41 protein-coding genes and 3 pseudogenes are annotated in these 45,311 nt (G+C 75.1%); 29 read left to right on the top strand and 15 right to left on the bottom strand.

What is annotated here, in order from left to right; all coding sequences use genetic code 11:
• From ACWENR_RS10520 to ACWENR_RS10505, 4 genes and pseudogenes are all read left to right on the top strand, one after another.
• Positions 1-632, top strand: a pseudogene (locus tag ACWENR_RS10520) (hypothetical protein); the annotation flags it as partial.
• Positions 633-828: 196 nt separating this feature from the next.
• Positions 829-1,434 (top strand): response regulator transcription factor, encoded by a 606-nt coding sequence (locus ACWENR_RS10515; protein ID WP_452276749.1) that lies wholly within the window; start codon positions 829-831, stop codon positions 1,432-1,434.
• A 200-nt stretch (positions 1,435-1,634) separates the two neighbouring features.
• A complete protein-coding gene (locus ACWENR_RS10510) occupies positions 1,635-2,216 on the top strand; it encodes a response regulator transcription factor (RefSeq protein ID WP_452276748.1) in 582 nt (193 codons plus the stop codon).
• Between the two features lie 98 nt (positions 2,217-2,314).
• Positions 2,315-2,758: an OsmC family protein gene (locus ACWENR_RS10505; protein WP_452276747.1), complete on the top strand. Its 444-nt coding sequence runs from the start codon at positions 2,315-2,317 to the stop codon at positions 2,756-2,758.
• A 119-nt stretch (positions 2,759-2,877) separates the two neighbouring features.
• On the opposite strand, the gene ACWENR_RS10500 is transcribed toward ACWENR_RS10505, so the two are convergent.
• The 4 genes from ACWENR_RS10500 to lanKC all read right to left on the bottom strand — a co-directional run bounded on the left by ACWENR_RS10500 (position 2,878) and on the right by lanKC (position 9,191).
• Positions 2,878-4,674 (bottom strand): ATP-binding cassette domain-containing protein, encoded by a 1,797-nt coding sequence (locus ACWENR_RS10500; RefSeq protein WP_452276746.1) that lies wholly within the window; start codon positions 4,672-4,674, stop codon positions 2,878-2,880.
• Positions 4,671-6,398, bottom strand: coding sequence for an ATP-binding cassette domain-containing protein (locus ACWENR_RS10495; RefSeq protein ID WP_452276745.1), 1,728 nt, complete (start codon positions 6,396-6,398; stop codon positions 4,671-4,673). The genes ACWENR_RS10500 and ACWENR_RS10495 overlap by 4 nt, the downstream gene beginning before the upstream one ends.
• 72 nt (positions 6,399-6,470) lie before the next feature.
• Positions 6,471-6,590 (bottom strand): SapB/AmfS family lanthipeptide, encoded by a 120-nt coding sequence (locus ACWENR_RS10490; RefSeq protein ID WP_013734295.1) that lies wholly within the window; start codon positions 6,588-6,590, stop codon positions 6,471-6,473.
• Between the two features lie 6 nt (positions 6,591-6,596).
• Positions 6,597-9,191 (bottom strand): class III lanthionine synthetase LanKC, encoded by a 2,595-nt coding sequence (gene lanKC / locus ACWENR_RS10485; RefSeq protein WP_452276744.1) that lies wholly within the window; start codon positions 9,189-9,191, stop codon positions 6,597-6,599.
• Between the two features lie 226 nt (positions 9,192-9,417).
• On the opposite strand from lanKC, the gene ACWENR_RS10480 reads away from it, so the two are divergent.
• Positions 9,418-10,350 carry a diacylglycerol kinase gene (locus ACWENR_RS10480; RefSeq protein ID WP_452276743.1) on the top strand — a complete coding sequence of 311 codons (933 nt, stop codon included), beginning with the start codon at positions 9,418-9,420 and terminating at the stop codon, positions 10,348-10,350.
• Positions 10,351-10,369: 19 nt separating this feature from the next.
• On the opposite strand, the gene ACWENR_RS10475 is transcribed toward ACWENR_RS10480, so the two are convergent.
• Both ACWENR_RS10475 and ACWENR_RS10470 read right to left on the bottom strand, forming a co-directional pair.
• Positions 10,370-11,080 (bottom strand): TetR family transcriptional regulator, encoded by a 711-nt coding sequence (locus ACWENR_RS10475; RefSeq protein WP_452276742.1) that lies wholly within the window; start codon positions 11,078-11,080, stop codon positions 10,370-10,372.
• A 127-nt stretch (positions 11,081-11,207) separates the two neighbouring features.
• Positions 11,208-11,990, bottom strand: coding sequence for an HAD family hydrolase (locus ACWENR_RS10470; RefSeq protein ID WP_452276753.1), 783 nt, complete (start codon positions 11,988-11,990; stop codon positions 11,208-11,210).
• A gap of 77 nt (positions 11,991-12,067) precedes the next feature.
• Here ACWENR_RS10470 and ACWENR_RS10465 point away from each other — a divergent pair, with 77 nt between their 5' ends.
• From ACWENR_RS10465 to ACWENR_RS10455, 3 genes are all read left to right on the top strand, one after another.
• Positions 12,068-14,926 carry a DEAD/DEAH box helicase gene (locus tag ACWENR_RS10465; RefSeq protein ID WP_452276741.1) on the top strand — a complete coding sequence of 953 codons (2,859 nt, stop codon included), beginning with the start codon at positions 12,068-12,070 and terminating at the stop codon, positions 14,924-14,926.
• Positions 14,927-15,181: 255 nt separating this feature from the next.
• Positions 15,182-15,757, top strand: a complete 576-nt coding sequence (locus tag ACWENR_RS10460; RefSeq protein WP_452276740.1) for an NADPH-dependent F420 reductase — start codon at positions 15,182-15,184, stop codon at positions 15,755-15,757.
• An 87-nt stretch (positions 15,758-15,844) separates the two neighbouring features.
• Positions 15,845-17,398 carry an ArnT family glycosyltransferase gene (locus ACWENR_RS10455; RefSeq protein ID WP_452276739.1) on the top strand — a complete coding sequence of 518 codons (1,554 nt, stop codon included), beginning with the start codon at positions 15,845-15,847 and terminating at the stop codon, positions 17,396-17,398.
• A 115-nt stretch (positions 17,399-17,513) separates the two neighbouring features.
• On the opposite strand, the gene ACWENR_RS10450 is transcribed toward ACWENR_RS10455, so the two are convergent.
• Positions 17,514-17,678 (bottom strand): hypothetical protein, encoded by a 165-nt coding sequence (locus ACWENR_RS10450; protein WP_452276738.1) that lies wholly within the window; start codon positions 17,676-17,678, stop codon positions 17,514-17,516.
• Positions 17,678-18,571: an RNA polymerase sigma factor SigJ gene (gene sigJ / locus ACWENR_RS10445; RefSeq protein WP_452276752.1), complete on the bottom strand. Its 894-nt coding sequence runs from the start codon at positions 18,569-18,571 to the stop codon at positions 17,678-17,680. The genes ACWENR_RS10450 and sigJ overlap by 1 nt, the downstream gene beginning before the upstream one ends.
• Positions 18,572-18,706: 135 nt before the next feature.
• Between sigJ and ACWENR_RS10440 the strand changes: the two genes are divergently transcribed.
• The 4 genes from ACWENR_RS10440 to ACWENR_RS10425 all read left to right on the top strand — a co-directional run bounded on the left by ACWENR_RS10440 (position 18,707) and on the right by ACWENR_RS10425 (position 21,984).
• A complete protein-coding gene (locus ACWENR_RS10440; protein ID WP_452276737.1) occupies positions 18,707-19,855 on the top strand; it encodes a serine hydrolase domain-containing protein in 1,149 nt (382 codons plus the stop codon).
• A gap of 9 nt (positions 19,856-19,864) precedes the next feature.
• On the top strand, positions 19,865-21,211 hold the full coding sequence (locus tag ACWENR_RS10435) for an MFS transporter (protein WP_452276736.1): 1,347 nt from the start codon (positions 19,865-19,867) through the stop codon (positions 21,209-21,211).
• A gap of 180 nt (positions 21,212-21,391) precedes the next feature.
• A complete protein-coding gene (locus ACWENR_RS10430; RefSeq protein ID WP_452276735.1) occupies positions 21,392-21,874 on the top strand; it encodes a carboxymuconolactone decarboxylase family protein in 483 nt (160 codons plus the stop codon).
• Positions 21,862-21,984: a hypothetical protein gene (locus ACWENR_RS10425; RefSeq protein ID WP_452276734.1), complete on the top strand. Its 123-nt coding sequence runs from the start codon at positions 21,862-21,864 to the stop codon at positions 21,982-21,984. Before ACWENR_RS10430 ends, ACWENR_RS10425 begins: the two co-directional genes overlap by 13 nt.
• 117 nt (positions 21,985-22,101) lie before the next feature.
• Here ACWENR_RS10425 and ACWENR_RS10420 read toward each other — a convergent pair whose 3' ends face one another.
• Positions 22,102-23,001 (bottom strand): 5'-3' exonuclease, encoded by a 900-nt coding sequence (locus ACWENR_RS10420; protein ID WP_452276751.1) that lies wholly within the window; start codon positions 22,999-23,001, stop codon positions 22,102-22,104.
• Between the two features lie 70 nt (positions 23,002-23,071).
• A complete protein-coding gene (locus ACWENR_RS10415) occupies positions 23,072-23,299 on the bottom strand; it encodes a hypothetical protein (RefSeq protein ID WP_452276733.1) in 228 nt (75 codons plus the stop codon).
• Positions 23,300-23,415: 116 nt separating this feature from the next.
• Between ACWENR_RS10415 and ACWENR_RS10410 the strand changes: the two genes are divergently transcribed.
• From ACWENR_RS10410 to ACWENR_RS10395, 4 genes are all read left to right on the top strand, one after another.
• On the top strand, positions 23,416-24,501 hold the full coding sequence (locus ACWENR_RS10410) for a DUF4037 domain-containing protein (protein WP_452276732.1): 1,086 nt from the start codon (positions 23,416-23,418) through the stop codon (positions 24,499-24,501).
• Between the two features lie 172 nt (positions 24,502-24,673).
• Positions 24,674-25,789 (top strand): M24 family metallopeptidase, encoded by a 1,116-nt coding sequence (locus ACWENR_RS10405; RefSeq protein WP_452276731.1) that lies wholly within the window; start codon positions 24,674-24,676, stop codon positions 25,787-25,789.
• Complete coding sequence (locus ACWENR_RS10400) at positions 25,786-26,928, top strand: acyl-CoA dehydrogenase family protein (RefSeq protein ID WP_452276730.1); 1,143 nt, start codon at positions 25,786-25,788, stop codon at positions 26,926-26,928. The genes ACWENR_RS10405 and ACWENR_RS10400 overlap by 4 nt, the downstream gene beginning before the upstream one ends.
• 95 nt (positions 26,929-27,023) lie before the next feature.
• A complete protein-coding gene (locus ACWENR_RS10395) occupies positions 27,024-27,530 on the top strand; it encodes an Lrp/AsnC family transcriptional regulator (protein WP_452276729.1) in 507 nt (168 codons plus the stop codon).
• On the opposite strand, the gene ACWENR_RS10390 is transcribed toward ACWENR_RS10395, so the two are convergent.
• Positions 27,460-28,071, bottom strand: coding sequence for a histidine phosphatase family protein (locus tag ACWENR_RS10390; protein ID WP_452276728.1), 612 nt, complete (start codon positions 28,069-28,071; stop codon positions 27,460-27,462). The genes ACWENR_RS10395 and ACWENR_RS10390 overlap by 71 nt on opposite strands.
• A gap of 167 nt (positions 28,072-28,238) precedes the next feature.
• Between ACWENR_RS10390 and ACWENR_RS10385 the strand changes: the two genes are divergently transcribed.
• Positions 28,239-28,433 carry a CsbD family protein gene (locus ACWENR_RS10385; RefSeq protein WP_452276727.1) on the top strand — a complete coding sequence of 65 codons (195 nt, stop codon included), beginning with the start codon at positions 28,239-28,241 and terminating at the stop codon, positions 28,431-28,433.
• Positions 28,434-28,599: 166 nt separating this feature from the next.
• Positions 28,600-28,989, top strand: coding sequence for a hypothetical protein (locus tag ACWENR_RS10380; protein WP_452276726.1), 390 nt, complete (start codon positions 28,600-28,602; stop codon positions 28,987-28,989).
• 62 nt (positions 28,990-29,051) lie between these two features.
• Here ACWENR_RS10380 and ACWENR_RS10375 read toward each other — a convergent pair whose 3' ends face one another.
• Positions 29,052-30,461 carry a KamA family radical SAM protein gene (locus ACWENR_RS10375; RefSeq protein ID WP_452276725.1) on the bottom strand — a complete coding sequence of 470 codons (1,410 nt, stop codon included), beginning with the start codon at positions 30,459-30,461 and terminating at the stop codon, positions 29,052-29,054.
• A gap of 143 nt (positions 30,462-30,604) precedes the next feature.
• On the opposite strand from ACWENR_RS10375, the gene kdd reads away from it, so the two are divergent.
• From kdd to ACWENR_RS10345, 6 genes are read left to right on the top strand one after another with little or no spacing between them, the layout of a single operon-like run.
• Positions 30,605-31,666, top strand: coding sequence for an L-erythro-3,5-diaminohexanoate dehydrogenase (gene kdd / locus ACWENR_RS10370; protein ID WP_452276724.1), 1,062 nt, complete (start codon positions 30,605-30,607; stop codon positions 31,664-31,666).
• 5 nt (positions 31,667-31,671) lie between these two features.
• Positions 31,672-33,240 (top strand): amidohydrolase, encoded by a 1,569-nt coding sequence (locus ACWENR_RS10365; protein WP_452276723.1) that lies wholly within the window; start codon positions 31,672-31,674, stop codon positions 33,238-33,240.
• Positions 33,241-33,298: 58 nt separating this feature from the next.
• Positions 33,299-34,861 (top strand): lysine 5,6-aminomutase subunit alpha, encoded by a 1,563-nt coding sequence (gene kamD, locus ACWENR_RS10360; protein WP_452276722.1) that lies wholly within the window; start codon positions 33,299-33,301, stop codon positions 34,859-34,861.
• Entirely contained in the window at positions 34,858-35,637 is a 780-nt protein-coding gene (gene kamE / locus ACWENR_RS10355) for a lysine 5,6-aminomutase subunit beta (protein ID WP_452276721.1), read from the top strand. The genes kamD and kamE overlap by 4 nt, the downstream gene beginning before the upstream one ends.
• Positions 35,634-36,026 carry a 3-aminobutyryl-CoA ammonia lyase gene (gene kal, locus ACWENR_RS10350; RefSeq protein WP_452276720.1) on the top strand — a complete coding sequence of 131 codons (393 nt, stop codon included), beginning with the start codon at positions 35,634-35,636 and terminating at the stop codon, positions 36,024-36,026. Before kamE ends, kal begins: the two co-directional genes overlap by 4 nt.
• Positions 36,023-37,360 (top strand): glutamate mutase L, encoded by a 1,338-nt coding sequence (locus ACWENR_RS10345; protein ID WP_452276719.1) that lies wholly within the window; start codon positions 36,023-36,025, stop codon positions 37,358-37,360. The genes kal and ACWENR_RS10345 overlap by 4 nt, the downstream gene beginning before the upstream one ends.
• A gap of 543 nt (positions 37,361-37,903) precedes the next feature.
• On the opposite strand, the gene ACWENR_RS10340 is transcribed toward ACWENR_RS10345, so the two are convergent.
• Positions 37,904-38,593: an alpha/beta fold hydrolase gene (locus ACWENR_RS10340; RefSeq protein WP_452276718.1), complete on the bottom strand. Its 690-nt coding sequence runs from the start codon at positions 38,591-38,593 to the stop codon at positions 37,904-37,906.
• The gene (locus ACWENR_RS10335) at positions 38,590-39,096 is read right to left on the bottom strand and encodes a pyridoxamine 5'-phosphate oxidase family protein (RefSeq protein WP_452276717.1); all 507 of its coding nucleotides are present in this window, start codon (positions 39,094-39,096) and stop codon (positions 38,590-38,592) included. Before ACWENR_RS10335 ends, ACWENR_RS10340 begins: the two co-directional genes overlap by 4 nt.
• Positions 39,097-39,145: 49 nt before the next feature.
• Here ACWENR_RS10335 and ACWENR_RS10330 point away from each other — a divergent pair.
• The 4 genes and pseudogenes from ACWENR_RS10330 to ACWENR_RS10315 form a co-directional block, all read left to right on the top strand.
• Positions 39,146-39,466 (top strand): annotated as a pseudogene (locus tag ACWENR_RS10330) (winged helix-turn-helix transcriptional regulator); the annotation flags it as partial.
• 282 nt (positions 39,467-39,748) lie between these two features.
• Positions 39,749-41,503, top strand: a pseudogene (gene lnt, locus ACWENR_RS10325) (apolipoprotein N-acyltransferase); the annotation flags it as partial.
• A 9-nt stretch (positions 41,504-41,512) separates the two neighbouring features.
• Positions 41,513-42,322: a polyprenol monophosphomannose synthase gene (locus ACWENR_RS10320; RefSeq protein WP_452276750.1), complete on the top strand. Its 810-nt coding sequence runs from the start codon at positions 41,513-41,515 to the stop codon at positions 42,320-42,322.
• A 79-nt stretch (positions 42,323-42,401) separates the two neighbouring features.
• Positions 42,402-42,926, top strand: coding sequence for an FxsA family protein (locus ACWENR_RS10315; protein ID WP_452276716.1), 525 nt, complete (start codon positions 42,402-42,404; stop codon positions 42,924-42,926).
• A gap of 161 nt (positions 42,927-43,087) precedes the next feature.
• On the opposite strand, the gene ACWENR_RS10310 is transcribed toward ACWENR_RS10315, so the two are convergent.
• Positions 43,088-43,429 carry an RNA polymerase-binding protein RbpA gene (locus tag ACWENR_RS10310; RefSeq protein WP_046564157.1) on the bottom strand — a complete coding sequence of 114 codons (342 nt, stop codon included), beginning with the start codon at positions 43,427-43,429 and terminating at the stop codon, positions 43,088-43,090.
• Between the two features lie 221 nt (positions 43,430-43,650).
• On the opposite strand from ACWENR_RS10310, the gene ACWENR_RS10305 reads away from it, so the two are divergent.
• Positions 43,651-45,132: a peptide MFS transporter gene (locus ACWENR_RS10305; protein WP_452276715.1), complete on the top strand. Its 1,482-nt coding sequence runs from the start codon at positions 43,651-43,653 to the stop codon at positions 45,130-45,132.
• Positions 45,133-45,311: the final 179 nt, after the last annotated feature.

The following is a 45,311-nucleotide window of genomic DNA, read 5'->3' as shown; positions in this document are numbered from 1 at the left end:
CCACAGCAGGGCCAGTACGCCCAGCCGCGCCACCGCCCACGGTCCCCCGCCCGTCGTCGCTCACCACGCGGGTCGCCGCGGTCGGGAACTCCGTGCTGCGGCCGGTGGCCGCGACGGTGTCCGCCGTCGAACCGGTCCTCCGCACGACCCTGTCCACCACGCGGGGCGTGGTGACGCACGTCGTCGGGCTGGTCGGGATGGTCGTCGCCGGGCCGCCGGCCACCCCGGGCCACCCCGCCGAGCCGGCGTCGCCCCCCTGGGACGTTCCGTCACCGGCCGGTGCCGCACCGGCGGGGTCCGACGCGCGAGCGGACGAGCCGCGGCAGACCGGAAGGGGGGCACCCTCGCTCGTCCCGACGGCGGCGACGGTCCCCGCGTCGCCCGAGGGGCCGGGCTGGTGCCCCGCCATGACCGGCGGCGCCGTGGCCGACCCGGGGCCGCCGCCCGCGGGGCTTCCGTCCGTTCCCGCCGTCCCGCAGGACGACTGCGCCGCCACCACGGACGGCGGCGTCGCGGCGGCGGCGGGGCCGGCCGTCGACCCGGACTGGCCGACGCCGGCCGGGTTCGGCCTCCTCCCACCGCCCGCGATTCCCGGCGACCGGCTCTGCGGAGTGAGCGCCCGCCCCGGCTGAGGTCCGACGGGACCCCGTCCCGCGCGGTCGCCCGGCTGGTCCGGTCGCACCGCCCGGCGCGGGGTCACACGGAGCCCGTGCGCGTCGTACGACACCGGACGCGGCACGGGCAGGACCCCGTCCGTCCACGCGGCCGTCCCGCGCAGTCCCGTCAAGGGGACCGGGCCGGCCGCGTATCCCAGATCGGAGCCACGCGTTGATCCGCGTTGTCGTCGCTGAGGAGATGCGCCTGCTGCGCACCGCGCTGTGCGCGGCGCTGTCGGGTGAGAAGGAGATCGAGGTCGTCGCGGAGGTGACCGGGACGGCGGAACTGGCCGCCGTGCTGCGCCGGCACCGGCCCGACGTGGTGCTGGTGGACCTGGCGTCGGACGTGCCGCAGCCGGTGGAGGTGGTCGCCGAGATCACCGGGGCGGCGCCCGACACGGCCGTGCTGGCGATGGGACGCCGGTGGAGCCCGGCGGTGGTCGGTGACCTGCTGGCCGCCGGCGTGCGGGGCCTGATCGGCAAGGACGCGCCGTTGGAGGCGCTGGTCGGGGCCGTCCGGGACCTCGCCGCTGGCGGCAAGGTCATCGACGCGGAGGCCGCCGTGACCGCGCTGCACCCCCCGTCGAGCCCGCTGACCCGCCGGGAGGTGGAGGTGCTGCGGGTGGCCGCCGAGGGTCTGCCGCTCAAGGAGATCGCCCGCCGGCTCTTCCTGGCGCACGGTACGGTCCGCAACCACCTGTCGGCGATCATGCGTAAGACGGGCGCGCGCAACCGCATGGAGGCGGTCTGGCGCGCCCGCCGCGACGGCTGGATGTAGCCGCCCCCGGGCCGGGCGGTGTCCCCGTCCGGCCCGCGCCGCCGCCGTCCGGGATGGACCACCCGGGCGGTGTCCCCTTCCGGCCCGTGTCGCCGGCCGTCCGGGATGGACCGCCGGGTGCCGCTCGCCGAGCGATACCGATCGGTACGTGTTTGAATGCGGACGGTCCGTGATCCGCTCGACGACGCTCGGGAAGGTCAGTGGTGATCCGTACCCTGCTCGCCCTCGACGGCGCCCTGGTCCGTGGCGCGCTCTCGCTCGTCCTCGCCGCCGAGGAGGACATCAGCGTGGTGGCGGAGCTGGATCGGGGTGACGATCTTCCGCCGGCGGTCCGGGCACAGCGTCCCGACGTGGCGGTCGTCGATCTCGACCTCGTCGACGGGGCCGGTGTGCCGGGGCAGTGCCCCCTGCTGGTGCTCGCCGACCGGCGTCGCGCGCGCCGGCTGTACCGGGTCCTGACACCGGGGCGGACCGTCGGCATCCTCGGCGACGACGTCTCCCCGCACCGGGTGGTGGACGGGATTCGGCGGCTGGCCCGACGGGAGTCGGTGATCGACGCCGACCTGGTGATGGCGGCGCTGAACCGGGACAGCCCGCTGACGTCCCGGGAGACGGAGATCCTCGACCTGACCGCTGCGGGGGCGCCGGTCGTGGAGGTCGCCCGGGCGCTCGGGCTCGCCCCGGGCACGGTGCGCAACCACCTCGGGCGGATCGCCCGCAAGGCGGGCGCGCGGACCAGGGTGGAGGCGGTGCGGGTCGCCCGCGACGCCGGCTGGATCTGACGGCGGCGGGCGCGACAGAGGCGGGTCGGGCCCCGGCGGCGGGGCGGGATCGAAGGCCGGTGTCCCGGGCAGGGGAGCGCCTGGGTAGCGTGCCCGTCATGAGTGCGGACACCTTCCGCTCGGTGGAGATCGAGCGCACCAGCGTCGGGGAGTACGTCGTGCGGAACGGCCGCGGCGGCTCGATGTCGATGGGCACCGGCGAGGACGCCAGCTTCACGCCGGTGGAGCTGCTCCTGGCGGCCATCGGCGGCTGCACGGCGATCGACGTGGACCTCATCACGAGCCGCCGCGCCGAGCCGATCCGGTTCTCCGTCGAGGTCACCGGCGACAAGGTCCGGGACGAGGCCGGGGCGAACCGGATGCGGAACCTGGAGGCACGGTTCACCGTGACGTTCCCGGAGGGCGCGGACGGCGACCGGGCCCGTGCGGCGCTGCCCCGGTCGCTGGAGCAGTCGCACGACCGGCTCTGCACCGTCTCCCGTACCGTCGAACTCGGCACTCCCGTCTCGATCGTTGAGGCCGCCGGTTCCACCGGGGACTGACGTCCGGCGGGCGTCACCGGTCCTCCCCGGCCGGTGAGCCGGGGAAGTGTCGTCCGGGACACCTCACCGGCGGGCGGCGTCACCGGCCCGGTGGCGTTCTCGCCGGCCGGCAGCGTCGGTCACGCGTGGGCGAGGGGCACGCGTGGCGGCGTCGCCGCGTCCTGCCAGTGGCCCACCAGCTCCCGGTAGGTGGGGGAGCGGCGCAGCAGCTCGTCGTGGGTGCCGGCGACGGGCCGGTCGCCGTCGAGTACCAGGACCCGGCGGGCCCGGGTCGCCGAGCTGATCCGGTGCGCGATGACCACCAGCGTGCCGGGGCGGCGGGCGAAGGCGTCCTCGACGGTCGCCTCCAGCGTCGGGTCCAGGTGGCAGGTGGCCTCGTCGAGGATCACCAGCGGCGCCGGGGCGAGGTAGGCGCGGACGGCGGCGACGAGCTGCCGTTCCCCGGCGGACAGCGCGCCGGGGTCGATCTCGGCGGCCGGACCGCCGAGGCGGGTCACGAGGGGGCGGGCGCCCAGGGCGTCGACGGCCGCCGCCACCGTCGCGTCGTCCGCCTCGGGGTGCAGGTAGCGCAGGTTGTCGCCGAGGGTGCCGCTGCGCACGTACGCCTCCTGCGGCACCAGCACCCGCAGCCGCGCCAGGGTCTCGGGCGCGACGGCGTCGACGGGCGTGCCGGCGAGGCGTACCGTGCCGGACTCCGGGCGCGCCAGCCCGGCGATCAGGGCGGCCAGGGTGGACTTGCCGGCGCCGCTGGGCCCCACGACGGCCAGGTGCTCGCCGTCGGCCACGGTCAGCGTGAAGTCGGCCAGCACGGGCCGGGCGTGCGGGCCGTACCGGAAGGTCAGCCCGCGCAGCCGCACCGCCGGCGGCGCGGCCACGGGCGCGGCGGGACGCGGCGGCGGGTGCGGCACGGCGGGCGGGCGGGGCGGGGCCGGGTCGGGCCGATCGCCGTCCCCCGGCGGCGGCCCGGGTGGCGGGCAGGTGCGCAGGATCCGGTCCAGCGTGACGGCGTAGCGCAGCCCGCCGCCGCCCACGCCCTGCACGACGGCGTGCAGGGCGGGTTGCAGGCCGGTGGTGACGTAGACCAGCGCGCCCAGCACGGCGCCGGTGCTGAGCCCCTGCCGCACGAGCCACGGCGCGGCCAGCAGCAGCACCACCACCGGCAGCCAGCCGCCCAGCCCGAGGCTGAGGCTGCGCAGCGCCGCCATCCGCGCGAGGGTCCGCTCGGCGTCGGCCTGCGCGGTGACCCGCCGGTTGACCCCGGCCGCCACCCGGTCCTGCGCGCCGCAGGCGACCACGTCGCGGTGCCCGGCCAGCGCGGCCGCCGCCGCCCGGCCGAGTTCCTCGCCGGCGGTCACCTGGGCGCGCTGGTGCGCCACCATCGCCGGCAGCGCCGCCGCGAACACCGCCAACCCGACCACCAGCGGCGCGGCCACCGCACCCGCCAGCGGCGGCGCCAGGGCCAGCAGCCCGAGCAGGGCGGCCCCGGCGGTGAACAGGAACCCCCGGACCACCAGCAGCAGCCCGCCGAAGGTGTCCCGGACGACCTCCGCCTGGTGGGTCAGCCGGGCCACGGCCGCGCTGTCCGGCCGGCCGCCGGCCCGGGTGGCGTCGTGCAGGGCGGCGTGCACCACCCGGGCGGCCAGCTCGTCGCGGAACGGCTCGACCACGGCGCCGAGGCTGCGGTAGACCCGCCCGGTGGCGGCCGCGCCGACCAGCACGGCCGCGGCGAGCGCGGCCAGCCAGGCCAGGCCGGTGGCGAACTGGCCGGCCAGGAAGCCCCGGTCGACCGCGCGGGCCACCAGCAGCCCGCCGAGCAGCGCCGGCAGGGACTCGACCACCGACCAGGCGGCGAGCCGGCCCAGCGCCCGGCGGCGGGCGCGCAGCGCCGCCCAGGTCGCGTGGCGTACGCCGCTCACCGGTCGCCACCGCCGGGCGCGAAGACGGCCCGGTACTCCGGGTCGGGCCACAGCCGCCGGTGCGGCGCCAGGGCCCGCAACCGGCCGCCGTCGAGCCAGGCGACCAGGTCGGCGGCGGCGGCCGTCGTCGCGCGGTGGGTCACCACGAGGCGGGTACGGCCGCCCGCCCCGTCCGCCACCGCCCGGGCGATCCGGTGCTCGGTGGCGGTGTCCAGGCTGGACGTGGCGTCGTCCAGGATCAGCAGCCGCTCGGCGGGGAACGCGCGGGCCAGCCCCAGCCGCTGCGCCTCGCCCCCGGACATCGGCGCGTCCGCCAGCCGGGTGCGGAAGCCCTCGGGCAGCCGGGCGACGACGTCGGCGACCTGCGCCGCCCGGGCCGCGGCCAGCACCGGCGCGGTGGCCGGGGCGCCGTCGGCGGGCGGGCGCGCCGACGGGTCGGGCAGGGCCAGGCCGATGGCATCGTGCACCGTCTCGCCGACCAGCACCGGCCGGTCGAAGGCGTGCCCGACGGCCCGGCGCAGCGCGGCCCGGCTCAGCCGGCGCAGCGGCACCCCGTCCAGCAGCACCTCGCCGCGGTCCGGGTCGTGCAGCCGGCCGGCCACGGCGGCGAGGGTCGACTTGCCGGCGCCGGAGCGTCCGACGACGGCGACGGTGGCGCCGGCGGGAACGGCCAGGTCGATACCGGCCAGGACCGGTCGGCCGTCCTCGGCGCGCACGCCGACGTCGCGCAGCCGCAGCTCTCCCCGGCCGGGCGGCAGCGGGTCCGCGCCGTCGGGGCGCACCGGGTCGGCCAGGGGCTCCGCGATCCGGCCGGCCGCCGCGCGGGCGCGGACCAGCCGGTTGAGGGTGGCCAGGACCGCGCCGAGCCCGGCGCCGAGGGCGGCGTACTGCACCGCCGCGACCAGTTGACCGGGGGTGAGCCAGCCGGCGGTGAGCGCGTACCCGCCGACGGCCACGACGGACACCTGGAGCAGCGGGCCGACGGCGGCGGTGCGGGCGCTCGCCCGGGCCAGCAGCCGCCAGCCGAGCAGGCCGTAGTCGCGCAGCTCCGGCAGGGCCGCCAGCACCCGGTCGCGTTCCCGGTCGACGGTGGCCGCGGCGGCGATGGTGCGGGCGCCGCCGAGCGCCTCCAGCAACCGGCCGGCGATGAGCCCCAGCACCCGCTGGTACCCGCCGACGGCGGCGGAGGCATCGGTGACGAAGGCGCGCATGAGCACCGCGAGCAGGGCCAGCCCGCCGAGCAGGGTGACGCCGAGCAGCGGCTCGATCAGCGTGAGCGCCACGACGCTGCCGACCGGGGGAAGCAGCGCGACCACGCCAAGCGTCACGGCGGTGCCGGCCTGGCCGGCGTCGGCGGCCTGGCCGACGAGCCGGCCCACCAGGTCGCCCACCGGGTAGCGGCGGACGGTGCGCACGTCGGAGGCGAACAGGTGGCGCAGCAGCCGCCGGCGCAGCAGCGCGGTGGCCCGGGCGGCGCCGTAGCCGCCGGCGAGGTCGGCGAGGACGTCGGTGACCATGAGGAGGGCGACCAGGCCGCAGGCGGCGGCCGGCCACCAGGAGCCGCGCCCGCCGACGGCGGCGTCGACGGCGAGCCCGAGGGCGGCGGGGAGCGCCAGTTCGGCGGCCGCGCCGACGAGCGCGACCGCCCCGAGCAGGACCGTCCAGCCGCCGCCGTCGCGGACCACCCGGCGCAGCAGCCGGTCGGGGCCGGTCAGCGTCCGCATCGGACCTCCCACCAAGACGTGCGGCCCTGGGCGGGTACGTCTACCCGCCCAGGGCCTCGCGTGACGACCTGATCAGTTGCAGGTCGTGACGGACAGCGAGCTGTCGCCGCAGAGCAGCAGGCTCGCCCGGCTGCCGCCGCCGGTGCGGTCGGCGGGGGCCATCTCCAGGCCCTGAAGGTCCAGAAGCGCCATGTCGTGTCACCTCCTTCCGTGCTGGTCGGTCGGGTCGGTCACCCTCGCGTCGGCGAGGGAGTCGGTGGCGCCCGTCAGGGGCGCGAGGAACGGCAGGGTCACCGGCGCGTCGTGCCGCGCGGCGGCCAGCGCCAGCAGCACGCCGGCGGTGCCGGTGCCGAGGTCCATCGACAGCCGCAGCAGCTGCTCGCCGGGGAACGCGGTGCCGTCGGCGTAGGGCAGGGCGTGCCAGGCCAGGCGCCGCACCTGCGTCGTCAGCTCCCGCCGCAGCCCGGGGTCGTCGGGGTACGCCGCGAGGTAGGCGACGATGCCCGCCCGCCCGGCGAACAGGCCCGACTGCGCGTAGAACGGGGACCGGGCGGCGCGGCGCACGCCGGCGCTGGCCTCGGCGAACCGCTCGTCGGCGTCGTGCCGCAGGTACTGGTCGAGCACCAGCCCGATGCCGACGCTGCCCTGCCCGAGGTAGGGCATGGTGCGCCAGCCCTCGTTGACCTCCAGCGCGCCGTCGGGGCGTACGACGCAGCGGCGCAGGTCCTGCCGCAGGGCGGTCGCGGCGTGCTCCAGCAGGGACCGCTCGCCGGTCAGCTCGTACAGCCGCACCAGCAGCAGCGCCGGCCCCGTCCGGCCGCGCAGCAGCCCGGCGTACGGGTTGCGGCCGCCGCTGACGTCGGGCCCCGGATCGTCGGCGAGCTGCTCGACCACCCGCTCGGTGGCCCGCCAGGCCGCCTCGCGCAGGGCCGTCTCGCCGGTGCGCCCGGCCAGCTCGGCGAGGTTGAGCGCGATCCCGGACAGGCCGCCCGCGAGGCTGTGGTCCAGGCCGTCCAGCGGCTGGCGCAGGCAGATGTCGAGCACGTCGAGGGCGTCCTGCCGGCGGTCGAGCGCCGCCAGGGCGTACGCGACGCCGTGCAGGCCGTCGTAGAAGCCGCACCGGGTGCCGGCGGCGGGCGACGTGGCCCGGCGGACCAGCCACCGCTCGTGCTCGGGCCAGCGCCCGGCGCCGCTGACGTGCAGGGCGTACAGGACGCCGGCGGCGCCGTGGGCGAGGTTGAGCCCGCCGCTGCGGAACTGCTCGATGTCGCCGGGGAAGAGCCGGTCGTCCCGGTCGGGCGTCGCGCTGGCGATGATCGCCCGGGCGAGCCGGTCGCGGTGCGCGGGGCCGGCGTCGACGGTGAGGTCGGGGGCCGGGTCCGCCGCCGGTTCGCCGGTGATCTCGGCGACGGCGGCGTCGAGGAGCTCCCTCGGCACCGGGAAGTTGGCGGCGATCACGTCGGCGAGGTGCGCGGCCTTGGCCGGCGCCAGCCGGACCAGCTGGGTCAGCGGCAGGAACAGCGCCAGCCGCAGGCAGGCCAGGGCGTAGCGGTCGACGGCGGGACCGGTGCGGTCCCGGGGCGCGGCGAAGCCCTGGTTGCGCAGGCCGGGCCGGCGGTGCCCGTCGATCGGGGCGGCGACCTCGAAGTCCACCAGCGCGATCCGGTCGTCCGGGCGGACCATGACGTTGAACAGGTGCAGGTCGCCGTAGACGAGGCCCCGCTCGTGGATCGCCGTGACTACCTGCTCGACCTGCCGGTGGACGTCCAGCGCCCACCGGGTGTAGTCGGCGCGGTCGGCGTCGGTGGCGTCGGCGTCGATCAGCGGGTACCTGTCGACGAGGACCTTGTTGAGCGCGCGGCCCTCGACGAACTCCAGCGCGAGGAACCGGTGCTCGCCGAGGGTGAACTCGTCGTGCACCCGGGGCACCTGCGGCAGGTCGGCGAGCCGGCGCAGCGCCTCGGCCTCCCGGGCCAGCCGGGTGACCGCGTCGGCGCCGTCGGCGTCCAGGCCGGCGTGCGGCCGGGCCTCCTTCAGCACCACCTGCGTGTCGGTGCGCAGGTCCCGGCCGACGTAGAGGCCGCCGCCGTTGGAGAAGTGGATGACCTTCTCGATCCGGTACGGCACCTCGTCGGTGCTGGTGGCGTTGCGGGCGGCCAGGTGCGGGCCGAGGAAGTCGGGCAGCGTCACCCAGGACGGCACGTGGAAGACGGGATCGCGGCGGTCGGGCACCAGGGTGCCGCTGTCGTCCTCGATCGCGGGGACCACCTGGCCGTCGGGGGAGTGGCAGAAGCGGGCGGCGAAGCCGCCGTAGCGCACGTACACCGGGCCGGCGCCGTGGCGCAGGTCGCTGAGGATGTACGGGCCGGGTTCGCCGGCGAGCAGCTCGTCGAGCTCCTTGCAGGCCAGCTCCAGCTCCGCGTCGTCCCGGGGGTAGACGGTGACGAACTTGCCGCTGGCCGCCCGGGAGGCGTACTTGGAGTTGCGCAGCAGCAGGGTGCGGGGGCCGCGCAGGAACTTGAACGACAGCCCGCGCGGGACGCAGTAGTCCCAGACCTTGTCCAGCACCCGCTCGGCGTTCTCAAGCGTCGCCGAGACGTGGATCTTCCAGCCCTGCTGCGGCAGCGTGCCGCCCTCCGGGGCGTAGATCAGCCAGTCGTCGAGCGGCTCGGAGCGCCAGCCCTCGGGCACGGGCCGTCGGGCCGCCGCGAAGGTGGGCTGCTCCACCGCGTTGCCGAGCGAGTCGTAGAACAGCCGGTCGGCGGCGCAGTAGCTGTCGTAACGATCGTCCACCGTGACCACTCCCTCCGCTGTTCGGTCGAGCCCTCGGCCCTGCTGACGGATATGAGTCTGTCCGTTCGGCCTATGGCGGCTCCAGTGTGATCAGTCATGACGATGGATGCGTGCCGCACGGGCGGGCGTGACAAATGTCAGGCGTACCGGGCCGGGCCCCGGCCGCGTCGGCCCGCGTCGCCCCACCCGGGCGGGCGGTGCGGGCGCCCTGGTCGGTGGCGGTACGGTGCTCGCCGTGACCGCAGACGATCACCCCTCCGCCGCCGGCGGACCCGTCGCCGTGCTGGCCAACCCGACGGCGGGACGGGGTCGGCACCGAGGGCTCCTGCCGCAGCTCCTGAGCCGGCTCGCGACCGCCGGCCGGCCCGTACGCCTGCTGGCCGCGCACACCGCCGACGAGGCCGAGGCGGCCTGCCGCGCGGCGGTCGCCGACGGCGCGTCCGCCCTGGTCGCGGTGGGCGGCGACGGCACGGTGCACCGCGCGTTGCAGGCGGTCGCCGGCACGACGGTGCCGTTCGGCCCGGTGCCGGCCGGCACCGGCAACGACTTCGCGGCCGACACCGGCTTCCCGGCCGACCCGCTCGCCGCCGTCGACGTGATCGCGGCGGCGCTGCGCGAGGGCCGCGCCCGACCGGTGGACCTGGCGCGGCTGACGGGCGCCGACGGCGTGCGCCGCTGGTACGGCGCGGTGCTCGCCGCCGGCTTCGACGCGATCGTCAACGAGCGGGCCAACCGGATGCGCTGGCCGCGCGGCCCGCGCCGCTACGACCTGGCGATCCTGGTGGAGCTGGCCCGGCTGCGCCCGCGCCGCTACACCCTGCGCCTCGACGGGGTGCCGCACGAGGTGGACGCCGTGCTGGTGGCGGTCGGGAACTGCGCCAGCTACGGCGGCGGCATGCGGATCTGCCCCGACGCAGACCCGACCGACGGCCTGCTCGACGTGGTGGTGGGCGGCCGGTTCGACCGGCGCACCCTGATGCGGGTCAAGCCGCGCATCTACCGGGGCACCCACGTGACGCACCCGCTGGTGCGCAGCCACCGCGCCCGCACGGTCGAGCTGAGCGCCGAGGGCATCACCACGTACGCCGACGGCGAGCGGGCCCTGCCCCTGCCGGTGACCGTCACCGCCGTCCCCGGCGCCGTCCACCTGCTGCGCTGAGAGCGACCGCCGGCGCCGGTCAGGGGGCGGCGCGGACGATGCGGTCCAGCCACTCCGCGAGCAGGGCGCGCTCGGCGGGGGTGAGGTCGGTGGCCAGGTCGTCGAGGGCGGCGCGCAGCGCCACCGCGTACCGCACCGGGTTGCCGGCGCGGGAGGTCGCGCGGGCGGCGGGGGAGTCGGTGACGAGCGCGGCGAGCACCGCCTCCCGGGTGCGGGCCGACAGGGCGGGGTCGCGCCGCGGCGGCGGCGTGCGGATCAGGGCGAGGGTGACCCCGCAGGCGGCGGCGTGCAGCATCTCCGTAGCCTCGTCGACGCCCGCCCGCAGCCGGCCCGCCTCGGCCACCCGGTGCACGAGCTGACGCAGGATGTCGGCGGCGACCCGGGCGGCGGTCGGCGTCTCGCCCGGGCGCGGGTCGCCGTACATGAGGGCGTGGAAGGCGGGGTTGGCCACGCCGAAGCCGACGTGCAGGTCCCAGCCCCGGCGCAGGTCGTCGACCGGGTCGCCGACGAGGTCCCGGGACGCCTCGGCATGCAGGTACGCGGCGAACCCGTAGCTGGCCGCCGCGTCCAGCAGGCCGCGCATGTCACCGAACTGCCGGTAGATGGTCGGTGCCTGTACGCCCGCCGCCCGGCTCACCGCGCGGGTGGAGACCGCCTCCCGGCCGCCCTCGGCGAGCAGCGCGGCGGCGGCGCGGACGATCCGGTCCCGGGGCGACGTCTCGGTGATCATGACAGCGACGATAACGCCCTCACGTTAGCGGCGCCGACTAACGCCGCTGTCGTCCGCGCGTTAACGCCGCTCCACCCCGTGGTCAGCGCTGCTCTCGCCCCGCCGTGAGCGGCGCTTCGCCCCGCCGTCAGCGGCGCTGGTCGACGCCGGCCACGTCCAGCACGGCGCCCAGGCCGTTGGCCCGCCCCGCCTCGGCGGCCGGCAGCACCAGCGCCCCGCAGCCGGCCGCGACCGCCCCCGCGTCGGCCGGCGTGTCGCCCACCATCAGCGCGCGCTCCGGGTCGACGCCGAGCATCCCGCAGGCCCGCAGGAAGATCCCCGGGTCCGGCTTGCAGCGCCCGACCTCGTACGACAGGACGAAGGCGTCGACCAGGTCGGCCAGCCCCCACGCCGCGAAGATCGGCCGGATGTCGAAGCCGATGTTGCTGACCACGGCCACCGGGACGCCCGCGGCGCGCAGGGCGGCCAGGGTCGGCGCGGTGTCCGGGTACGGCACCCAGCCCTCGGGCAGCAGCACCCGCTCGTAGAGCGCCTCGGCGAAGCCCTCGATGCCGGCGTCGACCGTCTCGGCCAGCCCCGTGTAGGCGCCCCGGTGGGCATGCGGGTAGAGATCCCGGTCGGCCCACAGCTCGGCCAGCCGGGGCGGTACGCGGGCCGGCAGCGGACCGCCCGCCCGGCCCGCCGTCAGGAGCCGGTCGGCGAGCGCGGTCGCCCGCATCCGCTCCAGGGTCACCCCGCACGAGGCGGCGGCGGCGAGCACCCACTCGCGCGGCTCCTCCACCTGGGCCAGCGTGCCGTGGAAGTCGAACAGGACCGCCTCCACCGGGCGGCGGGACGGGCCGGGGCCGACGGCGTCGTCGGCCCCGGGTGGGGCGTGGGGCGGTTCGGCATGCTCCGGCACGTCGTGCACCCTACCGACCGGCACCGACCCCGCTGTCGGTTGGCCTTGCCGCGTGGTCGTCGGCGGCACGCATTAATCTTGGGAGCATGTCGAGCCCCGCCGAGCGGTACGCCGCGGCGCGCCGCCGGGCCGCGCAGGCCTCACAGTTCCCGGCGCTGGACGAGTTCGCCCTTGACCTGGGGTTCGATCTCGACGACTTCCAGCGGGAGGCGTGCCAGGCGCTGGAGCGGGGCAGCGGCGTGCTGGTCTGCGCCCCCACCGGCGCCGGCAAGACCGTCGTCGGCGAGTTCGCCGTGCACCTGGCGCTGCGCGGCGCGCCCGCGCCCGCCACCGGTCCCGGCGCGCCCGCCACCGGCGCCGACGACGAGGTGGTGCCGGCGGCCGGCGGCGAGGCCGCCCCCGCGCCGGCCGTGCCCCGGCGGCGCAAGTGCTTCTACACCACGCCGATCAAGGCGCTGTCGAACCAGAAGTACCACGACCTGGTCGACCGCTACGGCGCCGAGCAGGTCGGGCTGCTCACCGGCGACAACGCCATCAACGGCGACGCCCCCGTGGTGGTGATGACCACCGAGGTGCTGCGCAACATGCTCTACGCCGGCTCGGCCACCCTGGAGGGCCTGGCGTACGTGGTGATGGACGAGGTCCACTATCTCGCCGACCGGTTCCGCGGCGGGGTGTGGGAAGAGGTGATCATCCACCTGCCCGAGTCGGTCACCCTGGTCTCCCTGTCGGCGACCGTGTCCAACGCCGAGGAGTTCGCCGACTGGCTGGTCACCGTGCGCGGCGAGACGGCCGTGGTGGTCAGCGAGCACCGACCGGTGCCGCTGTGGCAGCACATGCTGGTCGGCAAGCGGATGTTCGACCTGTTCCACGACGCCGACGCGGCCCGCAAGCACGACGTCCACCCCGAGCTGCTGCGCTACACCCGCGACACCATGCGCCGGTTGGAGCTGGGCGAGGGGCGCAGCGCCGGTCCGGGCGGGGGCCGGCGCGGGCCGCGCTGGCGTGGCCCGATGCGCCCCGACATCGTCGACCGGCTCGACCGCGAGGGCCTGCTCCCGGCGATCCTGTTCATCTTCAGCCGCGCCGGCTGCGCCGCCGCCGTGCAGCAGTGCCTCGCCGCCGGCCTGCGGCTCACCTCCCCGGAGGAGCGGGCGGAGATCCGCCGGGTCGTCGAGTCGCGGGTCACCGCCATCCCCGGCGAGGACCTGTCGGTGCTCGGCTACTGGGAGTGGCTCGACGGCCTGGAGCGCGGCCTGGCCGCCCACCACGCCGGCATGCTGCCGGTGTTCAAGGAGGTCGTCGAGGAGCTCTTCGTCCGGGGCCTGGTCAAGGCCGTCTTCGCCACCGAGACGCTCGCGCTGGGGATCAACATGCCGGCCCGCTGCGTCGTGCTGGAGCGGCTGGTCAAGTACAACGGTGAGGCGCACGTCGACCTGACCCCGGGGGAGTACACGCAGCTCACCGGCCGCGCCGGCCGGCGGGGCATCGACGTCGAGGGGCACGCCGTCGTCGTCTGGTCCCCGGAGACCGACCCGCGGCACGTGGCCGGCCTCGCCTCCACCCGCACGTACCCGCTGCGGTCGAGCTTCCGGCCGTCGTACAACATGGCGGTCAACCTGGTCGGCACGGTCGGCGCCGAGCCGGCCCGGGCGCTGCTGGAGTCGTCGTTCGCGCAGTTCCAGGCGGACCGGTCGGTGGTCGGCCTGGCCCGCCAGGTGCAGCGCAACACCGAGACCATCGAGGCGTACGGCGCGGAGGCGGCCTGCCACCACGGCGACTTCGACGAGTACTTCGGGCTGCGGGTGGCGATCGCCGACCGGGAGCGCGCCATCGCCCGGCAGGGGCAGAGCCAGCGCAAGGCGGCGGCGGTGGCCTCGCTGGAGCGGCTGCGGGTCGGCGACGTGATCCGGGTGCCGTCGGGCCGGCGGGCGGGGCTGGCGGTCGTGCTCGACCCGGCCACCGGCGGCTTCGGCGAGCCCCGGCCGCTGGTGCTCACGCAGGACCGCTGGGCCGGGCGGGTCAGCCCCGGCGACTTCACCACGCCCGCCGAGGTGCTGGCGCGCATCCGGGTGCCGAAGCACTTCAACCACCGCTCCCCGGCCGCCCGCCGGGACCTGGCCGCCGAGGTCAGCGGCACCGGGCTGGACCGGCACGGCGGTCGTCGCGGCGGCCGGTCCCGGCAGGCGGTCGGCGAGGACCACCGGCTCAGCCAGCTCCGCGCGGAGCTGCGCCGGCACCCCTGTCACGCCTGCCCGGACCGGGAGGAGCACGCCCGCTGGGCGGAGCGCCGCCGCCGGCTGGAGAAGGACACGGAGGAGCTGCGGCAGCGGGTGGCCGGGCGGACCGGTTCGCTGGCCCGTACGTTCGACCGGATCGTCGCGCTGCTCACCGCCCGCGGCTACCTCGCGCCCGACGGCGCGGTGACCGACGCCGGCCGGATGCTCGGCCGCATCTGGACGGAGGCGGACCTGCTCGTCGCCGAGTGCCTGCGGCGGGGCGTGTGGGACGGGCTCTCCCCGGCCGAACTCGCCGCCGCGGTGTCGGTGGTGGTCTTCGAGGCCCGCCGGGACGTCGACGAGCGGGCGTCGCTGCCGCGCGGCCCGGTGGCCGAGGCGGTCGACGAGACCCTCAAGCTGTGGAGCGAGATCGAGGCCGACGAGGCGGCCCGAGGGCTAGCCGTCACCCGCGAGCCGGATCTCGGCTTCGCCTGGCCGATCTACCGGTGGGCGCGCGGCGAGGCCCTGGCCAAGGTCCTCGGCAGCGGCCACGAGATCGACGGCGAGATGCCGGCCGGCGACTTCGTCCGGTGGGCCCGTCAGGTGGTCGACCTGCTCGGTCAGCTCGCCGACTCCGGCGGCGCCTCCACGGAGTTGAGGTCCACCGCCCGGCAGGCGATCGCCGCGGTCAACCGGGGCGTGCTGGCCTACCACGCCGCGGCCTGACCACGGCGGCGGCGCGGCCGCCTGCCAAGGCACGCCCGGAGCCGGTCGGCACGGGCGGCGCCGCCGGGTCGGCGGGCCGCGCCCTCGCGCACCCGGCGGGGTGACCGACCGGCGTCCGGCTGCGGCGGGCACGGCCCGCCGGTTAGCGTCCGGGGCAGGACGCGGCCGGTCCCGGTCCGAGCCGCCGGCAGCCCGTACGTCGGTCCCCGCCGGTCCGTGGCGAGGCGCATCCATCCGTTCCGAGAGGACTTCCTCGTGGCACAGATCGCCGTCATCGGCACCGGCAACATGGGCCAGGCCATCTCCGGCGTCGCCACCAGGGGCGGCAGCGGCGTCGAGATGTTCGGCAGGGCCGACGCCGACAAGCGGGTCACCGGCGACATCGTCGTCCTCGCCGTTCCCTACCCGGCCGTCGACCAGGTGCTCGCCGAGCGCGCGGAGCAGCTCGACGGCAGGATCGTCGTCGACATCACCAACCCGCTGGACTTCGAGACCCTCGACTCCCTGACCGTCCCCGCCGACAGCTCGGCCGCCGCCGGGATCGCCGCCAGGCTGCCCGGGGCCCGGGTGCTCAAGGCGTTCAACACCACCCTTGCCGGCACGCTGGCCGCCGGCACGGTCGGCCCGTTGACCACGACCGTCCTGGTCGCCGGCGACGACGCCGACGCCAAGGCCGCGCTCGTCGGCGTCATCGAGGCGGGCGGCCTGCGGGCCGTCGACGTCGGCGCGCTGAAGCGCGCCCGGGAGCTGGAGGCCATCGGCTTCCTGCAGATCACCATGGCCGCGACCGAGAAGATCGGCTGGAGCGGCGGCTTCGGCGTCGTGGCCTGAACCGTCCACGTCGGACGCCGCGCGTCGAACCGGAATCCACCGGGTGACGGGTAGCGGGCGCCGGCCGCGCGGGACGATGATGTGCGGGTGGCCGATCCCGTCGCCGACGTCGCCGCCAGCACACCCGGCCACGCCACGTCCGCGCGGCGCCGGCCCACCCCGCCGGGTCCCCGGGCCACCGGCCCCTGGTGGGTCGCGGCGACCACGACGGCGGTCCTCCTGCTGCTCTCCGGCCGCTACGGCTACCACCGCGACGAGCTCTACTTCCTGCTCTGCGGCCGACACCTCGACTGGGGCTACGTCGACCAGGGCCCACTGGTGCCGGCGCTGGCCCGCCTGGCGGACGCGATCGCGCCGGGCAGCCTGGTGGCGCTGCGCACCCCGTCGGCGGTGATCGGCGGCGCGGCGGTGCTGCTGGTCGCCGCGATCGCCCGCGAGTTCGGCGCCGGGCGCGGCGCGCAGACCTACGCCGCGTTCCTCGCCGCCACGGCCGGCATCGTCCTCGCCGGCGGCCATCTGCTCAGCACCACAAGCGTCGACCTGCTGGTCTGGCTGGCGGCCGCGCTGTGCGCGGCGCGGACGCTGCGCACCGGGGACAGCCGGTGGGCGCTCGGCGTCGGGCTCGCGCTCGGCGTCGGCATGCTCAACAAGCTGCTGCCGGCCCTGCTCGCCGTCGGCCTGCTGGCCGGGCTCCTGATCGCCGGGCCGCGCCGGCTCCTGCGTGACCGGTGGGTGTTCGCCGCCGCCGCGGTCCTCCTGCTGCTCGCCGCGCCCACCCTGCTCTGGCAGGCGGCGCACGGCTTCCCGCAGCTCTCGGTGGCCGCCTCGATCGCCGCCGGCGACAGCTCGTACAGCGGCCGGCTCGACGCGCTCGTCCTCCAGTTCGTCATCATCAGCCCGTTCACGGTGCCGATCTGGGTCGCCGGGCTGGTGACGCTGCTGCGCCGGCCGGCCTGGCGGGAATACCGGGCGTTGGGGTGGGCCTGGCTGGTGGTGGTCGCCGTCGTGCTGATCGCCGGCGGCAAGGGCTACTACGACGCCCCGCTGCTGCTGGTGCTCACCGCCGCCGGGGCGGTCGTCACCGTCGGCTGGGCCGCCCGGGGCCGCCCGCTGCCGCGCCGGGCCCTGCTGACCGTGGGCGGCGCGCTGACCGCCGTCAGCAGTGCGGTGCTGCTGCTGCCGGTGCTGCCCGCCGACCGGCTGCCCGGCTTCGTCGTCGCCGCCAACTACGACGCCGGCGAGACGATCGGGTGGCCCGCCTTCGCCGACTCGGTCGCCGCCGTCCACCGGGGCCTGCCCGCCGACCAGCGGCAGCGCGCCGTCATCCTCACCGCCAACTACGGCGAGGCCGGCGCCGTGGCCCGCTACGGCCCGTCGCGCGGTCTGCCGCCCGCCTACTCGGGCCACAACAGCATGGCCGGCTTCGGCCGCCCGCCGGAGACCGCGGACGTGGTCCTCGCGGTCGGGTTCGCGCGGCCCGACCGGCTGCGCGGCTGGTTCTCCGAGGTCACCCTCGCCGGCCGGGTGGACCAGCGGGTCGAGGTCGACAACGACGAGAACGGCGGGCCGATCTGGCTCTGTCGTGGCCTGCGGCGCCCGTGGGCGGAGATCTGGGACACCGAGGTACGCCACCGCGGGTGACGGGCGACCGAGCCTGCTCCCCGGCGACGGCCGCGCCCACGTCGAGGCCGAGGAGCGACAGGCCGGCCGACAGGTCGCTGAGGCGGCGGGCCCCTACCCGCACCGCGAACGCCTGTCACAGCACTCTGATCTCGGGATCCAGCCCTTCCTCCACCAGCTCGGCCGTACGCTCGGCGGCCGCGGCCCGCCCCTCCCCGCCCACCGGGCTGGCCTGGCTGGCGGGCCGGAAGGACGACTCGATGTCACCGGTGACGCTGCTGTGCCGGCGTGTGCCAGGCATCACGGCTCCAGGTGGGTGAGGTTGAGTTGGGCCAGCCGGTCGGGGTCGGACAGGATGTCGATCGTGGCGATCCTGCTGTCGGAGATCGTGAAGTTCATGACGGAGATCACCTGGTCGTCGATGGTGTTGACCAGGCCGGCGAGGCCGTTGACGAGCGCCGGGTGAGTGGTGGCGCTGGTGGCCATGCGCTGGAAGGTGGCGGCCTGTCCGGCCACGGCCGCGGCGCCGCGGATGACCTTCATGCCGCCGGTGAGCACGCCGCCGTCGGCGCGCAGCACCACGCCAGGGTCGAGGATGGCCAGCAGCGCGTCGAAGTCGCCGCCACGTGCGGCGGCCAGGAACGCGTCCACCACCCGACGCTGCCCGATCAGATCAGGGTCAGGATTCGGGGTCGCACCGCGGACTCGCTGGCGCGCCCGGCTGGCGAGTTTCTTGGCCGCCACGGGTGTGCGGTCCACGATGGGCGCGATCTGCTCGAACGGTAGACCGAACATGTCATGAAGCACGAACGCCAGCCGTTCGGCCGGGTTCAGGGACTCCAGCACGACCAGCAGCGCCAGCCCCACCGAGTCGGCCAGCAGCACTTCCTGCTCCGGGTCGGCGGCATCCGCGCGGCTGACCACCGGATCGGGCAGGCGTTCCTCCAACGGTTCCTCGCGCCGGGACTTGCGGGCGCGGAGCATGTCCAGGCACACCCGGCCGACCACGGTGGTCAGCCAGCCACCGAGATTGTCGATGTCACCCGAGTCCGAGCGTGCCAGCCGCAGCCATGCCTCCTGGACCGCGTCCTCGGCCTCGCTCAGCGAGCCGAGCATGCGGTAGGCGACCGTCTGCAGATGGGTGCGGTGCCCCTGGAACTGGCTGGCCAACTCGTCATGGGATGTCACTTGCATTCCTCTCATGTCAGCCACGTCAGACTGCTGACGCATCAAAGCAGTGAGAGGTGACCGCAGACGCACACGGTCACCTCTGCTCCAGGCCATCCGTCATGCCGGCGATCAACACTCACTGACGAAGGGTTGCCGACGATGAGCAGGATGGATGTCCGCGGAACGGTCGCGGACGGCTTCGAATCGGTGCGCGAGGCGTTCGCCGCAACGGTGGCCGAGCAGGACGGCCAGGCGGGGTCGCAGCTGGCCGTGTACGCGCACGGCCGGCGGGTGGTCGACCTGTGGGCCGGGGACGAGGTGAGCGGTGACACGCTGACCGGGGTCTACTCCTCCACCAAGGGTGCCGCGACGCTGGTGGCGGCGCTGCTGGTACAGGAGGGTGTCCTCGATCTCGACGAGCCGGTGGCCCGGCGATGGCCCGAGTTCGCCGCGGCCGGCAAGGATGGGATCACGCTGCGGGACGTGCTGACTCACCGCTCCGGCGTCATCGGCGTCGACGGCGGGCTGTCAGCGGCCGAGTTGGCCGACGACGCGGTGATCGCGCGCCGCCTGGCCGGGCAGCGGCCGTACTGGCGTCCAGGTTCGGCCTACGGCTATGGCGGGTTCGTCTCGTTCGCCATGGTCAACGAGGTGATCCGGCGGGTGACCGGCCAATCGCTGCAGCAGATCTACGAGGAGCGCATCCGGACCCCGTATGGGCTGGACCTCTACCTGGGGCTGCCCGCAACTGAAGAGGAGCGGTTCCGGCCGATCCAGTGGTGGACGGCGACGCCGGAACAGGAGGCCGCGTTCTGGTCGAACCTGCCCGGCCCGCACAGCATCCTCGGCGTCGGCTACGGGCTCAACAGCACGCCGCCGCTGGACCAGGCCGCCTTCGCCAACACCCGCGTCGTCCGCGCCTCCGGCCAGGCGTCGGCCGGTGGGGTGGGCAGCGCACGCGGCCTGGCCGGCCTGTACGCGGCGGCCGTATGGGGCAGCGACGGACGCCCTCCGCTGCTCGAACCGGACACCGTCGGGGAGTTCTCCATGCTGCACTCCACCGGCGGCGACCTGGTCCGCGGCGACCAGGGCACCTACACGCTCGGGTTTCAGGCCAAGGGCCTGCGGTACGGGTTCCTCAGCGCGAACGCGTTCGGTCACGACGGCTCCGCCGGTTCGGAGTCCTTCGCCGATCCCCGCACCGGCATCGCGTTCGGCTACACCCGCCGCCGATTCGGCTTCGGCTGGTCCTACCCCGAGCACGACCGGCTCGCCGCCGCCGTCCATCGCGCCGCCACCGCCGCCTGAGTAGCCGGCATGATCTCGCATTCCGATACCCGCGACACCCGCCTGCCCCTGCTGGTGATCGCCGCCGCGCAGTTGCTGATGGTGATGGACGGCACCATCGTGACCGTGGGCCTGCCCGTCATCGGAACCGGCCTCGACATCGCCGAGGCCGACCTGGACTGGGTGCTCACCGCCTACGCCCTGGCCTTCGGTGGCCTGCTGCTCGCCGGCGGTCGCGCCGGCGACGTGTTCGGCCGCCGAAGGATGTTCCGCGCCGGACTGGTCGTTTTCCTGGCCGCCTCCCTGCTTGGCGGCCTGGCTGGCAACGGGACCGTGCTGATAGCCGCCCGCGTCCTGCAGGGCGTCGGCGCCGCGATCGTCGCCCCGGCCGCGCTGTCCCTGCTGGCCGACACCTTCCCCGCCGGACCGGCTCGCAACAGGGCGCTCGGCGTCTACGGCGCCATGGGCGGCCTGGGCTCGGTTGCCGGCCTGCTGCTGGGCGGCGCGCTCACCGAGTACTGGGGCTGGCGATGGATCATGTTCGTCAACATCCCCATCGCGCTGCTGGTCCTGGCCGGGACTTTCGCCCTGGTACCCGGCACCCGCGAGCGCGGCGGCCTTGACCTGCCCGGAGCGGGCACGGTGACGCTCGCCCTCGGTGCGCTGGTGTACGCGATCAACCGGGCCGGCTCGCATGGTGTCGGCGACGGGCTCACCGTGGCCTTCGGCGCGATCGCCGTGGCGCTGCTCGTGGTGTTCGCGTCCATCCAGCGCAGCGCGCGCCGCCCGATGCTGCCGTCAGGCGTCCTGGCCGACCGTGGCAGGCTCGGCGCGAATCTGGTCATGCTGCTCATGGGCGCCGGGCAGTTGGCCACCTTCTACTTCCTCACCCTGTACATGCAGACGATCAAGCAGTACTCGCCCATGATCACCGGCATGGCTTACCTGCCGTTCGCCATAGGCATCGGCCTCGGCTCCGGCGTCATCGGTCCCAGACTGCAGGCCCGCACCTCCACGCAGGTCGTTCTGGCGACCGGTATGGCGGTGGCCGCCGCGGCGATGGGCTGGTTCAGCCTGCTGACCCCGGATCAGCACCCCCTGCTCGTGTTGCTGCCCGCGCAGCTCGCCGGCGGCATCGGCCTGGGCGTCGGCTTCGTCGCAGCCACCATCGGCGGCGTCCAGGGTGTCGCATCGCGCGATTCGGGCATCGCCTCCGGCCTGGTCAACACCAGCCAGCAAATCGGCGGCGCCCTCGGCCTGGCCGTCCTGGCTGGCATCGCCGTCACCGCCACCACGAGCCAACCGGTAGGCACGCCCCTGCACGACGCGCTCACCAGCGGCTACACCGTCGGCATGCTCGGCGGGGGCGCCTTCTAGCTGGCGGCGATCCTTGCCGCCGTCCTCCTCCTGCGGCCCCGGCCCACGAACCGGGACACCGAGCCCGCACCGGCGACCCTCGGCAGCACACCCGGATGAATCGCGCGCCCCACCGGTCACCTTCGCCCCATGCGATCCGTCAGAGCAGTGATCCACCACTTGAGATCAGGAGGAACTCCCATGGCCATCACCGAGTCGCGCCTGCCCAACCCCGCCGTGCTCGTCCCCGAACTCAAGGACATCGGCGGCGCCCTGTACAGGGCAACCGGGAACGGCACGATCCCGCAGACCACTATCAGCCTGGTCCAGCTGCGCGCCGGTCAGATCGCCGGCAGCACCTACCTGACCGTCCTGCACACCGGCAACCTACGCAAGGCCGGCGCCACCGAGGAAAGCATTACCGCCGTGGCCTCCTGGCGGGACGCGCCGTACTTCACCGACGCCGAACGCATCGCGCTGGAACTGGTCGAATCCGTGCTCACCCTCAACCCGCGCGGCGAGCGCGTCCCCGACGAGCTCTACGCCCGGGCGTCCGAGCAGTACGACGACAAGGCGCTCGCCACGCTCATCATGGCCATCGGCCAAGTCTGCTTCTTCCTTCCGCTGGCACTCATCGGCAAGCCGCTGCCGGGTGTGTCGCCGGCGGAGCAGTGGAGGCCGTAACGCCCGAAGATGCTCAGGGTGACCACGCGGCGCCCCGGATCCTGTGGATGGCCACCAGCAACTTCTTCAACAACATCATCGAGGATCCTGCCGGCACCACGTGGAACTAGCCGGGTCCGTACCCCTGCACGGCTGCCCCCTCGGGCAGCCGTGCAGGGGCACCGGTACAACAGGTGGGCCCGTCCGTCCGCCGCGCCAACCAGCACCAGCGACCGCTTGGACGCCGGTCAGGCCCGCTGGGCGAGGGCGTCGACCAGGCGGCGGGCGGAGCCGGCCAGGTTCCACTCCTCGGCCAGCGCCAGCAGCCGGTCGGGATCGGCCGGGGCGGCCGGCAGCTCCGTGGCCAGCTCGGGCAGCGGCACGTCGAGGGCGACCCGGACCACCTTCGGGGCGACCGCCAGGTAGTCCCGCGCGCCGGCGAGCTTGGCGCGCAGCCCGGGGGCGAAGCCGGAGCCCGGATCGTCCAGGGCGGCCAGGATGCCCGCGATGTCGCCGTACCGCTCCACGAGGCGGGCGGCCGTCTTCTCGCCCACGCCCGGCACCCCGGGCAGCCCGTCGCTGGGGTCGCCGCGCAGGGCGGCGAAGTCGGCGTAGCGGGCGGCCGGCACGCCGTAGCGGGACCGCACGGCGGCGTCGTCGCAGTCGTCGAGCTTCGCCACGCCCCGCCCGACGTAGAGCAGGCGCACCGGGCGGGCGTCGTCGACGAGCTGGAACAGGTCGCGGTCGCCGGAGACCACCTCGACCGGCGCCGGCTGCGTCACCGACAGGGTGCCCAGCACGTCGTCGGCCTCGTAGCCGGCCGCGCCGACGTGGGTGATGCCGACGGCGTCGAGCACCTCCAGGATCAGCGGCACCTGCGGGGAGAGCGTGTCGGGCACCACCTCGCCGCCCTCGGGCGCCAGCCGGTGCGCCTTGTACGACGGCAGCAGCGCCACCCGCCAGTCGGGCCGCCAGTCGTGGTCCATGGCGCAGACCATGCGGTCGGGCCGGCGGGTGCGGATCAGGGTCGCCAGCATGTCGAGGAACCCGCGCACCGCGTTGACGGGGCTGCCGTCGGCGGCCCGGGCCGCGGACTCGGGGATGCCGAAGAAGGCCCGGAAGTAGAGGCTGGGCGCGTCGATGAGCATGATCGGGGGTCGCTGTGCCACGCCCGACAGCCTGGCACACCGCACCGACGATCGGGGGGCACGGCGCGGGTCAGGGGCGCTCGTCGCTGGAGTAGAGCGTCTCGCGGCGGGCCAGGTACTGCACGGCGTAGCTGGCCACCAGCAGCGCGATCGCCGCCGCCACCTCGATCCAGGCCGCCGTGCCGTCGGCGATCGTCAGGCCGACGAGCAGCAGCGCCAGGCCGGCCACCGCGAGGATCCCCGACCAGAGCAGCCGGCGGCGGCGCGTCGCGGCGCGGTCCTGGTCGGAAGGTGCCACGGCTGTCGGTCCTCTCCGTCGGCGAGGCGCTCGCAGGTACAGGCTATCTGCGCGGGCGCCCGCCCGGGCCGGAAACAGTGCTGCGACCGCGCCGGCCCGGGGCGCAGACTGCCGGTGTGACGTTCCTTCCCGGCCTGACGCTCGGTCGACGGTTCCACGACGAGGTGCTCGCCCCGATCGTGCGCCGGCGCTTTCCCGGCCTGCGCTACGCGGCCGGCCTGCTCGACGGCGGCTCGGAACTGCTCGGGCTGGACACCGTGCGCTCCACCGACCACGACTGGGGGCCGCGCGGGCAGCTCTTCGTCTCGGCGGCCGACGCGTGGCGGATGCCGCGGCTGCACGCCGCGCTGGACGCCGACCTGCCGGCGGAGTTCCTCGGCTGGCCGACCCGGTTCGCCGGCCACGGCCGCCTCGGCGTGGCCGACCCGGCGGGCACCCGGCACGGGGTGCGGATCGACGAGCTGGGCGGTTGGTGGCGCGACCGGCTCGGCTTCGACCCGGGCGCGGGCGTGACCACGGCGGACTGGCTGGCCACCCCGAGCCAGCGGCTGGCGGAGGTGACCGGCGGCGAGGTCTTCCACGACGGCCTCGACGGCGCGCTGACCGGGGCGCGGGCCGCGCTGCGGTGGTACCCGGACGACGTGTGGCGGCACGTGCTCGCCGCCGGGTGGACCCGCGTCGCCCAGGCGGAACACCTGCCCGGCCGCTGTGCCGAGGTCGGCGACGACGTCGGCAGCCGGGTGGTGACCGCCGGGCTGGCGCGGGACGTGATGCGGCTGGGCCTGCTGCTGCGCCGCCACTGGCCGCCGTACGACAAGTGGCTCGGCACGGTGTTCGCCCGGCTGCCCGGCGCGGCGCCCGTGGTCGCGGCCCTGGCCGACGCGCTCGGCCCCGGCGACTGGCCGCGAAGGCAGGACGGGCTGGTGCGGGCGCTGGCGGCGGTCGCCGCGTGGACCGACGACACGGGCCTGGCCGCGCCCGTGCGCGCCCGTCCGCGTCCCTTCCACCGGCGGCCGTTCCTGGTCCTGGACGCCGGGCGGGTCGCCGCCGCGCTGCGCGCCGCCATCACCGACCCGGCGCTGCGGGGGCGTGCGCCGCTCGGCGCGGTCGACCAGTACGTCGACAGCGTGGACCTGCTGACCCACGCCGAACGGGCCCGGCGGCTGGCCGCCGCGCTGCCCGCCGAGCCGGACCCGTCCTGACCGGTCCCCGGGAGGCGGACGTCCGCCAGATCGACCGGCGCGGGGGCGGCGTCGTCCGTCGCGTCGAGTCCGGCGAGCCCAACCTGGCTGACGCCGCCCGGGCCGCCGGTGGAGGGTCCCGGCGTCGCCGGGCGGGCTCGGTCGGAGCCCGAACGAACGTTAAGCTGACGGGGTGGGATCCGAGGAGCTGTACCCGCCGCAGCGGCTGGCCGCCGCGCAGCGCGCCACCGCCGCCGCCGGGCTGGACGCGCTGCTGCTCAGCCCCGGCTCAGACCTGCGCTACCTGACCGGCTACGACGCGCACGCCGGCGAGCGGCTGACCTGCCTGGTGCTGCCCGCCGAGGGCGAGCCGACGCTGATCGTGCCGGCCTTGGAGCGGCCGGCCGCGGAGGCGTCCCCGGCACCGGCCACCGGCGTGCGGATCGTCGACCACGCCGACGGCGTCGACCCGTACCCCCTCGTCACCGCCGCCCTCGGCGGGCCGGTCGCGGCGGTCGGGCTGGCCGACCGGATGTGGGCCGAGCAGGTCCTCGCCCTGCGCGCGGCGCTGCCCGACGCCACCCAGCGGCTGGCCTCCGAGGTGCTGCGCGAGCTGCGGATCCGCAAGTCCCCGGCCGAGGTCGCGGCGCTGGCCGAGGCGGGCGCGGCGATCGACGCGGTGCACGAGGGGATGGGGCGGTGGCTGCGGCCCGGCCGCACCGAGGCGGAGGTCGCCACCGACATCGCCGCGGCGATCCGGGCCGCCGGCCACGTCACCGTGGACTTCGTGATCGTCGCGGCCGGCCCCAACGGCGCCAGCCCGCACCACGGCACCTCCGACCGGCCGATCGGCGCCGGCGAGCCGGTGGTGGTCGACATCGGCGGCACGATGCCCTCGGGCTACCGGTCGGACTGCACCCGCACCTACGTCGCCGGCGGCCGGCCGCCGGCGGAGTTCGTCGACTACTACGCGGTGCTGCACGCCGCCCAGCGCGCGGCGGTGGCCGCCGTCCGCCCCGGGGTGACCGCCGAGGCCGTCGACGCCGCCGCGCGGGAGCCGATCGCCGCCGCCGGCCACGGCCCCGCGTTCCTGCACCGCACCGGCCACGGCATCGGCCTGGACGGCCACGAGGAGCCGTACGTGGTGGCGGGCAACGCCCGGCCGCTGGAGGCGGGGATGGCCTTCTCGATCGAACCGGGCATCTACCACGCGGGCCGGCACGGGGCCCGCATCGAGGACATCGTCGTCTGCACCACGGACGGCGTGCAACGGCTCAACACCACCCCCACGGAGCTCATCGCGCTATGACTGTCGACCGGATCCTCCCCACCGACGAGGCCCACGACCTGCTCGACCTCGCCACCGAACTCGCCGACCGGGAGCTCGCGCCGAAGGCGGCCGGGTTCGAGCAGCGCGCCGAGTTCCCCCGGGAGGTGCTGCGCACCCTCGGCCGGGCCGGCCTGCTCGGCCTGCCGTACGCCGAGGAGCACGGCGGCGCCGCCCAGCCGTACGAGGTCTATCTCCAGGTGCTGGAGATCCTGGCCAGCCGGTGGCTCGCGGTCGCCGAGGCGGTGAGCGTGCACACCCTGTCCTGCTACCCGCTGGCCCAGTTCGGCACCGACGAGCAGCGCAAGCTGCTGCCGGACATGGTCGGCGGCGAGCTGCTCGGCGCGTACTGCCTCTCGGAGCCGCAGGGCGGGTCGGACGCCGCCTCGCTGGCCACGAAGGCGGTGCGCGACGGCGACTCCTACGTGGTGACGGGCACCAAGGCGTGGATCACGCACGCCCGGGTCGCGGACTTCTACAACATCTTCTGCCGCACCGGCGGTCCCGGCCCGAAGGGCATCTCCTGCCTGCTCGCCGACCGGGGCACGCCGGGCATCGCCCCGCAGGCGGCGGAGCGGACGATGGGCCTGCACGCCTCGCCGGTGGCGCAGATCGCCTTCGACGACGCCCGGGTGCCGGCGGAGCGGCTGATCGGCGGGGAGGGGATGGGCTTCACCATCGCCATGTCCGCCCTGGACTCGGGGCGCCTCGGCATCGCCGCCTGCGCGGTCGGGCTGGCCCAGGCGGCGCTGGACTACGCGGTCGGCTACGCCCGGGAGCGCCAGCAGTTCGGCAGGGCGATCATCGACTTCCAGGGGCTGGGCTTCACCCTCGCCGACATGGCCACCCAGGTCTCCGCCGCCCGGGCCCTGACGCTGGCCGCGGCCCGGCTGCGCGACGCCGGCCGGCCGTACTCGACCGAGGCGGCGAAGGCGAAGCTCTTCGCCACCGACGTCGCGATGCGGGTCACCACCGACGCGGTGCAGGTGCTCGGCGGCGCCGGCTACGTGGCGGACCACCCGGTGGAGCGCTACATGCGCGAGGCCAAGGTGTTGCAGATCGTCGAGGGCACCAACCAGATCCAGCGGCTGGTCATCTCGCGGGCGCTGGCGAAGGGCTGACGACGGGGCGCCGCGCCGGCACGCAGCGTACGCCGCGTCGTGCCGGCGGGGGTCCGTCGTCGCAGCCGGGCGGTTTTCCCGGTAGGTTGCACGCCGTGGAGGAGATCGACCGTGCCATCGTCGCCGCGCTGACCGCTGACGGTCGGCTGTCGTACACGGACCTCGCGGAGAAGGTGGGCCTGTCGGTGTCCGCCGTGCACCAGCGGGTGCGCCGGCTGGAACAGCGCGGCGTCATCAAGGGGTACGCGGCGCGGGTCTCCTTCGAGGCCCTGGACCTGCCGTTGACGGCGTTCGTGGCGATCCGGCCGTTCGACCCGTCGCAGCCGGACGACGCCCCGGAGCGGCTGGCCCACCTGCCGGAGATCGACTCGTGCTACTCCGTGGCGGGGGAGGACTTCTACCTGCTACTGGTGCGGGTGGCCAGCCCGGCCGACCTGGAGCGGGTGCTCCAGGAGATCCGGACGGCGGCGAACGTGACGACCCGCACGACGGTGGTGCTGTCGACCCCGTACGAGAACCGGCCGCCGAAGATCAGTGCCGAGCCCCCGGCTCGGGCGCGGTCCCGGGCGCCGGGGGAACCGGCTGGTTCCACCGCAGGATGACCCGCCGGCCGTGCTCGTGGCCGAGCACGCTGACGGTGGCGGTGTCCAGCCGCAGCAGCCCGCCGGCCGACGGCGGCAGGCCCACCCAGCGGGCGCCGAGCACCCGCAGGCTGTGGCCGTGCCCGACGAGGGCCACGGTGCCCCGGTCGAGCAGGGGGTGGATCCGGGCCAGCACGCTGTCGAGCCGCTCGCCGACCTCGCTGGGGGACTCCCCGCCGGGGCAGCCGTCGGCCCAGAGGTTCCAGCTGGGGTGGTCGTCGTGGATGTCGGCGGAGGTGCGCCCCTCGTAGTCGCCGTAGTGCCACTCGGCGAGGTCGTCGTCGGTCCCGGTGACGGCGAGCCCGGCGAGCTGTGCGGTGTGCAGCGCCCGGGCGCGGGGGCTGGTCAGGACCGCGGCGAAGCGCCGGCCGGCGAGGAACCGGCCGAGGGCGCGGGCCTGCCGCTCGCCGTCGGGGGTGAGCGGCAGGTCGGTGTACGAGGTGTGCCGGCGGCTGGCGCTCCAGGTGGTCTCGCCGTGCCGGATCAGCAGGAGGTCGCCCATCGGCCCAGTCAACCAGACGAGCGGCACCCCCGTTCACCTAGTGTCCTAGGATGCCTTAGCGGGTGTGCGGTGCCGCACCCCGGAACGGTTTCCCGGCGACGACGTCGGGCACCCGGGCGGGGAGCGTCGGGGAGGCCCTCGACGGGCGCACGAGCAGAGGAGGCGACATGAGCTTCACCGACAAGGCGAAGAGCAAGGTCGAGCAGCTGACCGGGGCGGCCAAGGAGCGGATCGGCGACGTCAGCGGCGACGAGCGGATGCGCGGCGAGGGCGCCACGCAGCAGCGGGACGCGCGTGCCCGCCAGGCCGGCGAGCGCGTGAAGGACGCCGGCCGCGACGTGCGGGACGCCTTCACGAAGTGACGCGTGGTTCGCGGTGCGGCCCCCGGCGCGTTCCGGGGGCCGCACCGCGTCAGGATCAGCGGCGTCCTCTTCGACGCTGCTGCGTTCGGGCGGGAGCGGGCGCCGGGGCGTGAACGCGTGCCATTCTCATCGACAGTTGTCACCGTCTGTCTGGAGGATGTCCCGTATGCGATCTCGGTTGCTTTCCAGCGCGTCCGCACTGGCGCTCGTCGTGGGCGGCTCGGTGCTGGCGCTGATGCCCGCCAGCCCGGCCAGCGCGCACTGCTCCGGCCACGGCACCCACCCGGACCTGTACAGCGGGGGTGCCATCTCGTTCGGCAACGGAAGCAACATCCGGGCGTACCCGCACATCGACTGCGCCAGCCGGGGTCTCGGTTACCCGGGCCAGGGGATCGACGTCCACTGCGCGACCTACACCAACGCGCTCTGGATCTTCCTCCGCAACACGTCGACCGGTGTCAACGGGTGGTCCCGGCTGGACGCGCTCAACGTCTCGCAGCCCACCACCATCGCCGACTGTTCGAGCGCGGCCGCCACCACGCACCGGGTGGCCTGAGCGGCGGAAACGCGTCACCCCCGGGCCGGCGGGCGGCTCCGGGGGTGACGGGTGTCGGCGGGTCAGTCCTCGATGCGGTGGTCGGCCCACCACTTCTGCCCGGTCTCGGGCAGGGTGTCGATCGGGTCGTAGTAGGCGTAGCGCTTGTTGAGCGCCTCGGCGTCGGCGGACTCGATGGAGGTGCGGTAGTTCTTCGTCCAGTAGGAGATGCCGCGCTCGCGGTCGTACTCGGTGAGCATGTGCACCCAGCGCTTGCCGACGAAGGGGACGTCGCAGACGATGCGCGGGGTGGCGTAGCCGGGCAGGTAGCCCATGATGTCGTGCTGGAGCTGCTGGGCGTGCCAGACCGGGACCCGCCAGTGCTCGGCGTTGGGGATCATGTCGCACATGTAGAAGTAGTACGGCAGGATGCCGGCCTCGCCCTGGAGGGCGAAGCAGAGGTCGAGCAGGTCGGGGGCGGTGGCGTTGACGCCGCGCATGAGCACGCCCTGGTTGCGGACGTCGCGTACGCCGACGTCGAGGGCCGTCTGGGCGGCCTTGGCGACCAGCGGGGTGAGCGACTGGGCGTGGTTGACGTGGGTGTGGATGGCGAGGTTGACGCCGCGGCGGGCGGCGGTGCGGGCGACGCGTTCGAGGCCCTCGACGACGTCGGGCTGGAGCCAGTGCTGGGGCAGGCCCATGAGGGCCTTGGTGGCGAGCCGGATGTCGCGGACGGTCTCCAGTTCGAGCAGCCGCATCAGGTAGGACTCGAGGTTGCGCCACGGGACGTTGGCCACGTCGCCGCCGGAGACGACGACGTCGCGGACGCCGGGGTGGGCCTTGAGGTAGCTGATGTGGGCGTCGTAGCGGTCGACGGGCTTGAGGCTGAGCTTGAGCTTGTCGACGGCGGGGGTGGAGTTGCCGACGAGGTCCATGCGGGTGCAGTGGCCGCAGTACTGCGGGCAGGTGGAGAGCAGTTCGGCGAGGACCTTGGTGGGGTAGCGGTGGGTGAGGCCCTCGGCGACCCACATGTCGTGTTCGTGCAGTGAGTCGCGGCTGGCGTACGGGTGGGAGGGCCAGTCGGTGCGCCGGTCGGAGGCGACGGGGATCATGTAGCGCCGGACGGGGTCGGCGAGGAACGCCTCGGTGGTCATCGGGGCGAACGGCACCATGGTGTTGAGCATCTGCGGCGGCACCAGCATGGACATGGTGGCCAGGGCCTTCTGGTCGGCCTCGAGGTCGGCGTAGAAGGTCTCGTCGACGAGGTCGCCGAGGACTGCGCGCAGCTGCTTGATGTTCTTGACGCAGTTGACGCGCTGCCACTGGGCGTTCTCCCACTGGTCGCGGGTGACGTGGCGCCAGCCGGGGAAGCGGGTCCAGTCGGGTTCGACGAGGGGCGCGCGGCGGTATTCGTAGGGCTGTCCGGCGGTGGGGGTCGCGACCGGCGTGGAGCGGGGCGCAGGGATGGTCTCCACCGGTTGGGTCTGGGTCACGGCCCCTCCTCGAAGTGGTGCGGTTGATCAGCGGTTCCGAAGGCTACTGGAAAATATGCGGTGAAGAAATTAGTCTGCCGGAAGTTTTCCCGCTACGCGAGCCCTGGCCGGGGCTTCGGGCGGCTTTGACAGGGGAGGTCGGCGTGACGTCACCGGTGGGTCTGCACCGCGTTGTCGAACCGGCGGGGGTGCTGCCGCAGGCGGCGTGGCGGTTGGACGCGCGCCCGGAGATCGCGGCGAACGAGGTGCGCATCCGGGTGGAGCGGCTGAACCTGGACGCGGCGAGCTTCCGGCAGTTGTGGGAGAAGCACGGCGGCGACGGTGACGCGGTCCGCGCCGAGGTCCTGGAGATCGTGTCGACCCGGGGGAAGATGCAGAACCCGGTGACCGGGTCCGGTGGCATGTTGATCGGCACGGTGGAGGAGGCGGGGCGGCGTTCCCCGCTGGGGTTGAAGGCGGGGGAGCGGGTGGCGACGTTGGTGTCGCTGACGCTGACGCCGCTGACGATCCTCGACGGGTTGGCGCGCTGGGACGGGCGCAGCGAGCAGGTGCCGTGCGACGGGTACGCGATCCTGTTCGCGCGGTCGATCGCGGCGGTGCTGCCGGCGGATCTGGATCCGCAGTTGTCGCTGGCGGTGCTGGACGTGTGCGGGGCGCCGGCGTTGACGGCGCGGGTGGTGTCGGGGTATGTGGCGGATCGGGAGCGGGCGGGGGATCCGTCGCCGGTGCGGGTGGCGGTGATCGGGGGCGCGGGCAAGAGCGGGTCGCTGTCGCTGGCGGCGGCGCGGCGGGCGGGCGCCGGCCGTACGGTCGGGGTGGTGCCGGTGGTGGCGGAGCGTGACGCGCTGGCGGCGGCGGGTCTGGCGGACGCGGTGGCGTTGGCCGACGCGCGGGATCCGGTGGCGTTGTCGACGGCGGTGACGACGGCGTTGGGGGCGCCGGCGGACGTGACGGTGGTGTGCGTGGACGTGCCGGGTTGCGAGCACGGGGCGGTGCTGGCGACGGCCGACGGCGGCACGGTGGTGTTCTTCTCGATGGCGACGAGTTTCGCGGCGGCGGCGTTGGGCGCGGAGGGCCTGGCGGCGGACGTGACGATGCTGGTCGGCAACGGCTACGTGCCGGGGCACGCGGAGTTGGCGTTGGGGTTGTTGCGGTCGGAGCCGGGGGTCCGGGGGTTGTTCGAGTCGCGGTTGGCGGCAGACTGACTGTCATGACGAACCCCTCGACTCTGTACCGCGGCGGTGTGCTGCACTGTCCGGCTGATCCGCGTGCGACGGCGCTGCTGGTGCGTGACGGCAGGATCGCGTGGCTGGGGGTGGACGGGGACGCGCCGGCCGCCGACCGGGTGGTGGATCTGGACGGGGCGTTGGTGACGCCGGCGTTCGTGGACGCGCACGTGCACGCGACGGACACGGGGTTGGCGTTGTCGGGGCTGGATCTGTCGGCGGTGCGGTCGGCGGGGCAGTTGCTGGACGCGGTGGCGGCGTTCGCGGCGGTGTTGCCGGCGGACGCGGTGGTGTTGGGGCACGGCTGGGACGAGTCGGGTTGGGTGGCGCCGGAGTTGCCGGACGCGGCGGCGCTGGATCGGGCGGCCGGGGGGCGGCGGGTCTATCTGTCGCAGGCGTCGATCCATTCGGCGCTGGTGTCGGCGGCGTTGCTGGCGGCGTGTCCGCGGGTGGTGTCGGCGGCGGGTTACGCGGCGTCGGGTTGGTTGCGGCGTGACGCGCACCACGTGGTGCGGGCGGCGGCGTTCGCGTCGGTGACGCGGGCGCAGCGGGTGGCGGCGCAGCGGGCGGCGTTGGGGCACGCGGCGTCGCTGGGCATCGCGGCGGTGCACGAGTGTGGTGGTCCGGAGATCTCCGACGAGGAGGACTTCACGGGGCTGCTGGCGCTGTCGGGGGCTGGTGTGGCGGAGGTGTACGGGTACTGGGGTGAGCTGGGGGGTGCGGCGCGGGCCCGGGAGTTGGGTGCGGTGGGTGCGGGGGGTGACCTGTTCGCGGACGGTGCGTTGGGGTCGCGTACGGCGCACGTGTCGCGGGACTACCTGGACGGCGAGGGTGGTTGCGGGCACGGTTACCTGTCGGCGGAGCAGGTGCGGGATCATCTGCTGGACTGTGCGGCGCACGGCATGCAGGGCGGGTTCCACGCGATCGGTGACGCGGCGATCTCGACGGTGCTGGAGGGTTTCGCGGGTGCGGCGCGGCGGCTGGGCACGGAGCGGGTGCGGGCGGCGCGGCACCGGGTCGAGCACGCGGAGATCATGGACAAGCGGTTGATCGCGGGGTTCGTGGAGTACGGGATCGTGGCGAGCATGCAGCCGGCGTTCGACCGGTTGTGGGGTGGTGCGGGCCGGATGTACGAGTCGCGGTTGGGGCTGGACCGGTCGTTGGAGTCGAACCCGATGGGGGCGATGCACGGCGTGGGGGTGGCGTTGGCGTTCGGGTCGGATTCGCCGGTGACGCCGCTGGATCCGTGGGGTTCGGTGCGGGCGGCGGTGTGGCATCACAACCCGACGCAGCGGATGAGTGTGCGGGCGGCGTTCGCGGCGCACACCCGTGGCGGGTGGCGGGCGGTGCACCTGGACAACGAGGGTGTGTTGGCGTTGGGGGCGCCGGCGACGTTCGCGGTGTGGTCGACGCCGGCGGGGGTGGACCGTGGTCTGCCGGTGCTGCTGGCCGACGAGGTGGAGGCGCGGGGTCCGCAGGATCCGACGCCGTTGCCGGTGTGCCGGCGCACGGTGTTGCGCGGTGACGTGATCTACGAGGAAGGGTCTGCGTGAGCATCCATCGGTACGGTGCGGGCGGGTGCGCCTTCGCCGGGTGTGGCGGGGTGAGGGCGTGACGGGAAAGCTTGATCTGGATCCGCGGTTGGTGGCGCGGGCGCGGGAGTTGGCGCGCCGGGCGGGGCAGCCGGTGGTGGATCTGGCGCGCAGCCACACGACGGTGTCGGTGGAGCGGGCGGTGTTGCGGTTGGCGGGGGTGACGGGCGCCGATCCGGACGGCATTCCGTGGGTGAACCGGCTCGTGGACGCGGTGGTCGCGGACGTGGGGTTGGGGCACGGGGTGGCGGTGCCGGTGTTCGACGCGTTGGCGCGGGAGCAGATCGGTGACGTGACGTTGCTGGCGCAGAAGGCGGCGGCGGGGTCGGTGCGGTTCGAGGTGCCGTCGGGGAAGGCGGCGACGGCGGCGCGGAAGGCGGCGCGGAAGGCCGTGGCGGCCGGTGTCCGGCTGGTCGACCGGCGCCGCGTCGAGCGGGAGCGTCTGGTCAAGCGGTACGGGGATCCGAAGCAGCGGCCGTGGATCTACCTGATCGTGGCGACGGGCGACATCTACGAGGACATTCCGCAGGCGCAGGCGGCGGCGCGGGCCGGCGCGGACGTCATCGCGGTGATCCGGTCGACGGGGCAGTCGCTGTTGGACTACGTGCCGGAGGGCGCGACGCGGGAGGGGTTCGCGGGCACGTACGCGACGCAGGAGAACTTCCGGTTGATGCGGGCGGCGTTGGACGCCTCGTCGAAGGAGTTGGGCCGGTACGTGCGGCTGACGAACTACGCGTCGGGTCTGTGCATGCCGGAGATGGCGACCCTCGCCGGCCTGGAGCGGCTCGACATGATGCTCAACGATTCGATGTACGGGATCCTGTTCCGGGACATCAATCCGATCCGCACGTTCGTGGACCAGCGGTTCTCGCGGCAGGTGCACGCGCGGGCGGGGATCATCATCAACACCGGTGAGGACAACTACCTGACCACCGCGGACGCGGTGGACGAGGCGCACACGGTGACGGTGTCGCAGCTGCTCAACGAGTTCTTCGCGCACGAGGCGGGGCTGGCGGACTGGCAGTTGGGGCTGGGGCACGCGTTCGAGATCAACCCGGATGTGCCGGAGTCGTTGCGGTTGGAGTTGGCGCACGCGTTGCTGGCGCGGGAGTTGTTCCCGGACGCGCCGTTGAAGTGGATGCCGCCGACGAAGCACATGACCGGTGACGTGTTCCGGGGCAACCTGCTGGACGGGTTCTTCAACCTGGTGGGCACGATGACCGGTCAGGGCATCCTGCTGGTGGGGATGATGACGGAGGCGGTGGTGACGCCGTGGTTGTCGGACCGGGACATCGCCCTGCAGAACGTGCGGTACGTGTTGGGTGCGGCGGGCGGGTTGCGCGAGGACTTCGTGCCGGCGCCGGGCGGGTTCATCCAGCAGCGGGCCAACCGGGTGCTGTCGGAGGCGGTGGACCTGTTGGAGCGCATCGGTGAGCAGTCGTTGTTGACGGCGATCGCCGAGGGCACGTTCGGGATCATGAAGCGGCCGGCGGACCGGGGCAAGGGTCTGGCGGGGGTGGCGCGGCACGAGGCCGACTACTTCAACCCGGCCACGGAGATCCTGGAAGGGTCGGCCGCATGAGCGCCGTGGAAGCTGGCGGCGGGGCCGCCGAGAAGAGGATCGTGCGGCCGTACGGGGACACCACCGGCGACGGCATGGTGCAGGTGTCGTTCACGTTGCCGGTGCCGCACGACAAGCGGGCCGAGGGCGCGGCGGTGCAGTTGGCGAACAAGATGGGCATCGATCCGGCGATGCTGGTGCACGCCAAGCCGATCGGTGAGGGTTTCACCTTCTTCGTGGTGTACGGGCGGGTGAACCACCTGGTGGACACCTCGGCGGTGCAGGTGGTGGAGCGTGACTTTCCGCTGCTGAGCGCCAAGGAGGTCAACGCGGTGGTGAAGCAGAGGTTGCGGCGCAAGCTGTCGGTGGTGGGCGCGTGCATCGGCACGGACGCGCACACGGTGGGCATCGACGCGATCCTCAACGTCAAGGGCATCGCGGGGGAGAAGGGCCTGGAGTACTACCGGGAGTTGAAGGTCACCAACCTGGGCGCGCAGGTGAGCGTGCCGGAGCTGGTGGAGGCGGCCCGGGCGGAGCGGGCCGACGCGGTGCTGGTGTCGCAGGTGGTGACGCAGCGCGACGCGCACCTGCACAACACGCGGGAGATGTCGGCGGCGTTCCGTGAGGCGATGCCGGCCGGGCGGCGGCCGCTGCTGATCGTGGGTGGGCCGCGGTTCGACGAGACGATGGCCGGCGAGTTGGGGGTGGACCGCATCTTCGGTCGGGGCACCACGCCGGGCGAGGTGGCGAGCTACCTGGTGCACGCGTTGATCACGGAGAAGAAGGCGAAGGCATGAGTGATTCCCGGGTCGGTCTGACGGTCACCCACCGGCGGTACGTGCCGTACTCGCACGCCCACTACGCGGGCAACCTGGTCGACGGGGCGTACGCGTTGGGGTTGTTCGGGGACGTGGCGACGGAGGTGTGCATCCGCACCGACGGCGACGAGGGGTTGTTCGCGTCGTACTCGGACGTGCAGTTCCGCAGCGCCATGAAGGCGGGCGACGTGTTGGAGGTGACGGCGACGGTGACCCGGGTGGGCACCCGCAGCCGCACGATCGACTTCGAGGCGCGGGTGGTGTGCCGGGGCCGCCCGGATCGGGGTGAGTCGGCGGCGGAGGTCCTCGACAGCCCGATCGTGGCGGTCACGGCGACCGGCACGGTGGTCGTTCCGCCGGTGGCGTGAGGTACGCGGTCTGCGCCGACGTCGGGTCCACGTACACGAAGGTGGCGGTGGTGGATCTCGACGGCGGCGCGTTGGTGGCGGCGGCGTCGGCGCCCACGACGGTCGGCACGGACGTGCTGCACGGCCTGGACGCGGCGGTCGGCGCGGCCACCGCCGGCGTGGGGGTGCGGGACGTCCCGTGGTACGTGTGTTCGTCGGCGGGTGGTGGGCTGCGGTTGGCCGTGGTCGGCTACGAGCATCTGGTGACCGCGCAGGCGGGCCGGCGGGTGGGTCTGTCGGCGGGCGCGAACGTGGTGCACGTGGCGGCGGGGCGGCTCGGCGCGGCGGGCCTGACGGCGTTGCGGGCGGCCCGCCCGGACGTGGTGCTGCTGGTCGGCGGCACCGACGGCGGGGACGCGGAGACGTTGACGCACAACGCGACGCGGCTGGCGAGGGCCCGCTGGCGGGTGCCGGTGGTGCTCGCCGGCAACGTCGACGTCCGCGCCGACCTGCACGCCCTGCTGGCCGGCGCGGGGGTGCCGGTGACGGTGGCCGACAACGTGCTACCCCGCATCGGGGTGTTGGCGCCGGCGTCGGCGCGGGCGGCGATCCGGGAGGTGTTCCTGCGGCACGTCATCGGCGGCAAGCGGCTGTCGCGGGGGTCGCGGTTCGCGCGGCTGGTGCGGGCGGCCACGCCCGACGCGGTGTTGACGGGTGTGGAGGTGCTCGCCGACGCCCTCGGCGGTGACCTGGTGGTGGTGGACGTCGGTGGCGCCACGACCGACGTGTATTCGGTGCTGACGCCGGACGAGCGGGCCAGCGGGCCGGGCCGGGAGGTGGCGGGTTCGCTGTGGCGGGCGCGCACCGTCGAGGGTGACCTGGGCATGCGGTGGAGCGCGCCGGGGGTGGTGCGGGCCGCCGTCGAGGAGCGGCTGCTGGGCGACGCGGAGCGCGACGGTCTGGCGGCCGCGGCGGCGGTGCGGGCCGGCGATCCGGGGTTCCTGCCGGCGGGGGACGCCGACCGGGCGGTGGACGCCCGGATCGCGGCGCTGGCGGCGACGGTGGCGTTGCGGCGGCACGCGCGGGGCGCGGCGACGGGGGAGCGGGCCGGCCGGGACCTGCGGGACGTGCGGCTGCTGGTCGGGTCGGGCGGGGTGCTGCGGCACGCGGCGCCGGCCGACGCGGCGGGCGTGCTCCGCGCGGTGTTGGCCGACCACGCGGGCGGGTGGCCGCTGCCACGGGCGGCCCGGCCGGTCGTCGACGTCGACTACGTGCTGGCCGCCGGTGGGTTGCTGGCCGCCGAGCATCCGGCGGCGGCGGGGGCGCTGCTGCGTCGCCACCTGGCCACGGATTGAGACTCGCCGACGCGACACGCCGTGGTGCAACACACGACAGGCCGGGGTGGGTTGACAGCGGCGGGGGTCCACGCCGTACCGTCTTTGAGTCCTACTACGGGAAGCGGCTGTTGTTCGCTTCGTCCCTTCGTCCGCTGGCCGAGCGACATGCAGTGCGTCGCGGCGGCCAGGTCCAGCGGGCGGGGGTCGGCGGGGCGGCGCGAACCGGCCGCGGTTACCGGTGTACGGGCAGGGTGAGGTGCACGGCCAGTAGACAACGGCCAGGCGGGGGCAGCCAGTCCACGTCGGGTCGGTCCGAAGGTCGGCGCAGCTCATTCTCGCCCCACCGGCCGGGAAGGGCCTGGGAGCATCGGGGCGCGGCGCGAGCCGCGCCCCGATTTTCGTTCCCGCCCCGGCAGGGGCGTCGGGGCGTGCGGCCGGTTGGGTCTTCCGGGCCCGGTGGTGTCCTGCGTCGCGGTGCCGGCGTCCGGGCGTGGCGGCGGCGTCAGCGGGCCCGGTGGTGTGGTGCGCCGCGGAGCGGGTGCGGGCGTGGCGGGTGCGGCGTCAGGTGGCGGTCGGGGCGCGGTAGGCGTCGAGCTGGTCGGCGAGGCGGTGCGGCTGGCTCAGGGCGACGAGGTGCCCGCCGGGCAGCACGTCGACGTCGACGCCGAGGCGTTCGCGGGCGAGGCGGCGCTGGAAGTCGGCGGGGAAGAACCGGTCGTCGCGGCCGGTGACGACGCGGGTGGGCACGTCGGGCCAGCGGCGCAGCGGGTTGGGGCGGGTGAACACCGCCGCCGACTCGGCGGGCGCGTCGGCGGTGATCCGGGCCACCACCGCCTCGGGCACGTCGTGGAAGAAGTCGACCGCCGGGTCGACGTGGTCGCCGGGCGGGCGGCCCTGGGCGGCGGCGTACGCGGCACGGGCCCGCGCGTGGCCGGTCGCCTCCCACCACTGCCCGGGCGTCTCGCCGGGGGCGGGGATCATCGGGTTGACCAGGACGAGCATCGTCACCCTCGGGTCGTCGGCGACCAGCGCGGCGGTGAACGCGCCGAGGGACTGGGCGACCAGCGTCACGTCGCGGCGCGCACCGATCGCGGCGCGGACGGTGTCGGCGTACTCGGGCAGGGCGGCGGTGTCGTCGGCGGCGGGCAGGTCCACCGCGACGACGTCCCGGCCGCGGCGGCGCAACTCGTCGGCGAGCAGGTGCCAGTAGTCGGCGCTGCCGCCCGCGCCGGGGACCAGCACGTAGCTCACGAGCGGCCCCGGGTGGCGAAGTCGTCGGCGCTGCCGCCGCCGGGGAAACGGGTGGTGAAGTCCAGCACCCCCACCCACGTCGGGCGCAGGCCGATGCGGGCCATCCGCACCGGCTGGCCGTCCGTCTCGGCGAGCACGGCGTCGACCTGTTCCTGCCCGCCGTGGCGGTGGTGGGCGGCGAGGTATTCGGGGGCGAGGCCGTCGACGTCGGTGACGGTGACGGGGCCGCGCAGCAGCAGCACCTGCGGCGGCGTGGCGGTGGTGTCGATGGTGACGGCGACCTGGGGTCGCGCCCGCAGATGGCTGATCTTGTGGGCGCCGGCGAAGGTGCAGAAGACCACCTCGTCGCCGGTGAAGTGGAACAGCATCGGCAGCACCCGGGGTGTGTCGTCGGGCGCGACGTAGGCCACGCGGGCCAGTTCCGGCGAGGCCAGCAGCCGCCGGGCCACCGGATGGTCGAGCAGTCGTACGTCGCCCTGGGGCAGGGCGGTGGTCGCGGTCATGGCGCCTCCCTCGAACGGTTCACTCCTACATTAGGAGTTGTCACTTCGCGTGTGCAAGCGGTTTCGCTACGCTTGTCGGGTGCGTTCCTACGACGATCTGTGCGGGCTGGCCCGCGCGCTGGCCGTGGTCGGCGAACGCTGGGCGCTGCTGGTCGTCCGGGAGTTGCTGCTCGGGCCGAAACGCTTCTCCGACCTCAGCCGAGGGCTGCCCACGATGAGCCAGAACGTGCTGTCCGCGCGGCTGCGCGAGCTGGAGCGGGCGGGCGTGGTGACCCGCCGCGTCCTCGGGCCCCCGGCCAGCGCCCGCGTGTACGAGCTCACCCCGCGCGGCCGGGAGCTGGAGGAGAGCCTGCTGGCGCTGGGCCGGTGGGGCAGCCGTCAGCCGCTGCCCGCCACCGGCCAGTTGAGCGTCGACGCCCTGATGCTGGCCCTGCGCACCACGTACGACCCCGACCCGGCCGCGGGCCCGCAGCCGCCGGTGGGGCTGCGGCTGGGCGTCGACCGGTTCGTCGCCGAGGCGGGCCCGGCCGGGCTGCGCGTCACCCGGGGCGCCGGGGAGCGCTGCGCCGCCGCCGTCGACACCGACCCGCGCACCCTGCTGGAGGTCGTCTACGGCTACCTGCCCCGCGACGAGGCCGAACGCCGCGGCGCGCTGCGCGTCACCGGCGAGCGGCGGGCCGCCGAACGGTTCCTCGGCAGCTTCACCCGCCCGGTCACCACCGGCGACGCCGGTGCGGCGCCGGCCGCCGGGTAGCCTTCCGCGGTGTGATCGAGGAGAGGTGCCCGTGACGACCGTGGACAGCAGCCAGCCGCGCGCCGACGCCCCACGCGTGCCCGACACGGCGCCGCGCCCGCTGCCGCTGCGGGTGGCCGTGCCGCTGGCGGTGGCCGCCGGGCTGGCGCTGCTCGCGGCGTTCCCCCCGTACGGGGTGTGGCCGCTGGCGCCGGTCGGGGTGGCGCTGCTGGCCGTGGCGACGCACCGCCGCCGCGTACGGGCCGGCGCCGGGCTGGGCTTCCTCACCGGGGTGGCGCTGTTCGCGCCGCTGCTGAGCTGGACGAACCTGCACACCGGCTACCTGCCGTGGGCGCTGCTGTCGCTGTTGCAGGCCGGCTACCTGGCGCTGCTCGGCGCGGCGGGCGCGTACGCGTCCCCGCTGGCCGACCGGCTGCGGTGGGCCTGGCCGGCGCTGACCGGCGTGCTGTGGGTGGGGCAGGAGGCGCTGCGCGACCGCACCCCGTTCGGCGGGTTCCCGTGGGGGCGGCTGGCGTTCAGCCAGGACGGCTCGCCGCTGCTGCGGCTGGCCGCGCTGGGCGGCGCGCCGCTGGTGACCTTCGCGGTGGCGCTCGCCGGTGGGCTGCTCGCCGCCGCGCTGTGGTGGGCCCGGGACGGGCGGCGGCGCTGGGCGCCGGTCGCCGGGCTGACCGCCGGGGCGGTCGCGCTGCCCGTCGTGGGGCTGTTGGTGCCGGTGGCCGCCGCCGGCGACGGCGACGCCGTCACCGTGGCGATCGTGCAGGGCAACGTGCCCCGGCTGGGGCTGGACTTCAACGCCCAACGCAAGGCGGTGCTCGGCAACCACGTCGACGCCACCGTCGAGCTGGCCGGGCAGGTGGCGGCCGGCACGCAGCGCCGTCCCGACCTGGTGGTGTGGCCGGAGAACTCCAGCGACATCGACCCGCTGCGCGACGCCGACGCCGGCGCCCAGATCTCCCGGGCCGCCGACGCGATCGGCGCCCCGATCCTCGTCGGCGCGGTGCTGCGCGGCCCCGACGACGGCGAGGTCCGCAACGCCGGGATCCTGTGGCGGCCCGGCGCCGGCCCCGACCTGGGGCAGGTCTACACCAAGCGGCACCCCGTGCCGTTCGCCGAGTACGTGCCGATGCGCGACCTGGCGCGCATGGTCAGCAAGCAGGTCGACCGGGTACGCGCCGACTTCGTGCCCGGCACCGAGCCGGGCGTGGTGCGCGCCGGCGCGGCCGTGCTCGGCGACGTGATCTGCTTCGAGGTCGCCTACGACGAGGTGGTCCGCGACACCGTCACCGGCGGGGCGCAGCTGCTGGTGGTGCAGACCAACAACGCCACCTTCGACGTGTCCGAGGCGCGTCAGCAGTTGGCCATGGTGCGGCTGCGGGCGGTCGAGCACGGCCGGCCGGCGTTGATGGCCTCGACGGTCGGAGTGTCCGGGTTCGTTGCCCCCGACGGGCGGGTAAGCGACGCCACCGGGTTCAACACCCGAGCGGTCGTGGTGCGGCAGCTGCGCCTGGACGACGGGCGCACCCTGGCCACCCGGGTCGGCCTGTGGCCCGAGGCGGCGCTGGCGACCCTGGCGGTGGCGGCCCTGGTCGGCGCGGCGGTGCTGCGCCGCCGGCACCGCGCCGGATGACACCAGCCGGTCCGCCGGCGGAGGGGGAAGCGACGGTGGGCGAGACGACCGGCACCCGAGGACCGGACCCCGGCCAGCCGGGGGTGGGTCGGGTGCTCGTGGTGATCCCGACCTACGACGAGGCCGACAACGTGGCGCGGATCGTGACGCGGGTGCGCCGCGCCGCCCCGGCGGTGGAGATCCTCGTCGCCGACGACAACAGCCCCGACGGCACCGGCGCGGTCGCCGACGCCCTTTCCGCCGCCGACCCCCGGGTGCACGTGCTGCACCGCGAGGGCAAGCAGGGGCTCGGCGCGGCCTACCTGGCCGGGTTCGCGTGGGCCCGGGAGCGCGGCTTCGACGCCGTGGTGGAGATGGACGCCGACGGTTCGCACGCCCCGGAGGACCTGCCCGCGCTGCTGGCGGCCGCCCGCGACGCCGACGTGGTGATCGGCTCCCGCTGGACGCGCGGCGCGCGGCTGGTGAACTGGCCGCTGCGGCGGCTGCTGCTGTCGCGCTGCGGGAACATGTACGCGCGGCTGGCGCTGGGCATGCCGGTGTCCGACGCCACCGGCGGCTACCGGGTGTACCGGCTGTCCGCCCTCGACGAGATCGACCTGGCGTCGGTGTGCTCGCAGGGCTACTCGTTCCAGGTGGAGCTGTCGCGGCTGGCGCACCGGGCCGGGGCGCGCATCGTCGAGGTGCCGATCACGTTCACCGAGCGGGAACGCGGCACCAGCAAGATGAGCCCGCTGATCATCGCCGAGGCGCTGTGGCGGATCACCGCGTGGGGCCTGCAGGACCGGCGTACGGCGGTGCGGCGCGGCCTGCACGGCACCCCCACCGGTCAGGTGCGGTGGCCCTGAGCCCGGGCGTGTCATGCTGGACGGAACGCCTGCGCGGACCGACCGCACCGCAGGCGTCGCGGATGGCGGATGAGGTGAGATGCGCCGAGGACTGAAGTACGTTCCGCTGGGCCTGCTGCTGGCGGTGCTGCTGGAGCTGGCGGTGTTCGTCGCGGTGGGCCGGGCGATCGGGTTCGGCTCGGCGCTGCTGGTGGTGTTCGCGGCGTCGCTGCTGGGGCTGGTGCTGCTGCGCCGCGAGGGGATGCGTGCCTGGCGCGGCTTCCGGGCCGCCGTGGAGGCCGGTCAGCCGCCGGGCCGGCAGGTCACCGACGGGCTCGTCGGGCTGGTCGGCGCGCTGCTGCTGGCGGCCCCGGGCCTGGTCAGCGGCCTGGTGGGGCTGTTGCTGCTGGTGCCGCCGGTGCGCCGGCTGGCCCGCGGCGGCGTGCGGCGTGCCGCCGAGCGCCGGGTGTCGTCGATGGTCGCCGGTGACCTGTTCGGGCCCCGCCGGGTGCGGGTGCGCCGAGGCGCGCCACAGCCCACGCCCGCCGCGACGGCGCAGCCGCCGGTCGTGGTCGACGGGGGCCGCGCCATCGAGGGCGAGATCGTCGAACCCGGCCGCAACTGACCCGCCTCGGCAGCGGCCGGTCCTGGCCCCGGAAACGGGCGCCAGCGGCCGGAACCGGACAGCAGGGCGGGCGACCCCATCCCGGCGGCGGACGAACCGGAACAGCACACGACGGCGCCCCGGGAGCGTGGCTCCCGGGGCGCCGTGACGTGCGGTGCGGGTCAGGCGCGACCGCGGCGGGTGCGGACCTCCTGCAGCCGCTCGGCCAGGATGTCCTCCAGCTCGGCGATCGAACGCCGCTCCAGCAGCATGTCCCAGTGGGTGCGCGGCGGCTTGGCCTTCTTCTGCTCCGGCTCGCTGCCGTCGACCAGCCGGGCGACGCTGCCGTCGAACTTGCACTCCCAGGTCGTGGGGACCTCGGCGTCGACGGCGAACGGGACCTCGAACTGGTGACCCTTGGCGCAGAGGTACTCGCGGGTCTGGCGCGGCGCGAGCTCCGTGTTGCGGTCGGATTCGTAGCTGACCGCGCCCAGCCGGCTCCCGCGCAGCATCCGCTCGCCCATATCGACTTCCCCTCGTTCGTGGTGCTGGTCTTCTCTGTGTAACGGTCCGTTCCCGCCGGGCCATTCCCGCCCGGAGCGCTCGCGCGCCGCCGGGTGAGCCTGCACAAGGGTAGCCGGCCATGCCAGCCGCCCGGCGGGGTCGCCCCCGGGCCGGGTCGGTTGGGTGGAGTGTTTCCGCTGCCAACGGGGATGTTAACCGCCCCGAGCAAGCGGAGGTCGCGATGGTCGGTGACGCGCCGGTGGAGTCCCGGCCGCCCTCCGGGCGGACGTTCCTCGGTCACCCGAGGGCCCTGTCCACCCTCTTCCTCACCGAGATGTGGGAGCGGTTCAGCTTCTACGGCATGCGGGCGATCCTGGTGCTGTACCTGACCGCGTCGGTGGCCGACGACGGGCAGGCGATGAGCGAGGCCAGCGCCAGCGCCGTCTACGGCACCTACAACGCCATGGTCTACCTGATGGCGCTGCCGGGCGGCTGGGTGGCCGACCGGCTCCTCGGCGCGCGGCGCAGCGTGCTGTGGGGCGGCGTGGTCATCGCCGCCGGGCACTACGTGATGGCGATCCCCACCCGGTGGAGCGTCTTCGCGGGCATGGCGCTGATCGTGCTCGGCACGGGCCTGCTCAAGCCCAACATCTCGACGATGGTCGGCGACCTCTACGACCGGGACTCCCCGCGCCGCGACGCCGGCTTCTCGATCTTCTACATGGGCATCAACCTCGGCGCGTTCATCGCGCCGCTGATCACCGGCTACCTCGGCGAGAAGGTCAACTGGCATCTCGGCTTCGGGGCCGCCGCGATCGGGATGACCCTCGGCGTGCTGCAGTACGTGCTGGGCCGGCGCAACCTCGGCGACGCCGGCGCGCGCCCCGCCGACCCGCTGCTCGGCGCCGACCGCCGCCGCGCGCTGACGCGCGTCGGCGCGGTCACCGCCCTGGTCGTGGTCGCGGTCGCCGGCCTCGCCGTGGCCGGGGCGTTCACCGTCGACACCGTGGTCAACCTGCTGACCGTCGCCACCGTGCTGATCACCGTCGGCTACTTCGTGCGGATCATGGTGGACCGGGAGCTGAGCGCCACCGAACGCAGCCGGATGAAGGCGTACGTGTGGCTGTTCGTCTTCGCCGCCTCGTTCTGGTTGATCTACGACCAGGCGGGGTCGGTGCTGAACATCTTCGCCGCCGACAACACCGACCGCGACGTCGCCGGGTTCACCTTCCCCGCCTCGTGGTTGCAGTCGGTCAACCCGATCCTGATCATCATCGGGGCGCCGCTGTTCGCGTTGCTGTGGCTGCGGCTGGGCCACCGGGTCTCCACCCCGACGAAGTTCGCCGTCGGGCTGGTGCTCAACGGCCTGTCGTTCGTGCTGATGGCCGCCGCCGCGCAGGCCGCCGTCGGCGGCGACCTGGTCTCGCCGTGGTGGCTCGTGGCCGTGTACGCCATCCAGGTCGCCGGCGAGCTGTCGCTGAGCCCCGTCGGGCTGTCGGCCACCACGAAGCTGGCGCCGGTGAAGTACGCGAGTCAGATGATGGGGCTGTGGTTCCTCGCCACCGCTGTCGGCGACGCGATCGGCGGGCAGGTGGCCCGGCTGGCCGACACCTGGCCGGAGCCGACGTACTTCCTCACCTTCGGGGCCGCCTCGGTGGCCCTCGGCCTCGGCGCGGTGATGTTCTCCCGGCACATCCGGGGCCTGATGGTCGGCATCCACTGATCGCGCGACCCGCCCGCCGGCCCTCGGCGGCACCCGCGACCCGCCCGCCGGCGCGAGCTGCGCCGGCCCTCGGCGGCACCCGCGGCCGGCCCGGGCGGGGCGCGGCGGCCGCGGGCGCGGGGGGGGGGGTGGGCCGCCGCTGCCGCGGGCGGATGGCGCCCGGTCCGTGCTCAAGGCGC

Source organism: Micromonospora sp. NPDC004336 (genome assembly GCF_053602615.1).
This window is presented reverse-complemented; position numbering and strand designations above follow the sequence as displayed.

What these genes read in the sequence shown, in the direction of transcription:
- ACWENR_RS10505 (WP_452276747.1), top strand. Translation starts at nt 2,315, where the DNA reads ATGAGTGCGGACACCTTCCGCTCGGTGGAGATCGAGCGCACCAGCGTC.
- ACWENR_RS10495 (WP_452276745.1), bottom strand. Translation starts at nt 6,398, where the DNA reads ATGCGGACGCTGACCGGCCCCGACCGGCTGCTGCGCCGGGTGGTCCGC.
- ACWENR_RS10490 (WP_013734295.1), bottom strand. Translation starts at nt 6,590, where the DNA reads ATGGCGCTTCTGGACCTTCAGGGCCTGGAGATGGCCCCCGCCGACCGC.
- ACWENR_RS10475 (WP_452276742.1), bottom strand. Translation starts at nt 11,080, where the DNA reads ATGATCACCGAGACGTCGCCCCGGGACCGGATCGTCCGCGCCGCCGCC.
- ACWENR_RS10465 (WP_452276741.1), top strand. Translation starts at nt 12,068, where the DNA reads ATGTCGAGCCCCGCCGAGCGGTACGCCGCGGCGCGCCGCCGGGCCGCG.
- ACWENR_RS10450 (WP_452276738.1), bottom strand. Translation starts at nt 17,678, where the DNA reads ATGCCTGGCACACGCCGGCACAGCAGCGTCACCGGTGACATCGAGTCG.
- sigJ (WP_452276752.1), bottom strand. Translation starts at nt 18,571, where the DNA reads ATGCAAGTGACATCCCATGACGAGTTGGCCAGCCAGTTCCAGGGGCAC.
- ACWENR_RS10440 (WP_452276737.1), top strand. Translation starts at nt 18,707, where the DNA reads ATGAGCAGGATGGATGTCCGCGGAACGGTCGCGGACGGCTTCGAATCG.
- ACWENR_RS10435 (WP_452276736.1), top strand. Translation starts at nt 19,865, where the DNA reads ATGATCTCGCATTCCGATACCCGCGACACCCGCCTGCCCCTGCTGGTG.
- ACWENR_RS10430 (WP_452276735.1), top strand. Translation starts at nt 21,392, where the DNA reads ATGGCCATCACCGAGTCGCGCCTGCCCAACCCCGCCGTGCTCGTCCCC.
- ACWENR_RS10420 (WP_452276751.1), bottom strand. Translation starts at nt 23,001, where the DNA reads ATGCTCATCGACGCGCCCAGCCTCTACTTCCGGGCCTTCTTCGGCATC.
- ACWENR_RS10400 (WP_452276730.1), top strand. Translation starts at nt 25,786, where the DNA reads ATGACTGTCGACCGGATCCTCCCCACCGACGAGGCCCACGACCTGCTC.
- ACWENR_RS10390 (WP_452276728.1), bottom strand. Translation starts at nt 28,071, where the DNA reads ATGGGCGACCTCCTGCTGATCCGGCACGGCGAGACCACCTGGAGCGCC.
- ACWENR_RS10385 (WP_452276727.1), top strand. Translation starts at nt 28,239, where the DNA reads ATGAGCTTCACCGACAAGGCGAAGAGCAAGGTCGAGCAGCTGACCGGG.
- ACWENR_RS10380 (WP_452276726.1), top strand. Translation starts at nt 28,600, where the DNA reads ATGCGATCTCGGTTGCTTTCCAGCGCGTCCGCACTGGCGCTCGTCGTG.
- ACWENR_RS10365 (WP_452276723.1), top strand. Translation starts at nt 31,672, where the DNA reads ATGACGAACCCCTCGACTCTGTACCGCGGCGGTGTGCTGCACTGTCCG.
- kamE (WP_452276721.1), top strand. Translation starts at nt 34,858, where the DNA reads ATGAGCGCCGTGGAAGCTGGCGGCGGGGCCGCCGAGAAGAGGATCGTG.
- kal (WP_452276720.1), top strand. Translation starts at nt 35,634, where the DNA reads ATGAGTGATTCCCGGGTCGGTCTGACGGTCACCCACCGGCGGTACGTG.
- ACWENR_RS10335 (WP_452276717.1), bottom strand. Translation starts at nt 39,096, where the DNA reads ATGACCGCGACCACCGCCCTGCCCCAGGGCGACGTACGACTGCTCGAC.
- ACWENR_RS10315 (WP_452276716.1), top strand. Translation starts at nt 42,402, where the DNA reads ATGCGCCGAGGACTGAAGTACGTTCCGCTGGGCCTGCTGCTGGCGGTG.
- ACWENR_RS10310 (WP_046564157.1), bottom strand. Translation starts at nt 43,429, where the DNA reads ATGGGCGAGCGGATGCTGCGCGGGAGCCGGCTGGGCGCGGTCAGCTAC.
- ACWENR_RS10305 (WP_452276715.1), top strand. Translation starts at nt 43,651, where the DNA reads ATGGTCGGTGACGCGCCGGTGGAGTCCCGGCCGCCCTCCGGGCGGACG.